This is a genomic window from Actinosynnema sp. NPDC004786, assembly GCF_053601135.1.
In genome coordinates, this window is the sequence record NZ_JBSGBG010000007.1 from 55,321 (window position 1) to 110,671 (window position 55,351).

53 protein-coding genes, 1 pseudogene and 1 riboswitch (2 of these 55 running past the window's edge) are annotated in these 55,351 nt (G+C 73.6%); of the genes and pseudogenes, 20 read left to right on the forward strand and 34 right to left on the reverse strand.

From position 1 onward, the window contains the following. Positions 1–650, forward strand: partial view of a UDP-glucose dehydrogenase family protein gene (locus ACWEFJ_RS08205; protein ID WP_449713291.1) — the 3' portion only. 631 nt of this gene lie to the left of the window's left edge; the window shows 650 of its 1,281 coding nt (coding positions 632–1,281); the start codon falls outside the window, past its left edge; it ends in the stop codon at positions 648–650. A 45-nt stretch (positions 651–695) separates the two neighbouring features. Here ACWEFJ_RS08205 and ACWEFJ_RS08210 read toward each other — a convergent pair whose 3' ends face one another. Both ACWEFJ_RS08210 and ACWEFJ_RS08215 read right to left on the reverse strand, forming a co-directional pair. Then, a complete protein-coding gene (locus tag ACWEFJ_RS08210; RefSeq protein ID WP_378096058.1) occupies positions 696–1,400 on the reverse strand; it encodes an ABC transporter permease in 705 nt (234 codons plus the stop codon). Then, on the reverse strand, positions 1,397–2,311 hold the full coding sequence (locus ACWEFJ_RS08215) for an ABC transporter ATP-binding protein (protein WP_378096055.1): 915 nt from the start codon (positions 2,309–2,311) through the stop codon (positions 1,397–1,399). The genes ACWEFJ_RS08210 and ACWEFJ_RS08215 overlap by 4 nt, the downstream gene beginning before the upstream one ends. Before the next feature lie 108 nt (positions 2,312–2,419). On the opposite strand from ACWEFJ_RS08215, the gene ACWEFJ_RS08220 reads away from it, so the two are divergent. Together ACWEFJ_RS08220 and ACWEFJ_RS08225 are read left to right on the forward strand one after the other, a co-directional pair. Then, positions 2,420–3,553, forward strand: a complete 1,134-nt coding sequence (locus ACWEFJ_RS08220; protein WP_449713292.1) for a histidine kinase — start codon at positions 2,420–2,422, stop codon at positions 3,551–3,553. A 100-nt stretch (positions 3,554–3,653) separates the two neighbouring features. After that, a complete protein-coding gene (locus ACWEFJ_RS08225) occupies positions 3,654–4,256 on the forward strand; it encodes a response regulator transcription factor (RefSeq protein WP_449713293.1) in 603 nt (200 codons plus the stop codon). On the opposite strand, the gene ACWEFJ_RS08230 is transcribed toward ACWEFJ_RS08225, so the two are convergent. Then, on the reverse strand, positions 4,214–5,605 hold the full coding sequence (locus ACWEFJ_RS08230; RefSeq protein ID WP_449713376.1) for an aldehyde dehydrogenase family protein: 1,392 nt from the start codon (positions 5,603–5,605) through the stop codon (positions 4,214–4,216). The genes ACWEFJ_RS08225 and ACWEFJ_RS08230 overlap by 43 nt on opposite strands. Before the next feature lie 70 nt (positions 5,606–5,675). Between ACWEFJ_RS08230 and ACWEFJ_RS08235 the strand changes: the two genes are divergently transcribed. Next, on the forward strand, positions 5,676–6,074 hold the full coding sequence (locus ACWEFJ_RS08235; RefSeq protein ID WP_378094057.1) for a ChaB family protein: 399 nt from the start codon (positions 5,676–5,678) through the stop codon (positions 6,072–6,074). A 64-nt stretch (positions 6,075–6,138) separates the two neighbouring features. On the opposite strand, the gene ACWEFJ_RS08240 is transcribed toward ACWEFJ_RS08235, so the two are convergent. Then, positions 6,139–6,960 (reverse strand): SDR family oxidoreductase, encoded by an 822-nt coding sequence (locus ACWEFJ_RS08240; protein ID WP_449713294.1) that lies wholly within the window; start codon positions 6,958–6,960, stop codon positions 6,139–6,141. 85 nt (positions 6,961–7,045) lie between these two features. Here ACWEFJ_RS08240 and ACWEFJ_RS08245 point away from each other — a divergent pair, with 85 nt between their 5' ends. The 3 genes from ACWEFJ_RS08245 to ACWEFJ_RS08255 all read left to right on the forward strand — a co-directional run bounded on the left by ACWEFJ_RS08245 (position 7,046) and on the right by ACWEFJ_RS08255 (position 9,361). Next, positions 7,046–8,218: a zinc-dependent alcohol dehydrogenase gene (locus ACWEFJ_RS08245; protein WP_378094061.1), complete on the forward strand. Its 1,173-nt coding sequence runs from the start codon at positions 7,046–7,048 to the stop codon at positions 8,216–8,218. 17 nt (positions 8,219–8,235) lie between these two features. Beyond that, on the forward strand, positions 8,236–8,604 hold the full coding sequence (locus ACWEFJ_RS08250; protein ID WP_378094064.1) for a hypothetical protein: 369 nt from the start codon (positions 8,236–8,238) through the stop codon (positions 8,602–8,604). Between the two features lie 82 nt (positions 8,605–8,686). Further along, on the forward strand, positions 8,687–9,361 hold the full coding sequence (locus ACWEFJ_RS08255) for a DUF6766 family protein (RefSeq protein ID WP_449713295.1): 675 nt from the start codon (positions 8,687–8,689) through the stop codon (positions 9,359–9,361). A gap of 209 nt (positions 9,362–9,570) precedes the next feature. On the opposite strand, the gene ACWEFJ_RS08260 is transcribed toward ACWEFJ_RS08255, so the two are convergent. From ACWEFJ_RS08260 to ACWEFJ_RS08300, 9 genes are read right to left on the reverse strand one after another with little or no spacing between them, the layout of a single operon-like run. Further along, entirely contained in the window at positions 9,571–10,071 is a 501-nt protein-coding gene (locus ACWEFJ_RS08260) for a DUF6328 family protein (RefSeq protein WP_449713296.1), read from the reverse strand. Between the two features lie 36 nt (positions 10,072–10,107). After that, positions 10,108–11,280 carry a cytochrome P450 gene (locus ACWEFJ_RS08265; RefSeq protein WP_449713297.1) on the reverse strand — a complete coding sequence of 391 codons (1,173 nt, stop codon included), beginning with the start codon at positions 11,278–11,280 and terminating at the stop codon, positions 10,108–10,110. Next, positions 11,271–11,951 carry an SDR family oxidoreductase gene (locus tag ACWEFJ_RS08270; protein WP_378094076.1) on the reverse strand — a complete coding sequence of 227 codons (681 nt, stop codon included), beginning with the start codon at positions 11,949–11,951 and terminating at the stop codon, positions 11,271–11,273. The genes ACWEFJ_RS08265 and ACWEFJ_RS08270 overlap by 10 nt, the downstream gene beginning before the upstream one ends. Beyond that, on the reverse strand, positions 11,951–13,240 hold the full coding sequence (rfaE2, locus tag ACWEFJ_RS08275; protein ID WP_449713298.1) for a D-glycero-beta-D-manno-heptose 1-phosphate adenylyltransferase: 1,290 nt from the start codon (positions 13,238–13,240) through the stop codon (positions 11,951–11,953). The genes ACWEFJ_RS08270 and rfaE2 overlap by 1 nt, the downstream gene beginning before the upstream one ends. Continuing rightward, positions 13,237–13,812, reverse strand: coding sequence for a D-sedoheptulose-7-phosphate isomerase (locus tag ACWEFJ_RS08280; RefSeq protein ID WP_449713299.1), 576 nt, complete (start codon positions 13,810–13,812; stop codon positions 13,237–13,239). Before ACWEFJ_RS08280 ends, rfaE2 begins: the two co-directional genes overlap by 4 nt. After that, on the reverse strand, positions 13,809–15,014 hold the full coding sequence (locus tag ACWEFJ_RS08285) for a glycosyltransferase (RefSeq protein ID WP_449713300.1): 1,206 nt from the start codon (positions 15,012–15,014) through the stop codon (positions 13,809–13,811). Before ACWEFJ_RS08285 ends, ACWEFJ_RS08280 begins: the two co-directional genes overlap by 4 nt. Next, complete coding sequence (locus ACWEFJ_RS08290; RefSeq protein ID WP_449713301.1) at positions 15,011–15,889, reverse strand: glycosyltransferase; 879 nt, start codon at positions 15,887–15,889, stop codon at positions 15,011–15,013. Before ACWEFJ_RS08290 ends, ACWEFJ_RS08285 begins: the two co-directional genes overlap by 4 nt. Then, a complete protein-coding gene (locus ACWEFJ_RS08295) occupies positions 15,886–16,884 on the reverse strand; it encodes a glycosyltransferase family 9 protein (protein ID WP_449713302.1) in 999 nt (332 codons plus the stop codon). Before ACWEFJ_RS08295 ends, ACWEFJ_RS08290 begins: the two co-directional genes overlap by 4 nt. Continuing rightward, positions 16,881–17,396 carry a D-glycero-alpha-D-manno-heptose-1,7-bisphosphate 7-phosphatase gene (locus ACWEFJ_RS08300; RefSeq protein WP_449713303.1) on the reverse strand — a complete coding sequence of 172 codons (516 nt, stop codon included), beginning with the start codon at positions 17,394–17,396 and terminating at the stop codon, positions 16,881–16,883. The genes ACWEFJ_RS08295 and ACWEFJ_RS08300 overlap by 4 nt, the downstream gene beginning before the upstream one ends. 143 nt (positions 17,397–17,539) lie before the next feature. Between ACWEFJ_RS08300 and ACWEFJ_RS08305 the strand changes: the two genes are divergently transcribed. Next, the gene (locus tag ACWEFJ_RS08305; RefSeq protein ID WP_378094090.1) at positions 17,540–18,058 is read left to right on the forward strand and encodes an SRPBCC family protein; all 519 of its coding nucleotides are present in this window, start codon (positions 17,540–17,542) and stop codon (positions 18,056–18,058) included. Between the two features lie 392 nt (positions 18,059–18,450). Here the strand turns inward: ACWEFJ_RS08305 and ACWEFJ_RS08310 are convergent, their stop codons facing one another. Genes ACWEFJ_RS08310 through ACWEFJ_RS08325 form a run of 4 tightly spaced genes read right to left on the reverse strand, consistent with a single transcriptional unit; the run spans position 18,451 to position 20,525 of the window. Next, positions 18,451–18,978, reverse strand: a complete 528-nt coding sequence (locus tag ACWEFJ_RS08310) for a hypothetical protein (protein WP_378094092.1) — start codon at positions 18,976–18,978, stop codon at positions 18,451–18,453. 4 nt (positions 18,979–18,982) lie between these two features. Continuing rightward, a complete protein-coding gene (locus ACWEFJ_RS08315) occupies positions 18,983–19,711 on the reverse strand; it encodes a metallophosphoesterase family protein (protein WP_449713304.1) in 729 nt (242 codons plus the stop codon). Beyond that, positions 19,708–19,956: a BON domain-containing protein gene (locus tag ACWEFJ_RS08320; protein WP_053715990.1), complete on the reverse strand. Its 249-nt coding sequence runs from the start codon at positions 19,954–19,956 to the stop codon at positions 19,708–19,710. The genes ACWEFJ_RS08315 and ACWEFJ_RS08320 overlap by 4 nt, the downstream gene beginning before the upstream one ends. Further along, positions 19,956–20,525, reverse strand: coding sequence for a nucleotidyltransferase family protein (locus ACWEFJ_RS08325; RefSeq protein ID WP_378094096.1), 570 nt, complete (start codon positions 20,523–20,525; stop codon positions 19,956–19,958). Before ACWEFJ_RS08325 ends, ACWEFJ_RS08320 begins: the two co-directional genes overlap by 1 nt. Positions 20,526–20,600: 75 nt before the next feature. Here ACWEFJ_RS08325 and ACWEFJ_RS08330 point away from each other — a divergent pair, with 75 nt between their 5' ends. Beyond that, positions 20,601–20,837, forward strand: a complete 237-nt coding sequence (locus tag ACWEFJ_RS08330; RefSeq protein WP_378094098.1) for a DUF6480 family protein — start codon at positions 20,601–20,603, stop codon at positions 20,835–20,837. 97 nt (positions 20,838–20,934) lie between these two features. Here the strand turns inward: ACWEFJ_RS08330 and ACWEFJ_RS08335 are convergent, their stop codons facing one another. Next, positions 20,935–21,939, reverse strand: a complete 1,005-nt coding sequence (locus ACWEFJ_RS08335; RefSeq protein WP_449713305.1) for an NAD-dependent epimerase/dehydratase family protein — start codon at positions 21,937–21,939, stop codon at positions 20,935–20,937. Positions 21,940–21,986: 47 nt separating this feature from the next. On the opposite strand from ACWEFJ_RS08335, the gene ACWEFJ_RS08340 reads away from it, so the two are divergent. Both ACWEFJ_RS08340 and ACWEFJ_RS08345 read left to right on the forward strand, forming a co-directional pair. After that, positions 21,987–22,727, forward strand: a complete 741-nt coding sequence (locus ACWEFJ_RS08340; protein WP_449713306.1) for a ZIP family metal transporter — start codon at positions 21,987–21,989, stop codon at positions 22,725–22,727. A 101-nt stretch (positions 22,728–22,828) separates the two neighbouring features. After that, the gene (locus ACWEFJ_RS08345) at positions 22,829–23,020 is read left to right on the forward strand and encodes a hypothetical protein (RefSeq protein ID WP_449713307.1); all 192 of its coding nucleotides are present in this window, start codon (positions 22,829–22,831) and stop codon (positions 23,018–23,020) included. A 128-nt stretch (positions 23,021–23,148) separates the two neighbouring features. On the opposite strand, the gene ACWEFJ_RS08350 is transcribed toward ACWEFJ_RS08345, so the two are convergent. Then, positions 23,149–24,528 (reverse strand): xylulokinase, encoded by a 1,380-nt coding sequence (locus ACWEFJ_RS08350; protein ID WP_449713308.1) that lies wholly within the window; start codon positions 24,526–24,528, stop codon positions 23,149–23,151. Further along, entirely contained in the window at positions 24,528–25,664 is a 1,137-nt protein-coding gene (gene xylA / locus ACWEFJ_RS08355; protein ID WP_378094108.1) for a xylose isomerase, read from the reverse strand. Before xylA ends, ACWEFJ_RS08350 begins: the two co-directional genes overlap by 1 nt. Positions 25,665–25,725: 61 nt before the next feature. On the opposite strand from xylA, the gene ACWEFJ_RS08360 reads away from it, so the two are divergent. Then, the gene (locus ACWEFJ_RS08360; protein WP_449713309.1) at positions 25,726–26,898 is read left to right on the forward strand and encodes an ROK family protein; all 1,173 of its coding nucleotides are present in this window, start codon (positions 25,726–25,728) and stop codon (positions 26,896–26,898) included. Between the two features lie 72 nt (positions 26,899–26,970). On the opposite strand, the gene ACWEFJ_RS08365 is transcribed toward ACWEFJ_RS08360, so the two are convergent. Then, positions 26,971–27,501, reverse strand: coding sequence for an AAA family ATPase (locus ACWEFJ_RS08365; RefSeq protein WP_449713310.1), 531 nt, complete (start codon positions 27,499–27,501; stop codon positions 26,971–26,973). Positions 27,502–27,988: 487 nt separating this feature from the next. Between ACWEFJ_RS08365 and ACWEFJ_RS08370 the strand changes: the two genes are divergently transcribed. Beyond that, entirely contained in the window at positions 27,989–30,640 is a 2,652-nt protein-coding gene (locus ACWEFJ_RS08370; RefSeq protein WP_449713311.1) for an nSTAND1 domain-containing NTPase, read from the forward strand. Between the two features lie 36 nt (positions 30,641–30,676). Beyond that, entirely contained in the window at positions 30,677–31,072 is a 396-nt protein-coding gene (locus ACWEFJ_RS08375; protein WP_378093435.1) for a LapA family protein, read from the forward strand. A 7-nt stretch (positions 31,073–31,079) separates the two neighbouring features. On the opposite strand, the gene ACWEFJ_RS08380 is transcribed toward ACWEFJ_RS08375, so the two are convergent. The 7 genes from ACWEFJ_RS08380 to cobN all read right to left on the reverse strand — a co-directional run bounded on the left by ACWEFJ_RS08380 (position 31,080) and on the right by cobN (position 44,343). Then, the gene (locus ACWEFJ_RS08380; protein ID WP_449713312.1) at positions 31,080–34,046 is read right to left on the reverse strand and encodes a cellulose binding domain-containing protein; all 2,967 of its coding nucleotides are present in this window, start codon (positions 34,044–34,046) and stop codon (positions 31,080–31,082) included. Between the two features lie 555 nt (positions 34,047–34,601). Further along, a complete protein-coding gene (locus ACWEFJ_RS08385; RefSeq protein ID WP_378093440.1) occupies positions 34,602–35,633 on the reverse strand; it encodes a LacI family DNA-binding transcriptional regulator in 1,032 nt (343 codons plus the stop codon). Then, the gene (locus tag ACWEFJ_RS08390) at positions 35,630–37,036 is read right to left on the reverse strand and encodes a GH1 family beta-glucosidase (RefSeq protein ID WP_378093471.1); all 1,407 of its coding nucleotides are present in this window, start codon (positions 37,034–37,036) and stop codon (positions 35,630–35,632) included. Before ACWEFJ_RS08390 ends, ACWEFJ_RS08385 begins: the two co-directional genes overlap by 4 nt. Before the next feature lie 11 nt (positions 37,037–37,047). Beyond that, entirely contained in the window at positions 37,048–37,947 is a 900-nt protein-coding gene (locus ACWEFJ_RS08395) for a carbohydrate ABC transporter permease (RefSeq protein ID WP_378093442.1), read from the reverse strand. Continuing rightward, complete coding sequence (locus ACWEFJ_RS08400; protein ID WP_378093444.1) at positions 37,947–38,951, reverse strand: carbohydrate ABC transporter permease; 1,005 nt, start codon at positions 38,949–38,951, stop codon at positions 37,947–37,949. The genes ACWEFJ_RS08395 and ACWEFJ_RS08400 overlap by 1 nt, the downstream gene beginning before the upstream one ends. Further along, positions 38,951–40,237, reverse strand: a complete 1,287-nt coding sequence (locus ACWEFJ_RS08405; protein ID WP_378093446.1) for an ABC transporter substrate-binding protein — start codon at positions 40,235–40,237, stop codon at positions 38,951–38,953. Before ACWEFJ_RS08405 ends, ACWEFJ_RS08400 begins: the two co-directional genes overlap by 1 nt. Positions 40,238–40,770: 533 nt before the next feature. Continuing rightward, the gene (cobN, locus tag ACWEFJ_RS08410) at positions 40,771–44,343 is read right to left on the reverse strand and encodes a cobaltochelatase subunit CobN (RefSeq protein WP_449713313.1); all 3,573 of its coding nucleotides are present in this window, start codon (positions 44,341–44,343) and stop codon (positions 40,771–40,773) included. A 34-nt stretch (positions 44,344–44,377) separates the two neighbouring features. Continuing rightward, positions 44,378–44,507, reverse strand: a riboswitch (cobalamin riboswitch). A gap of 11 nt (positions 44,508–44,518) precedes the next feature. Here cobN and ACWEFJ_RS08415 point away from each other — a divergent pair. The 3 genes and pseudogenes from ACWEFJ_RS08415 to ACWEFJ_RS08425 all read left to right on the forward strand — a co-directional run. Further along, complete coding sequence (locus tag ACWEFJ_RS08415; protein ID WP_378093450.1) at positions 44,519–45,529, forward strand: hypothetical protein; 1,011 nt, start codon at positions 44,519–44,521, stop codon at positions 45,527–45,529. After that, a complete protein-coding gene (locus ACWEFJ_RS08420; RefSeq protein WP_378093452.1) occupies positions 45,526–46,152 on the forward strand; it encodes a precorrin-8X methylmutase in 627 nt (208 codons plus the stop codon). The genes ACWEFJ_RS08415 and ACWEFJ_RS08420 overlap by 4 nt, the downstream gene beginning before the upstream one ends. Further along, positions 46,149–46,991: pseudogene (locus ACWEFJ_RS08425) on the forward strand (precorrin-2 C(20)-methyltransferase); the annotation flags it as partial. The gene ACWEFJ_RS08420 and the pseudogene ACWEFJ_RS08425, both read left to right, overlap by 4 nt. A 40-nt stretch (positions 46,992–47,031) precedes the next feature. On the opposite strand, the gene ACWEFJ_RS08430 reads toward ACWEFJ_RS08425, so the two are convergent. Next, positions 47,032–47,532, reverse strand: coding sequence for an RICIN domain-containing protein (locus ACWEFJ_RS08430; RefSeq protein ID WP_378091169.1), 501 nt, complete (start codon positions 47,530–47,532; stop codon positions 47,032–47,034). Between the two features lie 151 nt (positions 47,533–47,683). Between ACWEFJ_RS08430 and ACWEFJ_RS08435 the strand changes: the two genes are divergently transcribed. Next, entirely contained in the window at positions 47,684–47,980 is a 297-nt protein-coding gene (locus ACWEFJ_RS08435; protein ID WP_378091167.1) for a helix-turn-helix domain-containing protein, read from the forward strand. Positions 47,981–48,567: 587 nt separating this feature from the next. Here ACWEFJ_RS08435 and prcA read toward each other — a convergent pair. From prcA to ACWEFJ_RS08460, 5 genes are all read right to left on the reverse strand, one after another. Continuing rightward, on the reverse strand, positions 48,568–49,377 hold the full coding sequence (prcA, locus tag ACWEFJ_RS08440; RefSeq protein ID WP_378085817.1) for a proteasome subunit alpha: 810 nt from the start codon (positions 49,375–49,377) through the stop codon (positions 48,568–48,570). Between the two features lie 55 nt (positions 49,378–49,432). Next, positions 49,433–50,281, reverse strand: coding sequence for a proteasome subunit beta (prcB, locus tag ACWEFJ_RS08445; protein WP_378085815.1), 849 nt, complete (start codon positions 50,279–50,281; stop codon positions 49,433–49,435). A gap of 34 nt (positions 50,282–50,315) precedes the next feature. Further along, a complete protein-coding gene (locus ACWEFJ_RS08450; protein WP_033441451.1) occupies positions 50,316–50,510 on the reverse strand; it encodes a ubiquitin-like protein Pup in 195 nt (64 codons plus the stop codon). A gap of 84 nt (positions 50,511–50,594) precedes the next feature. Then, on the reverse strand, positions 50,595–52,088 hold the full coding sequence (gene dop / locus ACWEFJ_RS08455) for a depupylase/deamidase Dop (RefSeq protein WP_378085813.1): 1,494 nt from the start codon (positions 52,086–52,088) through the stop codon (positions 50,595–50,597). Between the two features lie 52 nt (positions 52,089–52,140). After that, on the reverse strand, positions 52,141–54,615 hold the full coding sequence (locus tag ACWEFJ_RS08460) for an FtsX-like permease family protein (protein WP_449713314.1): 2,475 nt from the start codon (positions 54,613–54,615) through the stop codon (positions 52,141–52,143). A 104-nt stretch (positions 54,616–54,719) separates the two neighbouring features. On the opposite strand from ACWEFJ_RS08460, the gene ACWEFJ_RS08465 reads away from it, so the two are divergent. Further along, positions 54,720–55,214, forward strand: a complete 495-nt coding sequence (locus ACWEFJ_RS08465) for an NUDIX hydrolase (protein WP_449713315.1) — start codon at positions 54,720–54,722, stop codon at positions 55,212–55,214. Then, a protein-coding gene (locus ACWEFJ_RS08470; RefSeq protein ID WP_378085808.1) for a DUF6191 domain-containing protein crosses the window boundary here: on the forward strand, positions 55,205–55,351 show its start. It continues 150 nt past the right edge of the window; the window shows 147 of its 297 coding nt (coding positions 1–147); it begins with the start codon at positions 55,205–55,207; its stop codon lies off the right edge, out of view. The genes ACWEFJ_RS08465 and ACWEFJ_RS08470 overlap by 10 nt, the downstream gene beginning before the upstream one ends.

Genomic DNA, 55,351 nt, shown 5'->3' on the forward strand with positions numbered 1-55,351 from the left:
TGTCCTACGTCAACAGCCTCGCCGAGCTGTGCGAGCGGGTCGGCGCGGACATCGGCGACGTGACCGAGGGCATGAAGCTGGACGACCGGATCGGGTCGGCGTTCCTGGAACCCGGACCGGGCTGGGGCGGCTCGTGCTTCCCCAAGGACACCAGGGCGCTGTTGTCCACGGCGGAGGACGCGCACGTCGACTTCCCGTTGCTGCGCGCGACCATCGGCACGAACGACCACCAGGCGCGGCGGGTCGTCGGCCTGGTCCGCGAGGCGGTGGGCGGCGAGCTGGCGGGCGTCCGGCTCGGGCTGCTCGGGTTGACGTTCAAGGCGGGCACCGACGACCTGCGCGACTCCCCCGCCCTCGCGGTCGCCCGGCTGCTGGCCGAGGAGGGTGCGTGGCTGATCGGCTACGACCCGTGCGTCAGCCGGGACTGCGGCCCGGTCCGGGTGCTGGGCTCGGCCGAGGCGGTGGCGGACGGCGCGCGCGGCCTGGTGGTGCTGACCGAGTGGCCGGAGTTCGCCGAGCTGGACTGGCCGAACCTGGCGGCCGCGATGGCGGAGCCCGTCATCGTGGACACGCGCAACCTGCTGCCGGTCGAGAAGGTGGCCGAGGCGGGGTTCCGCCTGGTCTCCCTGGGACGTCCCGCGGCGAGGTAGGGGCCGGGCCCCGGCGGGCGTCCCACCCGCCGGGGCCCGGGCGTCCTACGTGCGCGGGTCCCAGCGGAAGAAGCGGGCGGCCAGGCCGGTCGCCGCCACCACCCACAGCGCCACGGACAGGGCGGCCGGGCCGACCTGCCCGGTCGGGCCTCCCCACGCCGCGCCGACCAGCGTGCCCAGGCCGCTGCCCGGCACCAGGAACAGCCGCACGTCCACCGGCCCGGCGGACCCCAGCAGGCCGCCGATGACGAGGGCGAAGAAGAACGGCGCGGTGGTGATCTGGGCCAGCTCCGCGGTGTTGGTCACCCCGCTGGTGCACACGCCCGCCGCGCAGCTCAGCGCCACTCCCCCGACCACCGCCAAGGCCAGCAGCTCCGGCCGCGCCGGCAGCGGCGCGCCGGCCGCCACGCTGATGCCCAGCAGCACCACCGCCTGCGCGAGCCCCAGCAGCACGACCGGCAGCAGCACGCCGGTCAGCACCACGGCGTCCGACGCCGCGCCCGTCCGCAGCCGCTTGAGGTAGAGGTCCTGCCGGCGGGCCGTCAACGCGGTCGTCACGGTCACGTACACGGTGAACCCGAGCGAGAACAGCAGTTGCAGCGTCACGACCGTGGTCCAGCCGGACGGCTCGCCGTCCGCGGTCAGCGCGAAGTAGGCGCCCATCGCCAGCGGCATCAGCACGGCCAGCGCGGCGGCGGTCCGGTTGCGCAGCAGGAGCTTCAGCTCGGCCACGCCCAGTGCGGCGATCACGCGGCCACCGCCTCGCGCCCGGCGCGGGCGCCGTGGAACACGTCCTCCAGCGAGGCGTGGTGCGCGCGGATGCGTCCCAGGCGCAAGCCCTCCTGCCGCGCCCACGCCAGGAGCACCGCGAGGTCGTCCTGCAGCTCGCGGGTCCGCACCTCCACCCGGCCGGACGGCCGGTGCACCACGTCGCCGGACAGCATCGGCAGCGCGCTCACGTCGAGCGGCTCGGGCAGGTCGAACGCGATCCGCGCGGGCTGGGCGGCGAGCACGTCCACCAGCGCCCCGGACACCGCGACCTCGCCCTCGTGCAGGATCGCCAGCCGGTGCGCGAGCGACTCGGCCTCCTCCAGGTAGTGCGTGGTCAGCACGACGGTCGTGCCCTCGGCGAGCAGGCCGCGCACCACGTCCCACGTGCGCCGCCGCGACTCGGGGTCCAGCCCGGTCGTCGGCTCGTCCAGGAACAGCAGCTCGGGCCGCCCCAGCACGGCCAGCGCGAGGTCGAGCCGCCGCCGCTCGCCGCCGGACAGCTGCTTGATCCGCACGTCGCGCCGGTGCGCCAGGTCCAGCCGCGCCAGCACGTCCTCGGTGGCCCGCCGGCCGCTCGTCGCGCCCCACAGCGCGACCATCTCGCGCGCGGTGAGGTCGGCCGGGAACCCGCTGTCCTGCAACATGACGCCGGTGCGGCCGCGCAGCGCCGCGCGGTCGCGGAACGGGTCCAGCCCCAGCACCCGCACGGTGCCGGCGAACGGGGCGCGCAGCCCCTCCAGCGTCTCCATGGTGGTGGTCTTGCCCGCGCCGTTCGTGCCGAGCAGCGCGAACAGCTCCCCCCGCCGGACCTCGAAGTCGATCCCCCGGACCGCTTCGAAGTCACCGTAGCGGCACCTCAGGCCCGCCACGTCGATCACCGCTTCACCCATGGCCGCCATGCTCGTCGCCCGCCCGCGCGCCCCCCAGTGCCGTCGCGCACCGGTCCGTGTGACAGATGTCAGCAGACAGGCGTGCGACCCGGCTCGTAGATTCGCCTGGTGACCCCCTTGACCAGGCTCCGCCGCTACACGTGGTGGTCCGTGCTGGCGGGCGGCGCGGTCGTCCTCGTCGGCACCGCGCTCGACCTGCTCGCCAACCACTACGGCCTGGTCAAGTCGCTGCTGGTGGGGGCGGCGGTGGTCGTGGTGGTCGTCCAGCACACCCGGTACCTGCGCCTGGCGATGGACGGGCTGGGCCGTGGCGGCGGCCGGCCGTGGGAGCACGCGGCGACGTTCGCGGTGGCGTTGGCGGCGTGGGCGGTGATGTGCGCCGGCGGCGGGTTCCTGGCGGCCTGGTCGCTGCTGCCCGCGCTGGTGATCGCGCACGTGGCCGCGTCCCTGCCCGCCGGCCGCCGCTGGCCGGCCGCGGCGGTGATGTCGGTGCTCGCGGTGGCGGCGGGCGGCGTGTTCGGGGGCGAGGACGCCCGACCGGCGATGGTCCTGGCCGTGATGATGATCATCGCGCTGCTGTTCGCCGACCTGGCGCAGCTCTGGATCTGGCAGCTCGTCGTACGGCAGGAGCAGGGCAGGCGGACGGCCGAGGCGCTGGCCGTGGCCGAGGAGCGGCTGCGGTTCGCCGCCGACCTGCACGACGTCCAGGGCCACCACCTCCAGGCGATCGCGTTGAAGGGCGAGCTGGCGCAGCGGCTGATCGGCCGGGACGACGAGCAGGCCCGGCGGCACGCGGGCGAGGTGGCCGAGCTGGCACGGACCGCGTTGCGGGAGACCCGCGAGGTGGTGCAGGGCTACCGGCGGGCCAGCCTGGGCACGGAGATCGCGAACGCGGTGGGGGTGCTGCGGGCGGCGGGGATCGAGACGACGGTGGAGGGCGACGCGGCCCGCGTGCCGCCGCCGTTGCAGCCGTTGTTCGGCGCGCTGGTGCGGGAGGGGACGACGAACGTGCTGCGGCACAGCCGGGCGCGCCGCTGCGCGCTGGTGATCGACGTGGCCGGGGACCGGGTCTGCGTGCGGGTGCGCAACGACGGGGTGCCGGGCGCGGGCGAGGGCGGCGAGCCGGGTTCGGGCCTGGCCGGGCTGCGCGAGCGGTTCGCCGCGGTCGGGGGCCGGGTGGAGGCCGGTTCGGCGGGCCCGGAGGCGTTCGAGCTGGTGGGACGCGCCGGGGTGGGTCGATGACCCGGGTGGCGCCGGCCGGGGCGGGCCGCCGACCCGACCGGAGCGCGCCGGCGGTCCGGGAAGCGCACGGGGCCGCCGGCCGGCGCACGGGGGTGGGCCGGTGATCCGGGTGGTGCTGGCCGACGACGAAGATTTGATCCGGGGCGCGTTGGCGGCGTTGCTGGAGCTGGAGGACGACATCGAGGTGGTCGCGCAGGCCAGCGACGGCGAGGCGGCGGTCGCGGCGGTGCGGGCGCACCGGCCCGACATCGCCGTGTTCGACCTGGAGATGCCCCGGCGCGACGGCGTGCTGGCGGCCGAGGCGGTGCGCGGGCTCGACGGGGTCGCGGTGGTGATCGTGACCCGGCACGCCCGGCCCGGTGTGCTGCGGCGGGCGTTGAGCGCGGGCGTGCGCGGGTTCGTGCCCAAGACCACCCCGGCCGCGCGGCTCGCCTCCATCCTGCGCGACGTGCACGCCGGCCGGCGCTACGTGGACTCCGAGATCGCTGCGGCCGCGTTGACCGAGGGCGCGTGCCCGCTGACCGCCCGGGAGCTGGACGTGCTGCGGCACGCCCTCCAGGGCGGCACGGTGGCCACGATCGCCCGCGAGACCCACCTCGCCGCCGGCACGGTGCGCAACTACCTGTCGTCGGCGATGACCAAGCTCGGCGTGACCACCCGCTACGAGGCCGCGCGGCTGGCCTGGGACGAGGGCTGGATCTGACCCTGGCCGAGGTGCACGACCTTCACCGCGGTCATCTCGTCCAGCAGCTCCGGCCCGTACCCGAACCCGGTGCCGGACCGCCGGCGCGGCTCGGCGGCCCCGCCGGGCGCGCCGCCGAACACCGCGTTGACCTTCACCGTGCCGACCGGCAGCTCCCGCCACGCCCGCTGCGCGTGCGCCATCGACCCGGTGAGCACGGTCGCGGCCAGGCCGTGCTCGTCCACGCACGCCTCGGCCAGGCCCTCCTCGAACGACGGCACCACGCGCACCGCCGCGACCGGGCCGAACGTCTCCTCCCGCATCACGCGCATGTCGGGCGTGCAGCGGGCGAGCACGGTCGCCGGGTAGTACGCGCCCTCGCGGTCCGGGATCCTGCCGCCGACCAGCAGCTCCGCGCCGTCGGCCACGGCCTCGGCGACGTGCGCGTGCACGTGCTCCCGCATCCGGGCGTCCACCAGCGGCTGCGGGTCGGCGTTCCAGCGCCCGGCCTCGTCGCACAGCGCCGCCAGGAACTCCCCGGCCACGGCCTGGTGCACGAAGATCCGCTCCACCGAGGTGCAGAGCTGCCCGGCGTTGGTGAACGCGCCGATCGCCGCCTGTTCGGCCGCCCAGGCCGGGTCCACGTCCGCGTCGACCAGCAGCGGGTCGTTGCCGCCGTTCTCCAGCAGCGCCTTCGCGCCGGTCGCGGCGCACGCGGCGGCGATCGAGCGGCCGGTCGCCGTGCCGCCGACGTGGGCGACGACGTCCACGTGCGGCGACGCGGCCAGCGCCGCGCCCACCGCGCCGTCGCCGGTGAGGCTCTGGAGCACGCCCGGAGGGAAGTGCTCGACCAGGAGCTGCGCCAGCAGCACACCCGTGTGCGGGCAGCGCTCGCTCGGCTTGTGCACCACGGTGTTGCCGGTCACCAGGGCCGCGCCGAGCAGCCCGCAGGAGACGGCGACCGGGTCGTTCCACGGGGTGAGGGCGACGACCACGCCGCGCGGCTCGGGGACCATGAAGTCGGCGGCGTCGTGCGCGCCGTGCAGCGACCGGCCGCGGTGCACCGGACCCAGCTCGGCGTACTGCTCCAACGTGGACGCGCCCGCCAGCACACCGTCCCGGGCGGACCCGACGGGGCGGCCGGTCTCCGAGTGCAGCAGCTCGGCCAGCTCGTCCGCGTGCTCCCGGACCGCCGCCGCGGCGGCCCTGAGCGCCGCTCCCCGTTCGGCGGCAGGGGTTGCCGCCCAACCGGGTTGCGCCTCACGCGCGGTGAGCACCGCGCCGGCCACGTCCTCGTCCGTGGCGCCGGGCAACCAGCCGATCAGCCGACCGTCGACCGGGCTGTGGACGTCGAGTGCTGCGACACGCATGTCCGTCATGGACACCGGGTACCCCGGCGGTCGAGGTGAAACCCGAGGCGGAGCCCCGAGGAGGACAGCCATGCCCGGACGTGAGGAGCTGCCCAGCACGATCGCGCGGTCGTCGAAGAAGGCGCAGCGGACGTGGATCAAGGCGCACGACTCGGCCGTGCAGACGTACGGCGAGGGCCAGCGCTCGCACCGGACCGCGTTCGCCGCGTTGAAGCACTCGTTCGAGAAGGTCGGCGACCACTGGGAGCCGAAGCGGGAGAAGGGCCCGTCCGACGCGCAGGCCGCGCGCAGCACGCCCAAGCAGGGCAGGACGGCGGGCGGCGTGGACGCCAACGCCAGCAAGCAGCACCTCTACGACCTGGCGAAGAGGCTGGACGTGCCCGGCCGCTCGACCATGACCAAGCAGCAGCTCGTCGAGGCGATCGGCAAGGCCAACAACCGCAAGACCGCGAAGGCCCGGTCCAAGTAGGCGCGGCCCGGGGACTTCCGACGAGCCCCGTGTCCCCGGACGGGGGCACGGGGCGCTCCCGTGGTCAGGGTTGGAGCCACTTCCGGTCGGTGAGGAGTTGGCTCGCCTGCGGGCCCATCAACGTCATGCCGCCGTCCACCACGAACGACGCCCCGGTCACGTACCCGGCCGCCGGCGTGGCCAGGAACGCCACCACCGCGGCGACCTCGTCCGCGCTGCCCGGCCGCCCCAGCGGCACGCCCGGCCGCGGCTGGGTGCGCGGGTCCACGTCCTCCTGGCCCGTCATCGGGGTGGAGATCTCGCCGGGCGCGACCGAGTTGACCGTGATGGCGTGCTCGGCCAGCTCCAGGGCCAGCACCTTCGTCAACGCGCCCAGCCCGGCCTTGGCCGCGCAGTAGGGCGCCGCGCCGACCCGGGGCTGGTGCTCGTGCACGGAGGTGATGTTGATGATCCGGCCGCCCTGCCCGGCCTCGATCATGTGCTTGGCGGCGCGTTGCGCGCACAGGAACGCGCCGTCGAGGTCGACCGACAGCACCGAGCGCCAGGTGTCGAAGTCCATGTCCATGGCCTTCTGCGCGGTGCCGGTGCCCGCGCAGTTCACCAGCACGTCGATGCCGCCCAGCTCCTCGGCCAGCTCGTCGACCACGGCCGCGGCGGTGGGCAGGTCGGTCAGGTCGAGCCGCCGCACGGCCGCCCGCACGCCCTGCGCGCGGACCTCCCGAGCGGTGCGCTCGCCGCCTTCGGCGTCGGTGTGGAACGTGATGCCGACGTCCACCCCGCCACCGGCCAACGCCACCGCGACGGCCCGGCCGATGCCGGAGTCGGAGCCGGTCACGACGGCGCGCATCGGCGCGCCGACCCGGTCCTGGGGTAGTGGTGCAGTCATGGGCGGCGGGTACCCGGCCCGGTGTTTGCCACACGCCGTGCCGGGAACGCTCCGGACAGTCGACGTCGGCAGTGGGAGGAGCACCATGAAGGCCGTCACCTGGCACGGCAAGCGGGACGTGCGCGTGGAGACCGTGCCGGACCCCGTCCTCAAGGAGCCGACCGACGTCATCGTGCGCGTCACGTCCACCGGCTTGTGCGGCTCCGACCTGCACCTGTACGAGGTGTTGGGCCCGTTCATCGACCAGGGCGACGTCCTCGGGCACGAGCCCATGGGCGTGGTCGAGGAGGTCGGCGCGGAGGTCACCGGGGTCAAGCCCGGCGACCGGGTCGTCATCCCGTTCAACGTCTCGTGCGGCACGTGCTTCATGTGCGAGCGCGGCCTGCAGTCGCAGTGCGAGACGAGCCAGGTGCGCGAGCAGGGCACGGGCGCGGCGCTGTTCGGCTACACCAAGCTGTACGGGCAGGTGCCCGGCGGGCAGGCCGAGTACCTGCGGGTGCCGTTCGGCAACACGCTGCCCATCAAGGTGCCCGAGGGTCCGGCGGACGACCGGTTCGTGTACCTGTCCGACGTGCTGCCGACCGCGTGGCAGGCGGTGGAGTACGCGGCCACCCGGGACAGCCTGGTCGTGCTCGGCCTCGGCCCGATCGGCGACATGGCGACCCGCATCGCCCAGCACCGCGGCGTGGAGACCGTCATCGGGGTCGACCTGGTGCCCGAGCGGATGGCACGGGCCCGCGGCCACGGCGTGACCGTGCTGAACGTGCGCGACAGCCACCTGGTGGACCACATCCGCGACCTCACCGGCGGGCGCGGCCCGGAGGCGGTGATCGACGCCGTCGGCATGGAGGCGCACGGCGCGCCGGTCGCCAAGCTCGCGCACCAGGCGGTCGGCCTGCTGCCGGACGCCATCGCCGCGCCGTTCATGCGGACCGCGGGCGTGGACCGGCTGCACGCGCTGCGCCTGGCGATCGACATCGTGCGGAGGGGCGGCACCATCTCGGTGTCCGGTGTGTACGGCGGGATGGCCGACCCGATGCCGCTGCTGACGCTGTTCGACAAGCAGGTGCAGCTGCGCATGGGCCAGGCGAACGTGTGGCGCTGGGTGCCGGAGATCCTGCCGCTGTTGACCGACGGCGACCCGCTCGGCGTGGACTCGTTCGCCACCCACCACCTGCCGCTCGACCAGGCGCCGCACGCCTACGAGATCTTCCAGCGCAAGCAGGACAACGCCGTCAAAGTGCTGTTCCGGCCTTGACGGGCTAGGTTGCAGCCATGATCCGCTTTCGGTGGTCGGCCGCCGCGGCGTCGGCGGCGGTGCTGGTGGCGAGCGGGTGCGGTCCGGGTTCCGGCGACCTGGTCGGGCGGGCGGTGGAGGACTTCACCGCCGCGGTGTCCTCGGGCGACGCGGACCGCGCGTGCGCGCTGTTGACGGACCGGGCGCGCGAGGGCGTGGACTGCTCGTCGCTGGACGTGCCCGGCGGCGCCGTGGAGTCCGTCGAGGTCTGGGGTGACGCGGCGCAGGTCCGCACCTCGCGGGACGTGCTGTTCCTGCGCGAGCTGTCGTCGGGGTGGCGGGTGTCCGGCGCGGGGTGCGAGTCGCGCGGGGACCGGCCGTACGAGTGCGAGGTGGGCGGGCCGTGACGCAACGGGCGATGTTCTACGTGTACCTGGTCGGTGTGCTGGTGCTGCTGGTCTACTTCGCCGTCATCGGGTTGGTGGGCATGTGAAGCGGTTCCTGCGCGACAACGGGCTGGGGTTGGCGTTCGGCCTGCTGTTCCTGGCCTCGCTGGTCGGTCAGGCGTTCGCCGGCAACGCCGCCCTCAACGCCGACCGGCTCACCGACGGCGGTGACCCGATCGGGTTCTGGCAGTACGTGACGTCGTCGGACTTCGCCGTGGACGTGGCCGAGAACTGGCAGTCCGAGTACCTGCAGTTCTTCCTGTTCATCTTCGCGACCGTGTGGCTGATGCAGAAGGGGTCGACCGAGTCGAAGACCGCGGACCGGCTCGGGCCGGAGTCCGACGAGAGCCAGTCGCTCGGCGCGCACGCGACGGGGCAGTCGCCGCCGTGGGCGAAGGCGGGCGGCTGGCGGACCGCCCTGTACTCGAACTCGCTCGGCCTGGTGATGCTGGTGTTGTTCCTCGGCTCGTGGGGCGCGCAGTCCATCGCCGGGCGCAGCGCGTACAACAACGACCAGTTGAACACCTTCCAGGACCCGGTCGGCTGGTGGGACTACGTGCTGTCGGCCGACTTCTGGAACCGGTCGCTGCAGAACTGGCAGTCGGAGTTCCTGGCGATCGGCTCGATGGTGGTGTTCAGCGTGTACCTGCGCCAGCGGGGCTCGTCGCAGTCCAAGCCGGTCGGCGCGCCGCACCACTCGACCGACGAGTCGGGCTGATCCCCGGCGGCCGACCCGCCGGGGTGGGTGGTCACGCCGGGTGGTCGGCCCGGGGGTCGTTCGAGGCGGTGGGCCGCGGGTCGGGGATCACGCACGGCGGGCGGCCACCAGGGTCACGTGCGTCGTGCGCGTGGTGTGCGAGGCGGTCTGCTGCGGGGACTCGTGCGAGGCGGTCGGCTGCGGGGGTCGCGCGGGCGGTCGGCCCGGGGTCATTCGAGGCGGTCGGCTTCGTCCACGTCGTCGGACTCGATGCTGTCCCGGCCGCGCTCGCGCCACGGCAGGGCGAACCACAGCGTGCCGAACAGCAGCAGCGCGAACACGCCGAACCCGATGGCCACCCAGCCGCCGATGATCACCTCGCCGAGCATCAGCACGGTGCCGATCATGGCCAGGGCCAGGAACGCCAACCCGGCGATCGCGAACCGGTTCGCCACCTCGATCACGTCCTCGCGCCGGCCGCGCCGGAACAGCAGCCGGTGCCACGCCGCGGGCGCGGTGAGCAGCGCGACCGCGCACGCGGCGAACAGGATCGTGATCAGGTGGGTGGCGCGGATGTACGCGTCGGCGGACGCGTACCGGTCGGTGAACGTGATCGACAGCAGGAAGCCGAACAGGATCTGGACGCCCGCCTGCGCCACCCGGAGTTCCTGCAGCAACTCGTTGAGGTTGCGGGCCAACCTCCGCTGGTGTGACTCCTCAGCCCGGCTCACCGCCACCACGTACCCAACCACGGGTCCGTTCAACCATTATTTTCGGGTGACGAACGTGAGGCCGAAGTGGTTGAGGGTGGCGGGCAGCGGCGCGTGCAGGGTGGGCACCTCCAGGTGGTCGCGCAGGGCGTCCAGCATCGTGCTCCCGGCGACCAGCACCAGGTCGCGGCCGGGGCAGACGCCGGGCCCGCCGCTGAACGGCACCAGCCCCGGGTCCGGCGGCGTCGGCCAGTTCTCCGGCGCGTAGGAGTCCGCGTACGGCAGCCGGTCCGGGTCGCGGTGGAAGTACGGGGCGAACACGACGAACGTGGTGCCCGCCGGCAGCCACGTCCCGTGCCAGCGGGTCGGACCGGTGCTCTCGCGCAGGATCACCGGCGTGGTGGGCCACAGCCGCGCCGACTCCCAGATCCCGGCCGGCCCCTCGCCGCCGATCGCCAGCGCCCGCATGGTCACGATGCCCGCCGCGTCGAACGCGAACAGCCAGTGCGGGACCTGGCCGAGCAGCTCGTCGACCGGCGCGAGGGCCGCCAGGCTGCCCGCCTCGGCCCGTTCCAGGTGCCCGCGCAGCCGGTCCTCGAACCGGCGGCGCAGCGCCTCCCGGCGCGGGTGCAGGTAGGCCCAGTTCGCGTTGCCGCGCAACGTCTTGAGCACGTCGGTCAGCTCGCCGTCCTCGCGGGCGGCCGACCCGAGCACGATCCGCCGCGCCGCCCGCCACCACGCCTGCGCGAACGCGTCCCAGGTCAGCTCGCCGGCGCTGCGCGCGTGCCGCAGCAGGAGGTCCGCCTCGTCGGCCACGATCGACGGCACGTCGATCTTCTCCGGCCGCAGCACGTCCTCGGTGACCGCGCGCCGGTGCGCGCGCCGCTCCCCCGTCGAGATCAGCACGCCGTGCGGCTGGAAGTGCGCCAGCGCGGCCTTCTTCTCCCGGGTGGCGAGGGCGAACGGGGTCGGCGACTCGGCGAGCAGGCGGGACACGTCCAGCGGGTCGAGGAGCAGCGCGACGCTGCGGCCGGTCACCCGCAGCCGCAGCGGTTCCGGCCCGTAGCGGGCGCGGAACCGCCGCAGGGTCGCCACGGCCGCGGCGTCCGCCCGGACCGCGGCGGCCAGGGCCGTCGCCGGCGGGCGGCGCACGATCACGCCCTTGGCCAGCGTCGGCAGCAGCACCTTGGCGAACGCCCGACCGGTGTCGAGCCGGGATGCTACGGCCACGATCCCTCTTCCGCGTGGGCGACGACGAGCTCGCGCACCTCGCACCCCTCGGGTTGGCGCAGCGCGAACACGATGGCGTCGGCGACCCGCTCCGGCGGGTTCAGCTTGCTGTCGTCCGGCGGCCGGTACTGCTCGGCCCGGTCGTCGAAGAAGTGGGTGCGCATGCCGCCGGGGATCACCAGCGTCACGCCGACCCGCCCGGCGGTCTCGGCCGCCAGCGCCCGGGTGAAGCCGACCACGCCGAACTTCGAGGCGCAGTACGCGGTGGCGTCGCTGACCGCGCGCAGCCCCAGGGTGGACGCGATGGTCACCACCCGGCCGCCGTCGAGCAGCGGCAGCGCCGCCCGCACGACCGCCGCCGTGCCGAGCAGGTTCACCATCACCACCCGGTCCCAGTCCGGGCCGGACACCTCGTCCAGCCGGCCGCACGCGTCCGTGCCCGCCGCCGTGACGACCGCGCGCAGGCCGCCGTTGCGCTCGGCGATGGCCCGCACCGCGCGTTCCGCCGCCCTGGTGTCGGACAGGTCCACCGACTCGAAGTCGGCCACCTCCGGCGACGACGGCGCGGCCTTGTCCAGCACCAGCGGCCGGCCGCCCAGCTCGTGCACCGCGTGCACCACGGCCGCGCCCAGACCGGACGCGCCTCCCGTCACCAACACCTGACCGAGCATCAGCCCCTCCTCGACAGCATCTCGGTGGTCGACCGGCCCCGGTGGTAGGGCACCACGACGGTGCGCCCACCCCAGCCCGCGACCAGGTCCGCTTCCGGCAGCGACTCCACGGTGTAGTCGCCGCCCTTGACCCACACGTCCGGGCGCAGCGCCGCCAGCGCCCGCTCCGGCGTGTCGTCCTCGAACACGATCACGTCGTCCACGCAGCCCAGCGCGCGCAGCACCTCGACCCGGTCCTGCTCCCGGGTGACCGGCCGGTCCGGGCCCTTGAGCCGGCGCACCGACGCGTCGGAGTTCAGGCACACCACCAGGCAGTCGCCCAGCGCCCGCGCGGCGCGCAGGGTGCGGACGTGGCCCGCGTGCAGGAGGTCGAAGCAGCCGCCGGTCGCGACCACCACGCCGCCCCGCGCCCGCACCGCGTCCACTGTGGACAGCACGTCGACCGGGCGGAACCCGGACGCGCCGCCGTGGCGCAGGAACTCGGCGGCGGACGTGACGCCGTCGGCGACCGCGTCGTCCATCGCCGCGCCGGCCATGAGCCGGGCCGCGACGGTCGCCGCGAACCGGTCCCCCGCGCCGCACGGGTCCACGACGGGCACCCTGGGCGCGGGCACGGCGACCGGCGTGCCGCCGCCGTGCAGCAGCGCGCCGTCGGCGCCGAGCGTCACCACCACGGCCCGCGCCCGCCACCGGGCGCGCAGCGCTTCCAGCGCGTCCATCGGGTCGTCGTGGCCGCTGAACCGCTTCGCCTCGGACGCGTTCGGCGTGACCAGCCGCGCGCCGGGCACCGGGTCCGGGCCGCGCGGGTGGGGGTCCCAGACCACCGGGCGGCGGGCGAGGACGCCGCGCAGCCGCTCGTCGCGCAGGAGCCCGCGCCCGTAGTCGGAGACCAGCACGCAGTCGGCCTCCAGCACGGCGTCGAGCATGTCGTCCGTGGCGTGCGGCGGCGCGCCGGGGCCGCCGCCGCGGTCGAGCCGGGCGATCGACTGGTCGCCGCAGCGCAACCGCGTCTTGACCGGGGTCGGCACCGGCGAGGGCCCGAGCACGGAGGGCACCGCGGCCAGCTCGTCCCGCAGCCGCTGCCCGTCCTCGTCGTCGGCCACGGCGCTGACCAGCGTCACGTCCACGCCGTCGGCGGCGGCCAGCGCGGCGGCCAGGCCCGCGCCGCCGGGTCGGGCGCGTTCCTCCCGGACGTCCAGCACGGGCGCGGGCGCGTCCGGGCACAGCCGCTCGGCCGTGCCGAGCACGTCCACGTCGAGCAACGAGTCGCCCACGACGACGAGCTTCACGACACCCTCCGTTCCGCGGCGGGCAGCGCCGCTTCGAAGGCCGCGCACAGCGCGTGCACGGCGACCAGCTGGGCCTCCTGCACGTTCGCGGGCGCACCGGGCAGCGCGAGCACCTCGTCCACCACGTCGGCCAGCGGGTTCGGGGCCGGGCCGGTCATCGCCCACACGTGCGCGCCCGCCTCCCGGCCGGCCTTCGCCGCCTCGATGAGGTTCGGGCTGCGGCCGCTGGTGGTCAGCAGCACCACGACGTCCCGCGGCCGGGCATGCGCGGTGACCTGGCGGGCGAACACCTGGTCGTAGCCGTAGTCGTTGCCGATCGCGGTCACGCTGGACGACTCCGCGCACAGCGCGATGGCCGAGAACGGCCGCCGGTCGTCGCGGAACCGGCCGACCAGCTCGGCGGTCAGGTGCTGCGCCTCGGCGGCTGACCCGCCGTTGCCCGCCGCGAGCAGCCGGCCCCCGGCGTCGAGCCGGCGGGCCAGGACGCCGCCCCAGCGGGTCAGCCGCGGCGCCTGGGCGCGCAGCCCGGCCAGCGTCTCGGCCAGGCCGTTCAAATGGGTCTCGACGGTCATCGGGAGCCTCCCACGGCCACGGCCGGAGCGGCCGCGACGCGCTCGTAGACGCGTTCGGTGTCCTCGGCGATCCGGTCCCACGTGTAGCGCACGCCCACCCGGTCCAGGCCCGCGAGCCCGTACGCCTCCCGGCGCGCCCGGTCGGACAGCAGCGAGTGCAGCGCCCGCGCCAGCGCGACCGGCTCGCGCGGCGGCACCAGCACGCCGGTCACGCCGTCCACCACGGTGTCGGTCAGGCCGCCCACGGCGGCGGCCACCACGGGCACGCTGCAGGCCATCGCCTCCAGCGGCACGATGCCGAACGGCTCGTACCAGGGCACGCAGGCCACCACGTCGGCCGAGCGCAGCAGCGCGGGCATCTCGTCCCGCGACACCTGCCCGGCCAGGCACAGCCGGTCGCGCACGCCCAGGCGTTCCGCGTGCGCGGCGAGCCGGCGCGCCTCCGGGTCGGACCCGACGTCCACCGGGCCGCCCGCGATGACCAGCTCGGTGGCGGGCAGCGACCGCAGGGCCGTGATCAGGTCCTGGAAGCCCTTGCGCGGCACGAGCCGGCCGACCGACACCACGCGGTGCGGGTAGCGGCGGCGCGCCACCGGGCCCTCGGGCTGGAACCGCGTCGGGTCCACGCCGCACGGCACGACCGAGATCCGCGACCGCGGCACGCCCATGCGCAGCAGCTCGACCACCTCGTCGTCGCAGGTGGCGGCGATCCGGTCGGCCTCGCGGCCGATCATCCGCTCGATCGCGATCCGCTCGGCCGGGCTGGTGTCGTCCGCGCCCTGGTGGCGGCGCTTCACCGTGCCGAGGGCGTGGTAGGTCTGCACGACGGGCACGCCCGCCTTGCGCCCCGCGAGCACCGACGCGAGGCCGGACATCCAGAAGTGCGCGTGCACGACGTCCGGCGGCTCGCCGTCCCACTCCTGCTCCAGGAACCGGGCGAACTCGCCCATGTGCGGCAGCAGGTCGTCCTTGGGCACCGCGCGGGCCGGGCCGGCGGGCACGTGCACCACCTCGTAGCCCTGCTCGGTGCGCACCCGCTCGGGCAGGTCCGGGTCGTCGCGGCGGGTGTGGACCACCACGTCGTGCCCGCGGTCGGACAGTGCTGCCGACAAGGCGGCGACGTGCACGTTCTGTCCGCCCGCGTCCACACCACCCAGGGCGGCCAGCGGGCTGGCATGCTCGGACACCATCGCGATCCTCATCCGCTCACTCCTGTCAACAACCGGTCCCAAGCCCGCAGGAAGGCGTCGAGGCCGTACCGGGCCAGGGCGAACTCCCTGGCCTGCTTGCCCTTCTGCCTGGCCAGCGCCGGGTCGGCGACCAGCTCGGCCACCGCCCGCACCAACTCGTCCACCTCGGTGGAGACCACGCCCGCCTCCGGCGGCACCGCGCGCACCACCTCGGTGCACGCCAGCGCCACCACGGGCATGCCCAGGTGCATCGCCTCGATCAGGGACAGGCCGAGCGACGTCCACCGCACGGGGTGCAGGTAGAGCCGGCGCCGGGCGAGTTCCCGGTGCAGCGACGCGAGGTCGTGGTCGCCGCGGCCCATCGCGCCCAGCTTCTCGGTCTTCATGCCGTAGACGTCCAGCGGCGCGGCCTCGGCGAAGCGCGGCAGCAGGTCGGTGCCCACCGCCCGGCCCCGGCGCACCGGGTCGTTCACCACGACCGCGGCCCGGGCCAGATCGCCGGTGTAGAGCGGGCCCGGGTCGACCACACCGTGCTCGATCACGACGGTGCGCGTGTCGCCGCAGTCCCACATGAGGTCGTTGAAGTGGGTGACGTGGACGATCGTGCCCGGCCAGTCCTTGAGCGGGTGGGCCTGGTTCGGGTACTTCGGCGTGTTGTGCTCCAGGTACACGACCGGGATGCCGGAGGGCACCAGGCCGACCTCGACGGGCCGTTGCAGCACGGCGATGTCGGCGTCCACTTCGGACGGCGCCACCTCGCGCGCCGAGGGCCAGTCGCGCCCGGACAACCCTATGCCGTGGGGAGGACCGGGGATCAGGTACTCGTGGCCACCGCGGACGAACGCGTTCGTCCACGAGCCGTGCACGTGCCACAGCAAGATCTTCACGTCCGCACCCCCACGAGGTCGGCAACGGCGGTGACGACCTGGTCGGCCGTCACCCGGTCGAGGCACGGGTGTCCGGGCACCGGGCACTCCCGGGCGCGCGTGCCGCGGCACGGCGCGTCCTGGTCGCCCAACACCACGTGTGGCCCGTACGGCGCCCACCGGACGGCGGGCACGACGGGGGAGAACAAGGAGACGACGGGCGTGCCGACCGCGGCGGCCAGGTGGGCGGGGCCGGTGTTGCCGACCACCACCGCGTCCGCGCGGGCCAACACCCCGGCCAGTTCGGCGAACGTCGTGCGGCCGCCGAGGTCGACGCCGTGCGCGCCCGCCACGTGCCGGGTCAGCGCGGTCTCGGCCGGCCCGCCGGTGACGACGACGCGGTGCCCGGCCTCGGTGAGCGCGACGACGGCCTCGGCGCAGCGGTGCGGCGACCACGCGCGGGCGGGCGCCGAGGCGCCGGGGTGCACCACCACGTACGGCCCCGGTTCGGCCACGGCGGGTTCCGGCGGGGTCGTGACCGCGAGCCGGCCGTCGTCGCCCGGCGGCAGCTCGAACCCGGCGGCCCGCGCGACTTCCAGCGCGCGTTCGGCTTCCGGGACGTCCGGGTCGTCGCGCAGCCGGACGTCCAGCAGGGAGCCGGGGTAGTCGACGGAGCGGGCGACGACCCGGGGCACGCCGGCCAGCTTCAGCAGCAGCGCCAGCGGCAGCGGGCTCTGGTGGAAGGACGTGAGGATCAGCGCGACGTCGGCGCGGATCCCCTTGAGCAGCGCGACAATTCCCTCTATGTCCGGATTGCGCACCTCCGGCGCCGGGTTCGCGATCCACGGGCAGTCCCACCGCACGATCCGCTGCACGCCCGGCAGCAGCGCCGCCGCCTGCGCGCCGGAGTGCCCGCACAGCAGCACCACCTCGCCCGCGTGCGCGGCCGCGCGCACCGCCGGGCCGGCGAGCAGCACGTCGCCGTCGCTGTCGAGCCTCGCCACGAGAGTCCTCATAGGACCATCGCCAACGCGGACGCGAGGTCGGGCGCGGTGTGCGGTGCGCGGTCGACCTCTTCGGGCAGGGTCACGGGGGTGGGCACGAGGATGGGGGTGACACCGGCCGCCAGCGCGGCCCGGACGTCCGCTTCGATGTCGCCGATGAAGAAGGTGCGCTCGGGGCGCGCGCCGAGTTCCTCGCACGCGCGCAGGATCATGGTGGGCGCGGGTTTGCGGCACGGGCAGCCGTCTTCCGGGGCGTGCGGGCACACCTGCCAGGTGCCGAACCGGCCGAGCAGGACTTCGACCCTGGCGTTCACCGCGTCCATCTGGGCCGGGGTGAGCAGACCGCGACCGACGCCGGACTGGTTGCTGACCACGCCCGTGCGCACGCCGTTGGCGCGCAGCACGCGCACGACTTCGCGCGCGCCGGGCATCGGCCGGACCTTGTCCGGATCGCCGTTGTAGGGCACGTCCTCGATGAGCGTGCCGTCGCGGTCGAAGAGAACCGCGTCGGGGTACTGGTCCACAGAGGAGAGTTAGCCGGTGCGAAACGAAGCAAACACTTCTCGGAGAAGCGCTACTCTCCGTCACTCCGAGGGTCGATGTGTGGAAACCGGGTGAACGGGTAACCAGGTGTCGAACTCGATTCCCGACGAGAGGGTTGTGTGCAGTGACGACGATCGAGAAGTCCGTGGACGTCGAGGTCCCGGTCACGACCGCCTACAACCAGTGGACGCAGTTCGAGTCGTTCCCGCAGTTCATGGAGGGCGTCGAGCGCATCACGCAGGTGACGCCCACCAGGACCCACTGGGTCACCAGGATCGGCGGCGTCACGCGCGAGTTCGACGCCGAGATCACCGAGCAGCACCCCGACGAGCGGGTCGCCTGGCACACGGTCGACGGTCCGCCGCAGGGTGGTGTGGTGACGTTCCACCGGCTCGACGACCGGCGGACCCGCGTGCACGTGCAGATGGAGTACGACCCGCAGACGCTCACCGAGAAGGCCGGTGCGGCGGTCGGCGTGGTCGGCCACCGCGTGTCCGGTGACCTGGAGCGCTTCAAGCAGTTCATCGAGGGGCGCGGGATGGAGACCGGCGCGTGGCGCGGCGACGTGAGCCGCCCGCCGCAGGCCGGCGAGACGCGCCACGACCTGCCCGACGCCGGCCGCCCGGGTGACCCGCTGCGATGAGCCGGAGGGCGGTGCCCGAGCCGCGGCGACGGAGCCGGTCACCGGTCCCGATCCCCCGGCCCCGGCCGCCCGTCGACGGCAGTTGACACGTGAAGGCCCCGCGAGCCCCCCGCTCGCGGGGCCTTCGCACGTCGGCTGCCCGCTCTTCGCACCCGGGCTTCCCGCTCGGAGGGCTGTCGGACGTCCGAGCCTCACACGTCTCCCCTCGCGCGCCTTCGCGCGTCGGCTCACGGGCCCGACGTTCGGTGCGCGACCTGCGCGCCGCTCTCCCGTGCCCCCTTCACCCCGGCACCCGACCAAGCCTTCAGGACACCTGCCCGGCGTGCCCCGCCGACACGCGAAAGGCCCGCGGACGCCTCCGTCCGCGGGCCTTTCGTCGGAGCCTGGCTCCCCTAGCCGTCCTTCAGCCGGTCGAACAGGCCGCGCACCGAACGCCGCAGCGCCGACGTGGCGTCGCCGAGCAGCGAGCCGGCCGCCCGGTTCCCGTTGGCCGGCTGTCCCGCCTCGCCGTCGGGCTCCCCGCCCACGTCCCCCTCCAGCAGCTCGCGCAACACCTCCACCACCACCTCGGGGTGCCCCAGCGGCACGGGGGCGGCGAAGGTCTGGGCGGAGCTGATCAGGTGCTCGTGCCGCCGGATCAGGTCGCCGACCGCTGCGCCGGCCGCCGCGCCCGCCACCACGTGCACCGGCACGGCGCGGTCGGCGAACTCGGACAGCACCTCGTCCACCTCGTCCCACGGCTCGTCCGCCGCGGGCAGGCGGCACCACATGACCTGCAGGTGCTCCGTCAGCGGGCGCCACGTGCCGGGCAGCTCGCCGTGCCTGCCGACGCCGGCGGGGTCGAGCACGACCACGGCCGGGGCGTCGGGCGGACCCGCCCACACCACGGACGGACCCGCGGTCCTGGGTTCCTGTTCCATGCGGCTACACCTCCACCACTTCGGGTGCCACGCAGTAGACCGTGTACGCCGATCGGATGACCGGTTGCGCGACGTTGCGGACCCGCACGCCGCCGGGCGTCATGCCGTGCTCGGTGCCGAAGTGCGCGTGCCCGTGCACGGCCAGCTGCGCGCCGTTCGCGTCGATCGCCTCGCCCAGCAGGTACGACCCGAGGAACGGGTAGATCTCCGGCGGCTCGCCGCGCAGCGTGTCCGGCACCGGCGAGTAGTGCGTCAACGCCACCTTCACGTCGGTGTCGAGGTCGGCCAGGGCGGCGGCGAGCGAGTCGGCGATGCCGGTCGTGTGCCGGATGAACGCCTTCATCTCCGGCTCGCCGAACGCGCTGCCGCACTTGCCCGCGAACCCGCCGCCGAAGCCCTTCACGCCCGCGACGCCCAGCGTCTGGCCGTCCACGGGGATGGTGGCGGTCCCGCCCTCCAGCACGGTGAGGCCCGCGTCGCGCAGCACGGCGGTCACCTCGTCCGGCTTGTCGTCGTGGTAGTCGTGGTTGCCGAGCACCGCCACCACGGGCACGGGCAGCCCGCCGAACTCGTCGGCCACCACCCGCGCCTCGGCCACGGTGCCGTGCCGGGTCAGGTCGCCCGCCAGCAGCAGCACGTCGGCGCAGTCGCCCAGCTCCTCCAGGGCGGGCCGCAGCCGTCCGCGCGCGTCCTCGCCCAGGTGCACGTCGCCCACCGCCGCGATGCGGATCATCGGATCTCCTCTCGGCCGACCGGGGCGTCGGACGGCACCACCTTCACGTCGTCCAGCACGGTCAGCTCCGGGGCCACGTCGTGGATCACCGCCTCCAGCTCGGCGCGGCGCTCGGGGCTGGCCACGTCGCCGGACAGCAGCACGTGGTCACCGCGCACGGTGACCCGCACGCCGAGTTCGGTCGTGCGCGGGTCCTCGGCCAACGCCTGGCGGAGCCGGGCGGCGAGGTATTGCTCTGCGGTCATCAGGCGCTCCTCGTCAGCGGGGAGGACAGCAGGTCGAGGCGTTCGACCAGCACCAGGAACGCCTCGGCGTACGGCGAGTGCTTGGTGGCCTCGCGGACCTTCTCCCAGTCGATCTGCTCGCGCAGCGCGCGGGCGAACGGCAGCAGCTCGCTGAAGTCGCAGCGGTGGCCGTCCAGGACGAGCAGCTTGCCGATCATCACCTCGGTCGCGGGCATCACCGGCAGCACCACGGAGCCGACCTGCAGCTCCTCGGCGCGCGACAGCGTCTCGTCGGTCACCGGGACTTCGTTGGGGCGGAACAGCAGGTCCACCAGCGAGTCGCCGTCGTAGACCTTCAGCAGCCAGTCCTCGGGCGGGGTGGCGGCACGCATGCCGGCCGCGACGAGCGCGCTCACCGCGTCACGGGCGTCCTGCTCCCGCACCAGGATGTCGACGTCGTGTTCGGTCGCGGGGCCGCCTCTGGCGTACACGGCGCACCCGCCCGCGAGGGCGAACGGGATGTCGTGCGCGCGCAGGGCCTTGGCCACCTTGGTCAACGTGCGCAGCAGCTCGTCTTGGACACCGCTCATGCGAGTTGATTACCCGTACGGGCAACTGTTCACACGGGGGCGGGTACCGCCGTCCACACGGGGTAGTCCCCTGTCATGACTGCCACACCGCCCGACCCGGACCCGGCCCGCACGCCGGGGCTGGAGCCCGGTGGCGGGGTCGCGCCCGGCGAGACACCGCCAGACTCCGGCCAGACCTCCGGCCTGTCCCACCCGCAGCCGATGCCGTCGCGGCGCGGCCCGATCATCACGTTGGTGGCCGTGCTCGTCGTGACGCTGCTGACGCTCGCGTTCGTGGTGGCGCAGGTGATGGGGTGGACCAACCTGTTCTGACGGCGGCCCGCTCGCACGGCGCTCACGGTCCTCCGAGAGCGGTCGGGGCCCTTCGCGGCGAGGGCGGTCGAGTTTTGGCGCCCTGCCGCCGGGGCGGTCAGGGGCGCAGCGGCGGGCTCGGCGGCAGCCCCTCCTTGCGGCCCAGGCCGTCGAGCAGTTGCCGCAGCGTGTCGCGGGAGTTGTGGCGCGGCGTCCAGCCGAGCCGGGTGAACGCCTTGGTCGCGTCCAGCAGCGGCGCGGTGAGGGCGAGGTCGACCCAGCCGTGCGAGGTGGGTTGGAGCCGCAGGCGCCAGCTCACCCGGGCGGCCGTGCGCAGGGCCGTCGCCGGGATCGGCACGTGCCGGGCGCCCATGACCTCGGCCAGGAGCTGGGGCGTGACGACCGGGTCGGACACCAGGTTGTACGCGCCCTCGGCGGTGGTGGCGAGGATCGTCCCGAGGGCGTCGGCCACGTCGTCGGCGTGCACGAACTGGAGCACCATCGTGCGCGGCAGCGGCAGGACCGGCAGCCGCGCCCGGAACAGGGCGTGCGGCACCAGCCGACCCAGGAAGTAGCGCTTGATCTCGGCCGCGGCGTCCGGTTGCAGCACCAGGCCGGGGCGCACGCGGGTCACCCGGAGGCCCGGGTGGTCGCGTTCGACCTGGTCCAGCAGGTGCTCCACGGCCGCCTTGTGCCGGCTGTAATAAGACGTGGAGACGCCGTCGGTCGGCCAGCTCTCGTCCACGGTGTGGTCCTTGGCCGCGGGCGAGTACGCGCCGACGGACGACATGTGCACCAGGTGCGGCACGCCGGCCTTGAGGGCGGCGGTGAACACCCGGTCGCTGCCCGCCACGTTGGTCCGGTAGAGCACGCGCTCGTCGTGGCCCGGCTGGACGCGCCACGCCAGGTGCACGACGGCGTCGGCGTCGCGGAACGCCTCGACCAGCGGCTCCTCCGCGCCGTCCCGGCTGAGGTCGATCGGCGTCCACTCGATGTCGTAGGGCGGTTCGGCCGCGGGCGGTCGGCGGGAGATGCCGCGCACGGCGGTGCCCGGTTCGCCGGCGAGCCGACGCAGCAGCGCGGTGCCCAGATTGCCGGTCGCGCCGGTGACGACGATCCTCATGGCGGTCGGGTACCCGCGCGGGCCGGGTGCGACACGGGGGAGGTCGGGTGCTGGAGGCGGCGGGGTGGGGGTTGCTGGCCGGGTCGGCGTTGCTCGTCGGCGCGCTCGTGGGTTTCCTGACGAAGGTGCCGCGCGACGTGGTGGCCGGCGTGATGGGGTTCGGCAGCGGCGTGCTGATGTCGGCGGTGTCGTTCGACCTGATCGACGAGGCGCACGAGCTGGGCGGCCTGCTGCCGACGGCCCTGGGGGCCGCGCTCGGCGCGGTGGTCTACACGGCGGCGAACGTGGTGTTGGCCAAGCGCGGCGCACGCCACCGGAAGCGGTCGGGCGGGTTGCAGCCGTCGGAGTCGGAGCAGAGCGGGTCGGGCACGGCGATCGCGATCGGCGCGCTGCTGGACGGCATCCCCGAGTCGGTGGTGATCGGGGCGAGCCTGCTCGGTGGCGGCGGGGTCAGCGCGGTGACGGTGGCGGCGGTGTTCATCAGCAACGTGCCGGAGGGCTTGTCGTCGGCGGCGGGCATGCGGCGGGCCGGCCGGTCGAAGCGGTACGTGTTCGGGTTGTGGACCGGAATAGCGCTGGTCAGCGGCCTGGCGGCGATGGCGGGCTACGGGCTGCTGGCGGGCGCGCCGCCGCAGTGGCTGGCCGCGATCACCGCGTTCGCGGGCGGCGCGATCCTGTCGATGGTCGCCGACACGATGATCCCCGAGGCGTTCGACGACGCCCACCTGCTGGTCGGCCTCGCGACCGTGGCGGGCTTCCTGAGCGCGTTCGCGCTGTCGCACGCCTGACCCTCGGAGCACCGCCGGCTGCCGGTCCTCGCGCCCCGGCTGCCCGTCCCGGTGCCGGTGTCACTGGCCCTGGGCGAGCCGGCCGAGGGCTACCCGTTCCCGTGGTCGGTCCGCGGTGGCTGAACGGGCGGACGGCGGCCCCGGACCTCATCGACGACATGGTGGCGTTCGCGCTCTCGATCGCCGACTTCCTCCGCGCGTTGCGGCGGGTAGACGCGGGCGCGGCGGCACGCGCCGCCGGGTCGGTCGGGCCGCGCCGGGTGGTCGAGGAGGTCCTGGCCGACGCGCCGTAGACCGCTCGCTTTCGGTTGACGCCCCCGGCGCGCCGTAGAGGGGGCCGCTCGGCCCGGGGATGACGAACCCCGACGTGCATGGGCGGAGGGGGCGCTCCCGCGGCCGGGAACGCCCCCTCCGGGTCATCTCAGCGGTTGACCGTCAGCTCCCGCGCGGCGGCGTAGCGCTCCCGCACCCACGGGGTCGGGTCGGCCTCGACCGAGGTCGACGCCAGCTCCGACCACAGCGGCGGGGTGTCCGCGCCGCCGACCGCCCACGCCGCCTGCCGGGCCGCGCCGTCGGCCACGTACTCGCTCGGCGACGGCACGACGACCGGGCAGCCGAACACCGCGGGCGCGAGCCGCTGCACGGCGGGCATCCGCGCCCCGCCGCCGATCAGCAGCACCCGGTTGACCGGCATGCCCAGCGCCCGCAACGCGTCGATCGCGTCCGCCAGGCTGCACAGCAGGCCCTCGACCGCGGCACGCGCCAGGTGCGCCGGGGTCATGGTGTCCAGCCGCATGCCGTGCAGCGCGCCGGTGGAGTCGGGCTTGTTCGGCGTCCGCTCCCCCTCCAGGTACGGCACGAGCACGAGCCCGTCCGCCCCGGCGGGCGCGCTCAGGGCCAGGTCGGACAGGTCCGCCAGGTCGACCCCGAGCACGGACGACGTCGCCGTGAGCACGCGTGACGCGTTCAGCGTGGCCACGAGCGGCAGGTGGCCGCCCTCGGCGTCGGCGAACCCGTTGACGATGCCGGTGCCGTCGGTGACCGGGCTCGGCCACCGCGCGAACGCCGTGCCGGACGTGCCGATCGACACCACGACGTCGCCCGGCTGGGCCTGCACGCCGAGCGCCGCCGCCGCGTTGTCGCCCGCGCCCGCGCCGAACCGGCCGTGGACCAGCTCGGCCGGGCCGACCACGCGCGGCACCGCGACGACCTTGCCCAGCGCCAGCTCCAGCAGGTCCGGCCGGTAGTCCTCGGTGGACGGCGACCAGTAGCCCGTGCCGCTGGCGTCGCTGCGGTCGGTGGTCAGCGCGTCGAGCGACGTCGCGCCGGCCAGCTTCCACGTGAGCCAGTCGTGCGGCAGGCACACCGCGGCCGTGCGCGCGGCGGACTCCGGCTCGGTGGCCGCGAGCCACCGCAGCTTGGTCACGGTGAGCGAGGCGACCAGCACGCTGCCGATCGCGTCCGCCCACTTGTCCGGACCGCCCAGCTCGGCGGTCAGCTCGGCCGCCGCCCCCGCGGAACGGGTGTCGTTCCACAGCAGCGCCGGCCGGACCACCTCGCCGGACTCGTCCAGCGTCACCATGCCGTGCTGCTGCGCGGCCACCGACACGGCGGCCACGTCGTCCAGGCCGCCCGCGTCCGCGATGGCCGTCTGGAGGGCGTCCCACCACGCGGAGGGGTGCACCTCGGTGCCCGCCGGGTGCGCCGCACGTCCTTGTCGCACAAGGGCTCCGGTGTCCGCGTCGCGCACCACCACCTTGCAGGACTGGGTGGACGAGTCGACGCCCGCGACGAGCGCCATCAGCGCGCGCCCAGCAGGTGCTCGGTGGCCAGCTGCGACAGGCGCACGAACCCGAAGCCGCGCTCGGCGGCGGTGGTCGGGTCGACGTCGTCGGCCTTGATGAAGTCCGCGATCGACTCGCCCGGGTTCAGGGTGGGCTCGGCCAGCTCGTACACGCCGCTGTACTTGAGCGCCTCCTGCACCTCGGGGTCGGCGCGGAAAGCCGCCGCCCGCTCGCGCAGGAGCTTGTAGGTGCGCATGTTGGCCGCGGCGCTCTCCCACACGCCGTCGAAGTCCTCGGTGCGCAGCGGCTTGTAGTCGAAGTGCCGCGGGCCTTCGTAGCCGCCGTTCTCCAGCAGGTCCACCAGGAAGAACGCGGACAGCAGGTCGCCCTGGCCGAACACGAAGTCCTGGTCGTAGCGCGGGCCCTTCTGGCCGTTGAGGTCGATGTGGAAGAGCTTGCCCTGCCACAGCGCCTGGCCGATGCCGTGCACGAAGTTGAGGCCCGCCATCTGCTCGTGGCCGACCTCGGGGTTCACGCCGACCAGCTCGTGGTGCTCCAGCGTCGAGATGAACGCCAGGGCGTGGCCGATCGTCGGCAGCAGGATGTCGCCGCGCGGCTCGTTCGGCTTGGGCTCCAGGGCGAAGCGGAAGCCGTAGCCCTGGTCCACCGAGTACTGGGCGACCGTGTCGATGGCTTCGCGGTAGCGGTCGAGGGCGGCGGCCACGGGCTTGCCCGCGTCCACCTCGGAGCCTTCCCGGCCGCCCCACAGCACGATGGTCTGCGCGCCCAGCTCGGCCGCCAGCTCCATGTTCCGCAGCACCTTGCGCAGGGCGAACCGGCGCACCGAGCGGTCGTTGCTGGTGAAGCCGCCGTCCTTGAACACCGGGTGGGTGAACAGGTTGGTGGTCACCATGGGCACGACCAGGCCGGTCTCGTCCAGCGCCGCGCGGAACGCCGCGACCCGCCGGTCCACCTCGGCCGCGTCGGAGCCGAAGGGGAACAGGTCGTCGTCGTGGAACGTGATGCCCCACGCACCGAGTTCCGAGAGCTTGCGCACCGCGTGCGGGGCGTCCAGCGGGGGGCGGGTCGCGTCGCCGAACGGGTCGCGTCCCGGCCAGCCGACCGTCCACAGGCCGAAGCTGAACTTGTCCACGAGGGCACCTCCAATAAGTTTGATGCCTGAACTTATCGCACTCAGCCGCTAGTATCCAGTGGTGTCCAGACCACAGCCCGCGGGCCAGCACACCGTGCGACGGCACAACTCCGCCCTGGTGCTCGACGCCATCGCCGCCGCCCCCGGCTCGTCGCGGGCCGCCGTGGCCGCCCGCACCGGGTTGACGAAGGCCACCGTGTCGAGCCTGGTGGACCGGATGATCGGCGCGGGGCTCGTCGCCGAGGGCGAGGCGCAGGCCCGGTCCGGCCCCGGCCGGCGCGGCACGGCGCTGCACCTGTCGCCGACCGGGCCGCACGGGCTCGGCGTGGAGATCGGGGTGGACTACCTCGCCACGTGCCTGGTCGACCTGACCGGGCGGGTGCGGGCGCGGTCGGTGCGGGCGGGCGACAACCGCGCCTCCTCCCCCGCCCGCGTCCTGGCGAGGGTGGCCACGGCGGTGCGGACGGCGGCGAAGCAGGACGTGCCGATCGGCGGCGTGGGCGTGGCCGTGCCGGGTCTGGTGGAGGTGGCCGGCGGGTCGCTGCGGCTCGCGCCGAACCTGGGGTGGCGCGAGGTGGACGTGCGCGGGGAGCTGACCCGGCGGCTGGGGCTCGACGTGCCGGTGCTGGTGGGCAACGAGGCGAACCTGGCCGCGTTGGCCGAGCTGTGGCACGGGGACGTGGCGACGGACTTCCTGCACGTCTCCGGCGAGGTCGGCATCGGCGCGGGCATCGTGGTGAACGGGGCGTTGTTCGAGGGCGTGTCCGGGTTCGGGGGCGAGATCGGGCACCTGTCGGTCGACCCGCGGGGGCCGGCGTGCGCGTGCGGGTCGCGGGGGTGCCTGGAGCGGTTGGCCGGGCAGGACGAGATCGTGCGCGCGGCGGGCGTGACGGGGGTGGACGAGCTGCTGGCCAGGCTCGCGGCGGGCGACCGGACGGCGACGACGGCGGTCCGTTCGGCGGCGCGGTGGTTGGGGGTGGCGCTGTCCGGCGCGGTGAACCTGCTGGACCTGCCGACCGTCGTGCTGGGCGGCACGTACGCCCGGCTGGAGCCGTGGTTGCAGGAGCCGCTGCACGCGGAGCTGGACCGGCGGGTGGTGAGCGCGGAGTGGTCGCGCGTGCGCGTGGTGGCGTCGTCGTTGGGCGCGGAGGCCGCCGTGCGGGGCGCGGCGACCACCGCCGTCCGCGCGATCCTGGCCGACCCCGACCCCTACGTGACCACGGCCCTGTCCTGAACGTTCAACTCACCTGTTCCGAACGTAGGACACACGCGTTCCCAACGTAGGACACACGCGCGTGTCCTACGTTCAGGTCGCGTGTGTCCTACGTTCGGAACGCGTGAGTTCACCGTTCAGGACGGCCAGGAGCGAGCGGTAGGTGCGGGTCGGGTCGCCCTCCGCGGAGGGGATGACCACGGGCGACCGGGTGGCGATGATCCGTTGCAGGGCGTCGTGCATGGCGGACAGCTCGGCCGGGGTCGCCCGGACGGTGCCGCGCTCGGTGAAGCGGCGGATCGCGTTGGCCTTCGTGTCCGTCAGCACGACCTCGTGGTAGGCCGCGCCCACCTCGGCGGCCAGGGCGGACAGCCGGTCCAGGAACTCCGGGCGGCCGAGGAACTGCGGCACCACCACGTCGTGACCGGCGGTCAGGTGCACGCGCGCGGCGGCGACGGCGATGTCCCGGGCCAGCCGGCCCGCTTCGCCGAGGTCGCCCGCGATCAGGTCGCGCACCCGGTCGACGTCCAGCGCCAACGCGGGCGGGTGGTCCTCGGCGTACCGGCGGGCGATGGTCGACTTCCCGCAGCCGGGCGGGCCGTTCAGCGCGATCAGGCGGGGCACCCCGGCCAGCCTAGCGGCGCGGGGGACGGCGCCCCCTGGTCGCCGCCCCCGCACCACCCATCGTGCCGACGACCGGTACACGCCCGGTACATACCGGCATGTACCGACACCACTACGCATTGTCACCAACACGCCCGAGGTCACGGGCCGGGCCCGAAGTGCGTGACGCGTGTTGGTCACCGACCGCAACAAGGGCCACCGACGACGGACCGGCCGCCACGCCCACCGGAAGACCGGGTGACGACCCGCGACAACAGGCCGTTGACCTGCACCGGAGCCCGAACCACCGGCGAGCGGGGCGCACGCCGGGAGGCGTCCGGAGCCGAATCGCCCGCGGAACGCGGGCCGGACGGCTTCACCCGAATGCAGTCGTCGGAAGCGGAGGCGCTTCGGCCGCCGGTCTGACAGCCTGGACGACACGTTTGCCGACGCGGACAATCGTCGCAGGACAGCCAGGGGGTGACCGGTGCCGCGTGGAGAGCGCCCGTTGGACGTCGGTGACAGCCCGCTGCTCAAGTTCGCCGCCGACCTCAGGTCGCTGCGGGACAAGGCGGGCGGGTACAGCTACCGACAGCTCGGCGCGCGCGCCCACTACTCGGCGACGACGCTGTCGGACGCCGCGGGCGGGCGCAAGCTGCCCACGCTGGCGGTGACGCTGGCCTACGTGCGCGCGTGCGAGGGCGACGTGGCCGAGTGGGAGGACCGGTGGCGGCAGGTCGCCGCCGAGGTGCTGCCCACCCCCGAGCCCGGTCCCGACGAGGGCCACCCGCCGTACGCGGGTCTGGCCGCCTACGGCACCGAGGACGCCGAGTGGTTCTTCGGCCGCGACCACCTGCTGGACGAGCTGGAGCAGCGCCTCTCGCACCGCCGGCTCGTGGCGGTGTTCGGCGCGTCCGGCGCGGGCAAGTCGTCGCTGCTGCGCGCCGGCCTGGTGCCGCGGCTGTCCGGCCGGGTCGTGGTCACCTCCCCCAGCCTGACCGCCGAGCCGGACCTCGACGCGGACCTGGTGATCGTGGACCAGTTCGAAGAGGTCTTCACGCTGTGGCCGGACGCGGACCGGCGCACCGCCTACGTCGACGCGCTCCTGGCCGCCCCGGGCAAGGTCGTGCTCGGCGTGCGGGCCGACTTCTACGGGCACTGCGCGCAGCACCCGGCGCTGGTGGAGGCGCTGACCGACGGCCAGGTGCTGCTCGGGCCGATGGGCCCAGAGGAGCTGCGCCAGGTGATCATGCAGCCGGCCGTGAAGGCGTCGTGCACGGTGGAGACGGCGCTGGTGTCCCGGCTCGTCGCCGACGCCACCGGCCAGGCGGGCGTGCTGCCGCTGATGTCGCACGCGTTGCTGGAGACCTGGCGACGCCGGCGCGGCACCACGTTGACCCTGGCCGGCTACGAGGCCGCGGGCGGCATCCAGCACGCCATCGCGCAGACCGCCGAGCGCACCTACACGTCGCTGGAACGGCACCAGCGCGCAGTGGCCCGGCAGGTGTTCCTGCGGCTCACCGCGCTCGGCGACGGCACCGAGGACACCAAGCGGCGGCTGCCCCGGTCCGAGCTGGACCACGACGTGGACGTGGACGTCGTGCTCGACCGGCTCGCGCACGCCCGGCTGCTCACCCTGGACCGCGACACGGTGGAGATCGCGCACGAGGCGCTGATCCGGTCCTGGCCCCGCCTGCGCGGCTGGCTGGCCGAGGACCGCGAGGGGCTGCGCACCATGCGCCGGCTCACGGAGGCCGCGGCGACCTGGGAATCGCTCGGCCGCGACCCGGACGCGCTGTACCGGGGCGCCCGGCTGGACGCCGCGGTCGAGTGGACGCAGCGCGGCGGGGTGCGCCCGAGCGCTCAGGAACGCGACTTCCTGGCCGAGAGCCTCCAGGCCCGCGACCGGGAGCGGCAGCTCGCGCACCGGCGGACCCGGCGGCTGCGCCAGCTCGTCGCGCTGCTGGCGGTGCTGCTGGCGCTCGCCGGCACGGCCGTGGTGCTCGCGATCGACGCCCAGAAGGAGGCCGCGGCGGGCTGGAAGTCCTCCACCGCCTGGTACGTGGCCAACCAGTCGCAGGCGCAGCGCAGCAGCGACCCGCAGCTCGCCGACCAGCTCGCCATCGCCGCGTACCACCTCGACCCCAACGACGAGACCCGCGACGGCGTGCTCAGCGCGAACGCCACGCACCAGCGCGACATGGCGGTGCGCGCGGCGTTCGCCTCCGCGCAGGCGCGCAGCCCGGACGGCGTGCCGCAGGCGAACACGCGCGTGCTCGGGCCCGCCGACGAGACGGTGACGTCGATCGCGGTGAACCGCGACAACCAGGCGTTCGCCACCACGCTGGTGGACGGGTCGGCGAAGGTCTGGGACGTCACCGACGTGACCTTCGAGGTCGCGCACACCTTCGACTTCCGGGTGGACCGCATCGCGCTCGACCCGGCCGCCGCGCGCACCCTGGTCACGGCGGGCGCGGACGCCGAGGTGGCGGTGTGGGACTGGGCGGACCCGGCCCGGCCGGTCCTGGCGTCCCGCCTGCCCGGCCACTCCCGCCCCGTGCTGGGCGTCGGCTACAGCCCGGACGGCGAGGTCGTCGTGACCTATGACGTGCTGGGCGTCGTCCGGCTCTGGGACGTGTCGGTCCCGGCGCGCCCGGCGCGGGTCGCGCAGCTGGACCTCGGGTGGGACATCACGTCGGCCGCCCTGTCGCACGACCGGCGCACGCTGGCGCTGGGCACGGCGAAGGGCCAGGTCAGCCTCTTCGACCTGACCGAGGAGGGCAAGCGGGTCGAGCTGTGGTCCGACAAGGCGCACCGGGGCGCGGTGCAGGCGCTGGGGTTCCGCGCCGACGACCGGGCCCTCGCCACCGTCGGCACCCAGGACAAGGTGGCGCTGTGGGACGTCGCCGACCCGCGGCGGCCGGCCGAGCGCGGCCGGATCAACGGCCTCACCAAGGGCGTCTACGCGGTCGGGTTCGGCGACAGCCCGACCGTCGTCGTCACGTCGAAGTCCAACGGCACGACGCGCTCGTGGGAGTTCGACTTCGACACGGCGGTGCGCGAGATGTGCGCGGGCGTCACCACCCACCTCAGCCACGAGGAGTGGCAGCAGTACGTCGGCGCGGGCGGCGCGCTGGAGTACCGCCGCCCGTGCGGTTGATTGGCGGGCCGGCGGAGGCGGACCGATAATCACGACGTGACCACGCCGCGTGACGACGACCGCACCGAAGCGCTGCCCACGAGCCCGATCCCGGACGGCCCGCCGGCGGTGGGTCGGCGCGACGTCGAGCCGTCGGTCGGCGGTCCGGGCGTGCCCGACCACCCGGCGGGTCCGCAGCCGAAGCTGAAGCGCACCCGGATCAGCGGCACGTGGGTCGCCGTGCTGGCCTCGATCGTGGTGCTGATCGTCCTGCTGGTGTTCATCCTGCAGAACCTCACCGGCGCCACGATCCACTTCCTGGGCGCGTCGGGCACGCTGCCGCTGGGCGTGGCGCTGCTGTTCGCGGCGATCGCGGGGGCGATCCTGGTGGCCCTGGTCGGCGCAGCCCGGATAATGCAGCTGCGCCGCCAGGCCAAACGAGGGCTGCGATAGTTCGTCCTCAGACCGAGGAACAGGACCTGCCGTTCAGCGTGAAGCCGGCGGGTGAGACGTTGCTGCCCTGCCAGCTCGCCTGGAATCCGAAGTCCACCGAGCCTCCCGCTGCGATGGTCCCGTTCCAGCCCTCGTTGCTCACCGTCACGGCGGCGCCGCTCTGCGACGCCTTGCCGTTCCAGCTGTTGGTGATCCGCTGGCCGTTCGCGAACGACCAGCCCAGGTTCCAGCCCGTGATGGCGCCGGCGCCCTGGTTGGTGATCTTCACCGAGCCGGTGAAGCCACCTCCCCACTGGCTCGTGACCCGGTACTGGACCGAGCAGCCGGGTGGCGGCTGGTCGGTGACCGTCGTCGTGCCAGTGGTGCTCGTGGTGGTGGTGGTTGTCGTCGTGGTCGTGGTCGACGTCCGGCTGCTCGGCGACGTGTCCGTGGGGTGCGTGACGGAACTGGTGTTGCCGGGCTCGCCGCTCGGCTCCGCGACGAGGATGCCGCGGCCGTTGGTGCCCAGGTAGACGCGTCCGTAGACGCGCGGGTCGCCGGTGATCGCCTCGCCCATGTTGCCGTACTGGTGCTGGTCGTCGTTGATCCGCACCCAGTACCGGCCGGTGTCGTCGTCGGACCGGTAGACGCCGGTCTTGCCGTCGATGGTCAGCACCGCGTAGAGCGCCGGGTAGGTCTTCTCCGCCGCGGGCTTGCCGAAGCCGATGTTGACGCCCGAGGTCACGCCGGGGACCGCGGTGACCGTGCGGCCCGAGTCGGTGGAGCGGAACAGGCCGCCCTCGCCGACCAGCCAGACGTGGCCCTCGTGGCCCGGCACCGCGTGCAGCTTGCCGACGTCGGCGGTCGCGCCGGCGGTGAACGTGGCGCCGCCGTCCGTGCTGACGTACACGGTGTCGTTGGCCAGACCGTAGAACTTGTTCGGGTTGACCCGGTCGGACTCGACCACGGCGCCCGCCGGGATGCCCGCGGACGGGGCCCACGAGTTGCCGAAGCCCACCGAGTAGTGCACGGCCGCGCCGGCCGGGCTCCACACGAACCGGCTGCCGTCCGCCGCGGCCGCGACCGTGCCGCCGCCCGTGACGCCGCCGGGCTCGCTGCCCGCGAACCAGTTCGCGCCGCCGTCGGTGGAGAACGCGACGTGCGCCGAGCCGTCGACGTTGCCGGAGCGGACCATCACCGAGGCGTTGTTCTCGGCGAAGTCCAGGCTCGTGGTCGAGGTGAAGTTCGGCTGGAGGAACATCATCGACGGCACCTTGGCCAGGTCCACGTGCCGGAACCCGCCGATGTCGCCGAGACCGCTGATCAGCGGGGCCGCGCCGGTGGGCGGGCTGATCAGGTCGAGCACCGCGGTCTCCTCCAGGCCCGCGGCGGTCGGCTTGATCGTGATCTTGCCGCCGGTGTCCCACTTGCGCAGGTCCGTGGTGCCGTAGATGGTCGCGCCGGTGCCGTACATCATCCGGTCGGAGTCGAACGGGTCGATCTCCAGCGACTCGACCATCCAGCCGAGCTTCGGTGTGACCTCCGGCGGCTGCGGGTTCGCGCCCCAGCTCAGCCACGGCGAGGAGCTGATGTCCATGGTGTAGCGGAAGCTGCGGTCGGGGTAGCTCGTGAAGTCCCACGCGCGGGTCCACGTCGCGCCGCCGTCGGTGCTGCGGAAGAGGATGATGTCCGGCCACCAGGAGATCTGGGTGGCGACCATCAGCGTGTTCGGGTTCCGGCGGTCGATGGTCAGGCCGCTGTAGCCGAAGTAGTCGTCCGAGCTGGTCGACGGGATCGGGCTGATCCGGGTCCACGCGCCGGTGGCGGTGTCGTACTTCCAGACGTCGCCCTTGCCGCCGTCGTAGGGGCCGCCGGTGTCGCTGGTGGCCAGGTAGAGGAAGCCGCCCGCGGTGTCGAGCACGCCCTTGTGCGCGATGTAGCCCGTGGGCTGGCCGGCCAGCCGGGTCCACGTCGTGCCCGCGTCCGTGCTGCGGTAGACGGTGTTCTCCTTGTCGGCGACGCCGACGTAGATGGTCTTGGTGGGGTTGCCCGCCGTGGAGGAGCGCGGGTCGTAGGTCACCCAGACGACGCCCTGGATGTCGTTGGAGTAGCCGTTGGTGTCGTTGGGGTCGGCGACGTAGTTGCCGGGGTTGGGGAAGCTCGTGACCTGCGACCAGGTGACGCCGCTGTCCGTGCTGCGCCACAGGCCCTTGCCGCTGGGCGCGCCGAAGTACAGGACGCGGCCGTCGTTGGGGTCGACCGCGAGCCGCTCGCCCATGCCGCGACCGGGCATGTTGCCGCCGACCTTGAACGGCAGCTCGGTGCGCTGCCAGGTCTTGCCGCGGTTGGCGGAGCGCAGGATCGCGCCGTTGTTGGGGTCCCAGCTGTTGGTGTACATGCCGACGGCGGCGTACACCTTCTCGGCGTTCGCGGGGTCCGGCGCGATGCCGGCGACGCCGTTGTACCCCCACTTGTCCCAGCCGACCCAGTCCAGGAGGGGCACCCAGCGCCCGGTCGCCTGGTCCCACCGGTACGCGCCGCCGATGTCGGTGCGGGCGTAGATGAGGTTCTTCTCGGCGGGGCTGAACACGATGCCGGGCACGAACCCGCCGCCCGCGATCTCCACGTTGCGCCAGGTGTGCGGCTGCTCGGGGACGGCCGCCGCGGCAGCGGGCTGCGCCGCGGGACTGGCCGCGGCGGTCACGAGCACGACCCCGAGCGCCGCCACGGCGGCCGAGGCCAGCGCGAGCAGGCGCCGGCCGGCGTGGCCGCGGCGGGGACGGGCGTCGGAGCGCCGGGTCGCGCCGGGCCGGACGACCGCCGCATGCCGAACGGCGCGGGCGGTCGCGCCGCGCTCCTCGGCGGGGCGGACGGCACCGGGCTGGTCCGACCGGGCGGCCGCGAGCGGAGCGGCCGGGGCCGTCGCGCGCCGAACCGCAGCGGGCTGGTCCGACCCGGCCGCCGCAGGCGGGTTGGCCGACACCGTCGCACGCACAGCCGCGCCCGGCTCCTCCGACCGGATAGCCGCGAGCGGGGCAGCCGCACCGGACCCGTCCGACCGGGCAGCCGCGAGCGGGGCAGCCGCACCGGACCCGTCCGACCGGGCAGCCGCGGGCCGGGCAGCCGGAGCCGGGGTGTCGCCGTCCCGGCCGCGTCGGGGCGCACCGGATCGGACGGCGCGGGAATGGCCCGGCCGGGCGGGGTCCGCCTCGTGCGGAGTGGGTCGGGCCATCGTGCTGCGCTCCTTTGCGCGGGGTGGGAGGAGGCGGTGGGCGAGAGGGATCCGCCTCCTCCCTGGCTCTGCGAGTCAGGGATTCGCCGGACGCGCTCGACGCCCGACCCACCGTTCTGGGAGCGCTCCCAGATCAGCAGGATTGGACCGTAGCCGGCGGCGTCGGTCGGCGGCAAGGGCGTCCCGTTGCGCCATCCGAGTGAAGTGCGGTGCGTGATCATCGACGGCCGTCGAACCGGCTGTCGAATCGATTCGAAAACGCCACGACCCGGGCCGCACCGGCCCGGGTCGTGGGGTGGAGAAGAACAGCGCTCGGCGTCAGGCGCTCGAACGGGTGACCATCGCAGTCGGCAGGAGCAGGAACGGCGGCAGGTTCTCCTCGCCGGCCAGCTCCGCCATGAGCCGCCACGTCATCGTGCGCCCCAACTGCTCCACGTCCTGCCGGATCGTGGTCAGCGGCGGCACCGCGGTGGAGGCGATCATCAAGTCGTCGAACCCGACCACGGCCACGTCCTCGGGCACCCGCTTGCCGTGCGCGTGCAGGGTCTGCAACGCGCCCAGCGCCATGATGTCCGCGCCGACGAACACCGCGTCCAGGTCCGGCGCCCGCCGGAGCAGGTCGGCCATGGCGACCGCGCCGCTCTCGGGGGTGAAGTCGCCGTACGCGACGAGGTCGGTGTCGAGCCGGGCCTGGCTCAGCCCACGCTTCCAACCGGACAAACGGTCCATACCGACCGCCATGTCGCGCGGACCGGCGATGGTGGCGATCCGCTTGCGGCCCCGCGAGACCAGGAAGCGGGCCGCCTCCATGGCGCCGTTGAAGTTGTCCGAGTCCACATAGGGCACGCCGCCCGCGCCGAGGGGCCGGCCGCCGACCACCGTCGGCAGGCCCGCGTCGGCGAGCGTGCGGGGCAGGGGATCCTGCCCGTGCAGGCTGATCACCAGCACGCCGTCGACGTGGCCGCCGCAGAGGTAGTTGACCAGGTCCTGCTCGTCGCCCTCCTTGCTCATCATGAGGACGAGCTGGACCCTCTTGCCCGCCAGCTCGGCGTGCACACCGCGGAGCACACCGGCGAAGAACGGGTCGGCCAGCACACGGCTGCCCTGCTCGGAGACGACGAGCGCGATGCAGTTGGCGCGGCTGCCCGCGAGCGTGCGGGCCGCCTGGTTGGGGCTGTACCCCAACTTGCCGATGGCCTGGTGCACGGCCTCGCGCGCCCTCGAACTGACGTACGGCTCGCCGTTGATCACCCGGGAGACGGTCGACTTCGACACCCCGGCTGCACGGGCGACCTCCTCGAGCCGGGTGTTGGGTCGTCGCGCCTTGGGCGGGTCAACGGCATCGGTCACGGAGCGACCGTCGCCGCGAGAGTGTTGCCACGGGCAACCTGCGAGTACCACATGGCGCTCATCTTAGGCGTCCGCACCTGGGTCTCGTAGTCGACATGCACGATCCCGAACCGCTTGGCGTAACCCTCGGCCCACTCGAAGTTGTCCATGAGCGACCACGCGAAGTAACCGCGCAGGTCGACACCCGCCTCGATGGCCGCGTGCGCCGCCCGCAGGTGCGACTCGATGTAACCGAGCCGCTCGGTGTCCCGGATCGACCCGTCGTCGCTGAACGAGTCGACGTAGGCCGCGCCGTTCTCGGTCACGTACAGCGGGATGCTGGGGTAGTCCTGGTGCACCCGCATGAGCACCTTGTAGAGGCCGTCCGGCTGCACCTCCCAGTCCATGTCGGTGCGCGGCAGGCCGCGGCTCGGGAACGAGACGTGCTCCGCGCCGACCCAGGGTGACCCGGTCGGGCGACGGCCGTTGGTCTGGACCGGCGTCTCGGGCTCCGGCTCTGGGGTGCCGCTGACGAAGTGCTCGGCGTAGTAGTTGACGCCCAGCTGGTCCAACGGGGCCGAGATGATCTCCAGGTCGTTCTCGCGGATGTGCTTCGAGAAGCCGTACGGCTCCAGGTCCTCCACGATGTCCGCCGGGTACTCGCCCTTGAACAGCGGGTCCAGGAAGATCCGGTTCTGCAGGCCGTCGAGCCGGCGCGCGGCGTCGAGGTCGGCCGGGTCCTCCGGGTTGGCCGGGATGATCGGGTACATGTTGAGCGTGATGCCGATCTTGGCGGTCGGCGCCTGGTCCCGGATCACCGAGGTGGCCAGGCCGTGGGCCAGCAGCAGGTGGTGCACGGCCGCGACGGCGGCCTCCGGCTCCTGGCGGCCGGGCGCGTGCACGCCGGCGGCGTAGCTGAGCAGCGACGAGCACCACGGCTCGTTGAGCGTGGTCCAGTTCTCCACCCGGTCGCCCAGCGCGCCGACCACGGACTCGGCGTACTCCGCGAAGCGGTACGCGGTGTCCCGGTTGGCCCAGCCGCCCTCGTCCTCCAGGGTCTGCGGGAGGTCCCAGTGGTAGAGCGTCAGCCACGGGGTGATGTTGTTCTCGAGCAGCTTGTCGACCAGCCGGGAGTAGAAGTCGAGACCGGGCTGGTTGACCGGACCGCCGTCCGGCCGGATGCGGGGCCACGCGGTGGAGAACCGGTAGGCGTGCAGCCCGAGGTCGACCATCAGCTGGACGTCTTCGTCGACGCGGTGGTAGTGATCGGCCGCCGGGTCGCCGGTGTCACCGCCCACCACCGCGCCGGGGATCTTGCAGAACGTGTCCCAGATGGACGCGGTGCGACCGTCCGCGGTGGTCGCGCCTTCGATCTGGAACGCCGCGGTCGCGGCGCCCCACACGAATCCCTCGGGAAAGGAAATCGACTCCACAGCTACCCCTTCACAGCACCCTGCATGATCCCGGCGACGATCTGCCGACCGAGTACGAGGAAGACGATCAGAATCGGGACCGTGGCCATGGTGGTCCCGGCGAGCACGAGCGAGTTGTCGACGTAGTAGCCGCTCTGGAGCTTCTCCAGGGCGACCTGCATCGTCGGGTTGTCCGCGTTGAGCACGATCAGCGGCCAGAGGAAGTCGTTCCACGACATCATGAACGTGAAGATGCCCAGCATGGCGGCGGCCGGGCGCACCGCGGGCAGGCACACGTGCCAGAACGTGCGGATCATGCTGCACCCGTCCATGCGGGCCGCCTCGATCAGCTCGTCGGGCACGGCGTCGGAGATGTACTGGCGCATCCAGAACACGCCGAACGCGGTCACCAGGTTGGGGATGATGACCGCGCCGAGGGTGCCGGACCAGCCGAACTCCGCCATCGCCATGTAGAGCGGGATGATGCCGAGCTGCGTGGGCACGGCGAGCGTGGCGACCACGAACACCATCAGCGGCCCGCGGCCCTTGAACCTCAGCTTCGCGAAAGCGAATCCGGCCAGGGTCGAGAGCACCACCACGGACACCGTGACCGTGCCGGAGACGATGACGCTGTTGCCCAGCGCCTTCCAGAACGGGATGGAGTCCAGCACCCGCGAGGCGTTGGCGAAGAAGTGCCCGCCGGGCAGCAGCGGCCCCTCGGACTTGAACGTGCTGTCGTCGTGGCTGGCGGCGAGGAACGACCAGTAGAACGGGAACGCCGAGCCGAGGATGAACGCGATCAGGATGCCGTAGACGACGAAGCCCGGTCGCCGCTCCGAGAGCGACACCGCCTTCGAGCGCCGGCGCTTCGACCGCTCGGGCGCGGCGGCGCGCGGCGCCGGGCGGTCGGTGACGGTGGCCATCACGCCTCCCCACTCGACGCGAGCCTGCGGGTGAGCAGGAAGTTGATCCCCGCGATCGCGATGATGACGATGAACAGGACCCAGGCCATCGCCGAGGCGTAGCCGAGGTCGAAGCTCTGGAAACCGGACTGGTACATGTAGAGCACGACCGTCTGGTACTGGTTGGTCGCGCCGCCGTTGCTGCTGCCCGAGGGGGCGAACAGCTTCGGCTCGGTGAAGATCTGCAGGCCGCCGATGGTCGAGGTGACCACGACGAAGATCAGGGTCGGGCGCAGCATGGGCAGCGTGATGCTGAAGAACTGGCGCACCTTGCTCGCGCCGTCCACCCAGGCCGCCTCGTAGATGTCGCGCGGGATGGCCTGCATGGCGGCCAGCACGATGAGCGCGTTGTAGCCGGTCCAGCGCCAGTTGACCATGGTCGCGATGGCGACGTGGCTCCACCAGCGGTCGGCCTGCCAGTCGATGCGGTCGATGCCGAACAGCTCCAGGACGTCGTTCACCGAGCCGTACTGGACGCCGAACAGGTCGCCGAAGATGATGGTCAGCGCGACGAGGCTGGCGACGTAGGGCAGCAGCACGCCCATCCGCCAGCCGGTGCGACCGCGCAGCGCCGTGTTCAGCAGCGCGGCGAGCAGGACCGCGATGATGACCTGCGGCACCGTCGACATCGCGAAGATGCTGATCGTGTTGACCATCGCGTTCCAGAACTGCGAGTCGGCCAACAGGGTGGTGTAGTTCTCCAGCCCGACGAACGGCTGCTCGTCGGCGCCCAGCTCCCAGTCGAACAGGGAGATGTACGCGGTGTAGAGCAGCGGGAACAGTCCCACCACCGCGAACAGGATGAAGAACGGGGCGATGTAGAGGTACGGGGAGTACTTGACGTCCAGGTTCGTCAGCCGATAGCGCCAGCCGAGCTTCGCCGGACCGATGTCATCGTTGTCGTCGCGCCGCGGCGGGCGGGGCTCGGAGCCCCGCCCGCGCGTGACCGTGAGTTCGGTCGTCATTACTTGGCAGCCTTCTTGGCTCCCTCGACGACCTGGTTCCACGCCTCTTCGGGCGAGGTGCCCTGCTCGACCGAGGTCAGCGCCGGGGAGACCACGTTGTCCTGGATCTCGCCGTCCTTCGGGCCCTTGTACTGGGCGGCCGCGACCTTGTTGGCCTGCTCGGCGAACAGCATGCCGACCTTCTCGCCACCGAAGTACTCGCTGGTCTGGTTCAGCAGCTCAGGGGAGATCAGGGCCTCGGTCTGGCTCGGGAAGGTGCCCTTGGCCTTGAACGCCTTGATCTGCTGCTCCGGCGCGGTCAGCCACGCGGCCAGCTTGGCGGCCTCGGCCTTGTTCTTGCCCTGCTTCGGGACGGTCAGGTACGAGCCGCCCCAGTTGCCGCCGCCACCCGGGAACGCGGCCGTGACGGCCCACTTGCCCTTGTGGTCGGGGCCGGCGTTGCCCTCGATGACGCCCAGCATCCAGGACGGGCAGGTCTTGGTGGCGAACGCCGACTCCTTGAAGCCGGTCTCCCACTCCGGGCTCCACGCGGCGAGCTTGGCCGACTGGCCGCGCGCGACGGCGCCGGTGACCTGGTCCCAGATCTTCTTGTCGTCGTTGGTCTCGATCACGAGCTTGTCGTCGCGGTCGAAGTAGCCGGTCTTGGCCTGGTTGTGCATCGGGTTGAAGATCTGCGCGGCCGAGTCGAACCACGGCTTGCCCGTCGCCTTGACGTACTTGTCACCGGCCTCGAAGTACGAGTCCCAGGTGGCGAACAGGGGCTTCACGCCCTCGGGGTCCGACGGCAGGCCGGCGGCCTCCAGCAGGTCCTTGCGGTAGCACATGGCCAGCGGGCCGATGTCGGTGCCGTAGCCGATGAGCTTGCCGTCCTTGGTGGTGACGGCGTCGACCTTCCACTGCAGCCAGCGGTCCTCGCGGACGTCCTTCGGACCGATCTCCTTGAGGTCCTCGAACTGGCCCGACTTCGCCATGACCTGGCTCAGGAAGCCCTCTTCGACGGCCTCGACGTCGGCCAGGCCGGAGCCGGCGGCCAGCTTCGTGAACAGGTTCTGGTGGTGCGGCGCGCCCTGGCCGGTCTTGCGCTGCGTGACCTTGACGTTCGGGTTGGCGGCCTCGTACTCCTTGAGGAGCTCCTCGTAGCCGAACTCGTTGAAGGTCGCGATGGTCAGCTCGACCTTGCCATCCGATGACGTGCCGGACCCTCCCGAGCCACAGGCCGTGGCGACTGCGGCAAGCACTGCGGTGCAGGCCAGGACTTTGGCCAAGCCTGCTCGACGGTAGCGCACGAGAACTCCTCAGTTGATCGGCGGTGAACGTTCTGGGAGCGCTCCCAGGTTTTGGGGGAGTGTGGTTCGCGCCACGGAGTCGTGTCAAGCGCCCGTGTCCGCGCTGTTACCGACGTTGCTGCGTTTGCGTAGCTGGACCGATTCTGCTAGCGGTGTGAACGGTAGTCCGTTCAGGCACTGTTCGTAGACCGGTCGGACACGTTCGGTTCATCTCCGAGACGATGACCCGGAAACGATTCACGAGGCGTGACCCCACTCACCCGGCACCAGTGTGCCCCGGAAGTGCAAGCGCGTCCGCAACCACCCCCGGCGAGTCGCACACGGGGTGTCGGTAAGACTGTCCGGTCGGGTGTCGTGACTCGACCGGCCGGGTGATGACACCGGCCGGTCGAGTGGCGCCGAGTCGCCCCGCGGGGACGCGCCGGCCCATTGCCCCGGCGACGGGGACGCCCGCCGCGAGAGATCGCGCGAATATAGGGGCACCCCGCGATCAGGGTATTGCCGCCATTGCGCGGTCCCGGTCGCGCCGCGGTTCAGCGACCGTCTTCCAAATCGCCCTCGGTTTCCAGATATGCCTTTCGCAGCGATTCCAGCGTCTCCGGTTCGGGGTGCTCCCACATGCCCCGGTCGGCCGCCTCCAGGAGCCGCTCGGAGATGCCGTGCAGCGCCCACGGGTTGGCCCGCGCCAGGAACTCCCGGTTCACCGGGTCCAGCACGTAGTTGGCCGCGAGCTGCTCGTACATCCAGTCCGCGACCACCCCGGTGGTGGCGTCGTAGCCGAACAGGTAGTCCACCGTCGCGGCGAGTTCGAACGCGCCCTTGTAGCCGTGCTCGCGCATCGCGGCCAACCACCGCGGGTTCACCACGCGGGCGCGGAAGACGCGGTTCGTCTCCTCGTGCAGCGTCCGGGTGCGCACCGCGTCCGGACGCGTGCTGTCGCCGACATATGCGGCGGGCGCTTTGCCGGTGAGCGCGCGGACGGTCGCGATCATTCCGCCGTGGTACTGGAAGTAGTCGTCGGAATCGGCGATGTCGTGTTCGCGGGTGTCGATGTTCTTCGCCGCCACCGCGATGCGCCGGTACGCGCTTTCCATGGCCGGGCGCGCTTCCACGCCGTCGAGATCGCGGCCGTACGCGTAGCCGCCCCACACCGCGTAGACCTCGGCCAGATCGGCGTCGTCGCGCCAGTTCCGGCTGTCGATCAGCGGGAGCAGGCCCGCGCCGTACGCGCCGGGTTTGCTGCCGAAGATGCGCATTGTGGCGCGACGCGGGTCGTTGTGCTGCGCGAGATCGGCTTGCGCGTGCGCGCGGACGTAGTTGTCGGACGCCGACTCGTCCAGGTTCGCGACCAGTCGCACCGCGTCGTCGAGCAGTGCCACCACGTGCGGGAACGCGTCCCGGAAGAAGCCGCTCACGCGGACCGTGACGTCGATTCGCGGTCGGTCCAGCTCGACCAGCGGGATCACCTCCAGACCGGTCACCCGACGGGACCCCTCGTCCCATTTGGGCCGGACGCCGAGCAGGGCCAGCACCTCGGCGACGTCGTCACCGGCCGTGCGCATGGCGCTGGTGCCCCACACCGACAGGCCGACCGACGCGGGCCACTCCCCCGTCTCGGAGCGGTAGCGCGCCAGCAGCGAGTCGGCCATCGCCTGACCGGTCTCCCACGCCAGCCGGGACGGCACCGCCTTGGGGTCCACCGAGTAGAAGTTGCGGCCCGTCGGCAGCACGTTCACCAGGCCGCGCAGCGGCGAGCCGCTGGGACCGGCCGGGACGTACCCGCCGTCGAGCGCGTGCAGCACGTTGGCCAGCTCGTCGGTGGTGCGGTCGAGCCGGGGCACGACCTCGGTGGCGGCGAACTCCAGCACCCGCGCCACGTCCTCGTCGTCGGTGAGGGTCCGGGCCGCGCGGACGTCCCAGTCGGCGTCCTCCATCGCCTGGACCAGGGCGCGGGCCCGCTCCTCGACGCGGTCGGTCTCGACGCGGGTCGCGCCGCCCGCGGTCTCGGCCAGCCCCAACGCCTCGCGCAGCCCCGGCAGGGCGGCGACCTGCCCCGCCCACACCTGCTTGGCCTGCAGGATCGACAGCACCAGGTTCACCCGGGCCGCGCCGGTGGGCGCCTGGCCGAGGACGTGCAGGCCGTCGCGGATCTGGACGTCCTTGACCTCGCACAGCCAGCCGTCGACGTGCAGGATCAGCTCGTCGAACCCGTCGTCGTGCGGGCGGTCGGACAGGCCGAGGTCGTGGTCGAGCTTCGCGGCCTGGATGAGGGTCCAGATCTGGGCCCGGATCGCGGGCAGCTTGGCCGGGTCCATCGCGGCGATGGTGCCGTGCTCGTCCAGCAACTGCTCCAGCCGCGCGATGTCGCCGTAGCTGTCGGCCCTGGCCATCGGCGGCACGAGGTGGTCCACCAGGGTGGCGTGCGCCCGGCGCTTGGCCTGGGTGCCCTCGCCGGGGTCGTTGACCAGGAACGGGTAGATCAGCGGCAGGTCGCCCAGCGCCGCGTCGGGCCCGCAGGCCGCCGACAGGCCGACCGCCTTGCCGGGCAGCCACTCCAGGTTGCCGTGCTTGCCGACGTGCACCACGGCGTCCGCGCCGAACCCGTCCTCCAGCCAGCGGTACGCGGCCAGGTAGTGGTGGCTCGGCGGCAGGTCCGGGTCGTGGTAGATGGCGATCGGGTTCTCGCCGAAGCCGCGCGGCGGCTGCACCATGACCACGACGTTGCCGGAGCGCAGCGCGGCCAGCACGATCTCCCCGTCGGGGTCGCGCGACCGGTCCACGAACAGGTTGCCGGGCGCCTCGCCCCAGTGCCGCTCCACCTCCTCGCGCGCGTCGGCCGGCAGGGTGGCGAACCACTCGCGGTAGCGGGCGGCGGGCAGCCGCACGGGGTTGCCCCGGAGCTGCTCCTCGGTGAGCCAGTCGGCGTCCTGGCCGCCGGCCGCGATGAGCGCGTGGATGAGCGCGTCGCCGTCGAGGTCGGCCACGCCGGGCAGCCCGTCGCCGATGTCGTAGCCCCGGTCGCGCATCGCGGCGAGCAGCCGGACCACGCTCGCGGGCGTGTCCAGGCCGACGGCGTTGCCGATGCGGGAGTGCTTGGTGGGGTAGGCCGACAGCATCACCACGACGCGGCGTTCGGCCGGCGGGACGTGCCGGAGCCTGCCGTGGCGCACGGCGATGCCCGCGACCCGGGCGGCGCGCTCCGGGTCGGCGACGTAGACGGTGAGGCCGTCCTCGTCGACCTCCTTGAACGAAAAAGGCACCGTGATGATCCGGCCGTCGAACTCCGGGATCGCCACCTGCGTCGCGGTGTCCAAAGGGGACAGACCGTCGTCGTTGCCCTCCCACGCGGCACGGCTCGTGGTCAGGCACAGCCCCTGGAGGATCGGCACGTCGAGGGCGGCCAGCGCGCCCACGTCCCACGCGTCGTCGTCACCGCCGGCCGACGCCGCGGCGGGCTTGGCGCCGCCGGCCGCGAGCACGGTGACCACCAGGGCGTCGGCCTTGGCCAGCTCGGCCAGCAGCTCCGGTTCGGCGGTGCGCAGGGAGGCGCAGTAGACCGGCAGCGGCCGGCCGCCCTTGGCCACGATCGCGTCGCACAGCGCGTGCACGAACGCGGTGTTCCCGGCCACGTGGTGGGCGTGGTAGTACAGCACCGCGACGGTCGGCCCGTCGGCCTGGTCGTCCCGCTCCAGCAGGCCCCAGGTCGGCGTCGGCGCGGGCGGCGCGAAGCCGTGGCCGGTGAGCAGGACCGTGTCGGACAGGAAGCGGTGCAACTGGGCGAGGTTCGCCGCGCCGCCGTGCGCCAGGTACGCGTGCGCCTCGGCGCACACCCCGCCGGGCACCGTCGACAGCTCCATCAGCGGCGCGTCCGGGTTCTGCTCGCCGCCCAGCACGACGACCGGCAGGCCGGACGCGAGCAGCCGGTCCAGCCCCTCCTCCCACATCCGGCGGCCGCCGAGGATGCGCACGACCACCAGGTCGACGCCCTCCACCAGGGCCGGGAGGTCGTCCACGGCGGTGCGGGCGGGGTTGGCCAGGCGGTAGTCGGCGCCGCTGGCACGGGCGGACAGCAGGTCCGTGTCGGAGGTCGACAACAGCAGGATCACGTGCGGGCTCCATCCCTCGGGGGTCCTCGCCCCGGTCGTAGGGGACGGCGAGCGGAGTTCCTGACTCCCGGGGGCTCCCCCGGTCACAGTGGCGGGACCGCGCCGGATTCACACCGGCTTCCTCCTGCTGCTTCGCCGTTCGGAGGTCACCCTAACGGCAGTTAGCATCCAGTCCATGCCCACGGAGCGAACTCACCCGGACGCCTGCCCCGGCGCCGTCGACGTGCACCGCGCCGCCGACGGCGGGTTGGCGCGCGTGCGGGTGCCCGGCGGCACGTTGAGCGCCGAGCGGGTCGACGTGCTGCGTGCCGCCGCGCTGGACCTCGGCGACGGGTTCCTGGAGCTGACGTCACGGGCGAACGTGCAGATCAGGGGCTTGGCGCCGGGGGCGGAGCACGAGCTGGGCGCGCGGCTGCGCGCGGCCGGCCTGCTGCCGTCGGTGACGCACGAGCGGATGCGCAACATCGTCGCCGCGCCGATGGAGGACAACCAGGCGCTGGTGGACGCGCTCGACGCGGCGCTGCTCGCGGCGCCGGAGTTGGCCTCCCTGCCGGGGAGGTTCCTGGTCACGGTGGGTGGCGCGGTGAGCGGCCTGTCGGGTGACATCGGGCTCGTCGGTGACGCGTTGTTCCTGGCCGGGCGCGATTCCGGGCTGCGGGTGGCGGACCCGGTGAACGCCGTGGTGACGGCCGCGCGGGTGTTCGCCGGGATCCGCGGCGAGGCGTGGCGGCTGTCCGAAGTGGACGGCGGTGTGCGGAAGATCACGGCGGCGCTGGGCGAGCCCGGTTCCGTGAAAATCCCGTCCGGTGTGACGCCCGTCGCACCCGGTGGGCACGGCGACGTGGTCGTGGCGGGCGTGCCGTTCGGGCGGTGGGACGCGCGGCTGCTCGCCGGCGTGCCGGTGCGGATCACGCCGTGGCGGAGCCTGGTGCTGCCGGCCGGGACCGACACCGGCGGCCTGTTCACGTCGCCGGACTCGCCGTGGCACGGCGTGAGCGCGTGCACCGGGCGGCCGGGGTGCGCGAAGTCGCTGGCCGACGTGCGGGCCGACGCGACCCGTTGGGTGCGGGCGCGGACCGGGTCCGGCCGGGTGCACTGGTCGGGCTGCGCCCGGCGGTGCGGTCGCCCGGCGGGCGACGTGGTGGAGTTCGTCGCGACCGGCGACGGGTACGAGGAGATCAGGTGACCGGGTACGTCAAGGACGGCGCGGAGATCTACCGCCGTTCGTTCGCCACCATCCGCGCCGAGGCCGACCTGGCGCGGTTCCCGTCCGACGTCGCCCGGGTGGTGGTGCGGATGATCCACGCCTGCGGGATGGTCGACCTGGTCGGGGACGTCGACTTCTCGCCGCACGTGGTGCGCGACGCGCGGGCGGCGCTGCTGGCGGGCGCGCCGATCCTGTGCGACGCGCAGATGGTCGCGGCGGGCGTGACGCGTCGCCGGCTGCCCGCGGACAACGAGGTCGTCTGCACGTTGGGCGACCCGCGGGTGCCCGGGTTGGCCGAGGAGCTGGGGACCACGCGCAGCGCGGCGGCGTTGGAGCTGTGGCGGGACCGGTTGGAGGGCGCGGTGGTGGCCATCGGCAACGCGCCCACCGCGTTGTTCCACCTGCTCGACCTGATCGCGGCGGGCGCGCCCCGACCCGCCGCCGTGCTCGGCGTGCCGGTGGGGTTCATCGGCGCGGCCGAGTCGAAGGACGCGTTGGCGGCCAACGGCCTGGGGTTGGAGTACCTGGTCGTGCGCGGTCGGCGGGGTGGCAGCGCCATGACCGCGGCGGCGCTCAACGCGATCGCGAGCGAGGAAGAATGACGGGCAGGCTGTACGGGGTCGGGGTGGGTCCGGGCGACCCGGAGCTGGTGACCGTCAAGGCGGCGCGGCTGATCGGCGAGGCCGACGTGGTGGTGTTCCACAGCGCGCGGCACGGGCGCAGCGTGGCGCGCCGGATCGCCGAACCGTACCTGCGCGAGGGGCAGGTCGAGGAGCAGCTGGTCTACCCGGTCACGACCGAGGAGTCCGACGACTACCAGGGCGAGATCGACGCGTTCTACGAGGAGTGCGCGGCGCGGTTGGCGGCGCACCTCGACGCCGGGCGGACGGTCGTGGTGCTGGCGGCGGGCGACCCGTTCTTCTACGGCTCCTACATGCACCTGCACAAGCGGTTGGCGCACCGGTACCCGGCCGAGGTCGTGCCGGGGGTGACGTCGGTGAGCGCGGGGGCGGCGGTGCTCGGGCGGCCGCTGGTGGAGCGGGACGAGGTGCTGACCGTGCTGCCGGGCACGTTGCCGGAGGAGGAGCTGGCCGGTCACCTGGCCGGCGGCGACCCGGTGGCGGTGATGAAGCTGGGCCGCACGTTCCCGCGGGTGCGGGAGGCGTTGGCGCGGTCGGGCCGGCTGGGCGAGGCGTGGTACGTGGAGCGGGCGACGACCGGGGCGCAGCGGACCGCGCCGTTGGCCGAGGTGGAGGCGGACGGCGTGCCGTACTTCTCGCTGGCCCTGCTGCCGAGCCGGTCGGGGGCCGGGCACGCGGGCGGGTCGGGTGCGATCGCGGCGGACGGGTCGGTCGGCGCCGGCCCGGCTGCCGCTCTCCCGCTCGCGGGCGGCTCGCCGGCGCGCAGCGCGGTCGCGGCAAGCGCGGCGGCGGGCGGCCCGGTGGCCGGGGCGACCGGGCGTGATCACCGACGCGGTGGTGTCACGGCTTGTACCAGGCCTGGTTGTCCCAGCCGTTGCACGTCCACACCTGCACCTTGCTGCCGTTGTGCGTCGGCGACGACACGTCGAGGTCGAGGCACCGGCCGTCGTGCCAGCTCACGATCTGGCCGTTGGTGTAGATCGTCCACTTCTGGTTGTCCCACCCGTTGCAGTCCCACACCTGCACCTTGGTGCCGTCGTGCGTCGGCGACGACACGTCCGAGTCCAGGCACCGCCCGTCCTGGGTGCTGCGGATCGTGTAGTCGTCGTAGTAGGTCCACTTCTGGTTGTTCCAGCCGTTGCAGTCCCAGATCTGCACCTTCGTGCCGTTGTGCGTGGGCGACGACACGTCGGAGTCCAGACAACGCCCGTCGTGCAGGCTGTAGATGGGACCGTTCGCGGTCAGCGCGCCGACCGGCGCGGCCGAGGCGCCCGACGGCGCGACGACCAGCGCCGCGAGCAGCAGGCCCAGCGCCGCGAGCAGCTTGGTCAGGTGCTTCATCCCGTTCCCCCCTCAGGTTGCGGACCCAGGAACGGTCGCAGGCGTGACGGCGGGTTCGGCAGCACAAGGTGAGATATCACCGTGTGATTGCGTGGTTCCGTTGCGTAATACTCCCCTGGGGAGGGACGATTCCCAGTCGGGGGGACTTGTCATGGAACGTAGAGCCGGATGGGTCGCGCGCGTGCCGGACAGCCTGTGGTCGCGGCTGGAGGTCGTGACCGCGCTGGAGGCCCGGGACATCGCGAGCCTGTTGGTCCTGATCAGGCGTTACGCCGGGTGCAGCCAGAACGACCTCGCGGGCGTCACGGGCATCACGCAGGGCCGGATCAGCGAGTACATGCGCGGCCGGCGGCTGCCCACGCTGGACACCATCGAGCGCATCGCCGACGGCGTGGGCATGCCGCCCGAGTGCCGCCGCCTGCTCGGGTTGGCGCCGGCCCGCCGCTGACGGCGCGTCGGGAGGAGCCGGTCCCACGGGCCGGCGACCCCGACGCGCGCCGGGCACGCGGGATGGGGCACTCCCCCCGGGTGCCCCATCCGCACCTCGTCACCTGCGACGCGCGACCAGCGCGAGGACGCCGAGCAGACCGATCCGGCCGGCGACCAGGGCGACCGCGGCCCACGTGGGGAAGTCCGGGGGGACCACCCCGCAACGTGAGCACCGGACACACCACCGCGCCCGCCGCCGCCAGGACGACGACCACCGCGTCGAGCAGCCGGGAGGTGTGGGCGGCGGGCACCGCCACCTCCACCGAACCCCGACTTCTCCAGGCGTATCCGCGCCGCGCGGGTCGGGTCTCCCCATCCCGCGGTCTTGTCGGACCCGACGGGTTCCGGGTCCGGCCTCACTCCACTCATCGGGGCACCTCAACCGGGCGCTGCTGATCTACGAGTTCGTCGACGCGGAGCTGCGCGCGGGCAACCAGGTGGTGCTGCGCGACCCCGAGGGGCGCGACCAGCTCGTCAAGATCTTCCTCTGACGCGGCGGAGGCCCCCGGCGGTGTGCCGGGGGCCTCCGCCTGGCTCGCGCGAGGGCTACGCCTTGTCGTCGTTCGGCGGCAGGTTCACGTCCGTCACGGGCTTCCTGCGGCCGCCCTTGGCGGGCGGCGCCGGCTCCTCCGCCCCGGCCGCCGCCGGCTCGTCACCGGGCAGCAGGGCCGCCAGCGCGGCGCCGGTGATGCGGCGGAACGCGCGACGCGGGCGGTCGCGCTCCAGGACCGCGACCTCCAGCTTGCCGCGGTCGAGGAGGTCCGGCTTGCCGTTGCCGGTGGTGGTGCTGCCGGCGCTGAGCGCCTTCACCGCGATGCGCACGGCCTCGGCCAGCGGCTGGGCCTCGGTGTAGGCGTCCTTGAGCGCCGTGCCCGTCGCCTCGGCCTGGCCGCCCATCACGACGTACTGCGGCTCCTCGAAGATCGAACCGTCGTAGGTCAGCCGGTACAGCGTGTCCTGCTCGGGGTCCGTGCCGACCTCGGCCACGCAGATCTCCACCTCGAGCGGCTTGATCTGCTCGGCGAAGATCGAGCCCAGCGTCTGGGCGTACACGTTGGCCAGCGACCGGCCCGTCACGTCGCGCGGGTCGTTCTGGTACCCGCGGATGTCGGCGAACCGGATGCCCGCCTGGCGCAGGTTCTCGAACTCGCTGTAGCGGCCGACCGCGGCGAACGCGATGCGGTCGTAGATCTCGGACACCTTGTGCAGGGTGGCGGACGGGTTCTCCGCCACGAACAGCACGCCGTCGGCGTACCGGAGCACCACGACGCTCCGACCTCGGGCGATGCCCTTCCGGGCGTACTCCGCGCGGTCGCGGAGGATCTGCTCGGGTGAGGCGTACAACGGCATCGTCACTGCTGCGGCTCCCGGGCTCGGCGGATGCGGGTGGGGATGGGGGTCGGCACGGCGCTCAGCCCGCCGGCCGGGCCTTGCGGCCCTCGACGACCGACTCGGCGAACTCGGCGGCCCGCTCGTCGGGCACGTGCGCCGCGCCCTCGGCGGTGATCGTCACGACGACCGGGAAGATCCGGCGGACCACGTCCGGGCCGCCGGTGCCCGAGTCGTCGTCGGCCGCGTCGTAGAGCGCCTCGATCGCGGTCTTGACGGCCGTGTCGGCGTCCGCGTCCGGGTCGTAGAGCTTCTTCAGCGCCGACTTCGCGAACAGCGAGCCCGAGCCGACGGCCTGGTAGCCCTGCGAGTCCTCGTACCGGCCGCCGGTCACGTCGTAGGACACGATGCGGCCGGCGCGGTCCGGGTCGGGCGCGTCGGTGTCGAAGCCCGCGAACAGCGGCACGACCGCGAGGCCCGCGAGCGCGGCGTCCAGGTTGCCCTTGATCATCGCGGAGAGCCGGTTCGCCTTGCCGTCCAGCGACAGCGAGACGCCCTCGATCTTCTCGTAGTGCCGGAGCTCGACCGCGTAGAGCCGGACGATCTCGACCGCGATGCCCGCCGTGCCGGCGATGCCCACCGCCGAGTAGTCGTCGGTGATGAACACCTTCTTCATGTCGCGCTGGGCGATCACGTTGCCCATCGTGGCGCGCCGGTCGCCCGCGATCACCACGCCGCCCTTGAACGTGAGGGCGACGATGGTCGTGCCGTGCGGCGCCTGCACCGCGCCGCCCTCGGGCGGGGTGCGGCTCGACGGCAGCAGTTCGGGGGCCTGGGCGCGGAGGAAATCGGTGAACGACGACGACCCCGGCCTGAGGTAGGCCGGGGGCAACGACGCGGCCGGGTAGTGCCCGGTCGAGCTGTGGTCCATGTGTGAGTTCTTCTCCTGTCCCGCCTGCGGCTGCTTACTCGCCGCCCTTTTGCACGTACGCGCGCACGAAGTCCTCGGCGTTCTCCTCGAGCACGTCGTCGATCTCGTCGAGGATGGCGTCGACGTCCTCGCCGAGCTTCTCGCGGCGTTCCTGGCCGGCGGCGGCCGCGCCGTCGCCGTTCTCGTCGCCGTCACCGCCGCCTTGGCGCTGAACCTGTTCCTGGGCCATGTCGACCTCCCGGTCTTCGGGTCCTGCGAGTTAAACACTACCCACCAGGCATGACATCCTGCGCCTGCCACTCGGGTTTCTTGATCAGCCCCGGGTCAGCGCCTCGACGAGCTGCTCGGCCGTGTCCGCGGCCTCCAGCAGCGCTCCGACGTGCGCTTTCGTGCCGCGCAGGGGTTCGAGGGTGGGGATCCGGACGAGCGACTCGCGACCGAGGTCGAAGATCACCGAGTCCCACGACGCCGCGGCCACCGAGGTCGGGTAGCGCTCCAGGCACCGGCCGCGGAAGTAGGCGCGGGTGTCCTCCGGCGGCGCCAGGATGGCCGCCCGGACCTCCTCCTCGCTGACCAGGCGCTTCATCGAGCCGCGGGCGACCAGCCGGTTGTAGAGGCCCTTGTCCAGCCGCACGTCGGAGTACTGCAGGTCGACCAGCGACAGCCGGGGCGAGCCCCAGGCCAGGCCGTCCCGCGCGCGGTACCCCTCGAGCAGCCGCAGCTTCGCCACCCAGTCGAGCCGGTCGGCGCACTCCTGCGGGTCGCGGGCCAGCGCGTCGAGCACCTCGCCCCAGACGCGCAGCACGTCCCGGTCGCCGTAGCCCTCCTGCTCCACGAACGCGGCGGCGCGCTCGTAGTAGGCGAACTGGAGGTCCAACCCGGTGAACTTGCGCCCGCTGGTCAGCTCGACCTTCGTCTTCAGCGTCGGGTCGTGGCTGATCTGGTGCACCGCGCGGACGGGCTCCTGCAGCCGCAGGTCGTCGAACCGGCGACCGGCCTCGATCATGTCCAGCACCAGCGACGTGGAGCCGCACTTGATGTAGGTGGAGTACTCGGCGAGGTTCGCGTCGCCGATGATGACGTGCAGCCTGCGGTACTTGTCCGCGTCGGCGTGCGGCTCGTCGCGGGTGTTGATGATCCCGCGCTTGAGCGTGGTCTCCAGGCCGACCTCGACCTCGATGTAGTCGGCTCGCTGGGACAGCTGGTAGCCCGCCTCCTCGCCGGCCGCGCCGATGCCGACGCGGCCGGAGCCGACGACGACCTGGCGGGACACGAAGAACGGCGTCAGCCCGGCGATCACCGCGGTGAACGGCGTGCTGCGCTGCATCAGGTAGTTCTCGTGGGTGCCGTAGCTGGCGCCCTTGCCGTCGACGTTGTTCTTGTAGAGCTGCAACCGGGGCTGGCCCGGGACGGTGGCCGCGCGCATCGCGGCCTCCTCCATCACCCGCTCCCCCGCCTTGTCCCAGATCACCGCGTCGCGCGCGTTGGTGACCTCGGGCGCGGAGTACTCCGGGTGCGCGTGGTCGACGTAGAGGCGCGCGCCGTTGGTGAGGATGACGTTGGCCGCGCCGAGGTCCTCGACATCGCTGTCGCCGGGGTGGCCGCCGGGCGTGCCGAGGTCGAAGCCGCGCGCGTCGCGCAGCGGCGACTCGACCTCGTAGTCCCAGCGCGCCCGGCGCGCCCGCGGTATGTCGGCGGCCGCCGCGTAGGCCAGCACGACCTGTGTCGAGGTGAGCACCGGGTTCGCCGTCGCGTCACCCGGCACCGAGATGCCGTACTCGACTTCGGTTCCCATGATCCGCCGCATACACGCAGCCTACGACCAACCACCGGCACACCGCCCGGACGTAGGTCACGTTTCAGCCGGCGGCGAGCCCGGCGGCGGGCCTGATCCGGGACGCGCCGCGGGCCGGCCCGAACGCCGCCAGCACCGCCAGGACCACCACGCCGGCCCCGCCGACCAGCAACGGGGCGAGCGCCGCCGTCGGCCACACGAACACGCCGACCGCGGCCAGCGCCAGCTCCGCGTACACGAGGCCGAACACTCCCCCGCCCAGCACGCCCACCAGCGCCAACAACACCGCTTCGGCCACCACGCCGCCCTGCAGACCGCCCCTGGTCACGCCCAGCGCGCGGCGCAGCGCCAGTTCCTTGCGGCGCTCCTGCACGGAGATCGTCAAGGCGGTCCCGATGCCGGTCACCGCGACCGCGACGGACAGGCCCAGCAGCACCATCAGCAGCACGATCCCCAGGTCGAGGTACCGCTGGTCCTGCGCGCTCGACTCGGCCCTGGTGTTCACCAGAACGGTGGGCGCGTCGGCCAGGTCGGCCCGCACCCCCGCCTCGTAGGCCGCCGGGTCCGCGCCGGGCTTGAGCGACACCAGGACCTTCGACGCGGGCGCGAGGTCGGGTTCGGCCAGCACCACGTCGGCGTGGTCGAGCAACGAGCCCGTGAAGGTGCCGACGACCGTGGCCGTGCGCGGCCCGCCGGGCAGGCCCTCGACCGTGAACGGCTCGCCGAGCCGCGCGCCGAACCGCTCGGCGTACCGGTCGTCCAGCAGCGCGGTGCCCGGCGCGAAGTCCCGCGCGTCGACGTGCCGGGTGGCCAGCCAGTCGCGCATCCGGTCGGGGTCGGCGCCGACGACCTGCGTCGGGAACACGAAGCCCTCGGCGTCCTTCTGGTCCACGTCGACGCCGTGCAGGACGACGGTGCTCGCGGCTTCGGGCCGGTTGGCCGCCGCGCCCACGGCCCCGTCGAGCGCGCGGCCGCCCGCGTCCACCACCACGGCGTCGGGCCGCGGCTCGTCGGCGAACTCGTCCTCCATGCGCTGCGCCGACCCCACCGTGACGGCGAAGAACGTGACCATGGCGGCGGCCAGGATCAGCGGCATCGCCACCGACGCGGAGCGCTGCGGCACCCGCCGCACCTCGGCCGCGGCCAGCTTCCACTGCGCGCCCCCGAAGCGGCTCGCGACCGAGCCGAAGATCCGGCCGAGCGCGGGCACCACGACCGGTCCGAGCACGCCGAACAGGCCGAACACGGCCGTGATGCCGGAGAACAGGATCAGGAAGATGGCCGCGAGGGAGCCCTGCGCGAGCACGCCGAGCACGGCCATGGCCGTTGCGAGGCCCACCAGCACGAGCCCGAACACGCGGCGGCGGCGCACCACGGCGTCGTCCGGCGTCTGGCCTTCGGACGTCCGCAGCGCGGCGAGCGGCGAGACGCGGGCGGCAGCCAGCGCGGGCCGGACCGCGGCGAACGCGCTGAGCGAGGCGGCCGTGACCACGCCGATCACCAGTTGGCCGGCGGAGGGCAGCAGCGACGGGCTCAGCTCCACCGCGCCGAGCAGCGAGGACAGGCCGGTGCTGTCGAACAGCCGGGCCAGCAGCCACGCCACGGACCCGCCCAGCACCGCGCCGACCGCGCCCGCGAGCGCGCCGGTCACCAGGGCTTCGAGGAGGTTCGCCCAGACGAGTGGACCGCGGTGCGCGCCGAGGCAGCGCAGCAACGCCGTGTGCCGCCGGCGTTGCGCGTAGACGGCGCGGTAGGTGGCGGAGGCGACGAACACCGACGTGGCCAGGGCGAGGATGCTGAACGGCAGCAGGACGGCCGCCAGGTCGTTGTCGGGCGGCGTCGCGGCGACGGCGGCCCGGGTGTCCACCCGGAACCCCTCGCCCGCGGCCCGCGCCACGGCGTCCCGGTCGCCGCCGAGCACGTAGAGCGCCTCGACGCGCGGCGTGCCGCCGAGCTTGGCGGCCAGGGCCTCGCCGATCACGACCTGGGGCTCCTCGGCGAGCGAGCCGCGCACGGTGACGCCCCGGACGACCACGCTCAGCGGCTTGCCGGCGGCGTCCCCGAGCCGCACGGACATGCCCGGCCGGAGGCCGTGGTCGTGGGCGGTGACCCGGTCCACCGCGATCTCGCCGTCCGGGCCGGGCGAGCGGCCCTCCAGGATCGGCACGCGGTGCAGGTCGGGGCGGTCGGGCTCGACGTCGGCGGTGGCGCGGCGCTCGCCCGCCCGGCCGTCGTCGAGGAGCAGGTCGGCGCGGACCTCGCGGACCGGTTGCGCCAGCGTCACCCCCGGAACCTGCGCCACCCGATCGGCGGTCGCCTGGTCGAGCACGGCGTCGCTGTGGGGCGGCGGTTGGACGACGAGGTCGACCCCGGCGGGCACGGTGGGCGCGCCGGCGTTCGTGGCGCGGACCATCGCGTCGCTGAGCATCAGGGCGGCCAGCAGGCAGGCGACACCGACGACCAGGGCGACACCGGGCAGCACGGCGCGGCCGGGCCGGTCGCGGAACTCGGCGACCGCGAGCCGCAGGGATGTGGGCACAACTCCTCCTCGTGACGTTCGCGCCACGAAGGTAGGAAGGAGCGGTGTCGGCAGGCGTCGGCCCGGAGTAGCACCGGCCGGTACGACCTGGGGAGGATCTTCGCGTGGAGCACGTGGTTCTGGTGGACCCCGACGGCACGCCCATCGGCACGGCGACGCGCGCCCGGGTGCGCGCGGAGGGCCTGTGGCACGCGTGCGCGGCGATCGTGGTGCGCTCCCTCGACGGGGAGCGGGTGTACGTGCACCGGCGCACCGACACCAAGGACGTCTACCCCGGGTTGTACGACCCGACCTGCGGCGGCGTCGTCGCGGCGGGCGAGACGCCGGACGAGTGCGCGGTGCGCGAGCTGGCCGAGGAGCTGGGGGTCGTGGCGACGCCGGAGTTCCGGTTCAGGACGACGTTCGTGGACGGAACCATCCGCTACGTCGCGCACGTTTACGACGTGCGCAGCGATGGGCCGTTCACCCATCAGCCGGAGGAAGTGGCGTGGGGAGGCTGGATGGGGCTGGACGAGGTGCGCGCCTCGGCGGAGGACCCGGGGTGGCCGGTGGTGCCGGACGGTCGGGCGTTGATCCGGGAGTGGTTCCGATGGGCATGATGTTCGCGCTGTCGATCCCCGGCCTGGCCGTGCTGCTGGTGTGCCTGGCGGCCGGCGAGCGGCTGCTGAGGTGGGTCCGCAGGCGCCAGGGCCACCCGGTCGTGTCGGCGACGGCGTTGGACGAGTTCACCACCCTG

Bases quoted from the DNA above. Each gene is read 5' to 3' on its own strand.
- ACWEFJ_RS08215 (WP_378096055.1), bottom strand. From the start codon at position 2,311: ATGGGTGAAGCGGTGATCGACGTGGCGGGCCTGAGGTGCCGCTACGGT.
- ACWEFJ_RS08230 (WP_449713376.1), bottom strand. From the start codon at position 5,605: ATGCGTGTCGCAGCACTCGACGTCCACAGCCCGGTCGACGGTCGGCTG.
- ACWEFJ_RS08235 (WP_378094057.1), top strand. From the start codon at position 5,676: ATGCCCGGACGTGAGGAGCTGCCCAGCACGATCGCGCGGTCGTCGAAG.
- ACWEFJ_RS08240 (WP_449713294.1), bottom strand. From the start codon at position 6,960: ATGACTGCACCACTACCCCAGGACCGGGTCGGCGCGCCGATGCGCGCC.
- ACWEFJ_RS08245 (WP_378094061.1), top strand. From the start codon at position 7,046: ATGAAGGCCGTCACCTGGCACGGCAAGCGGGACGTGCGCGTGGAGACC.
- ACWEFJ_RS08250 (WP_378094064.1), top strand. From the start codon at position 8,236: ATGATCCGCTTTCGGTGGTCGGCCGCCGCGGCGTCGGCGGCGGTGCTG.
- ACWEFJ_RS08270 (WP_378094076.1), bottom strand. From the start codon at position 11,951: ATGCTCGGTCAGGTGTTGGTGACGGGAGGCGCGTCCGGTCTGGGCGCG.
- ACWEFJ_RS08280 (WP_449713299.1), bottom strand. From the start codon at position 13,812: ATGACCGTCGAGACCCATTTGAACGGCCTGGCCGAGACGCTGGCCGGG.
- ACWEFJ_RS08285 (WP_449713300.1), bottom strand. From the start codon at position 15,014: ATGAGGATCGCGATGGTGTCCGAGCATGCCAGCCCGCTGGCCGCCCTG.
- ACWEFJ_RS08295 (WP_449713302.1), bottom strand. From the start codon at position 16,884: ATGAGGACTCTCGTGGCGAGGCTCGACAGCGACGGCGACGTGCTGCTC.
- ACWEFJ_RS08310 (WP_378094092.1), bottom strand. From the start codon at position 18,978: ATGGAACAGGAACCCAGGACCGCGGGTCCGTCCGTGGTGTGGGCGGGT.
- ACWEFJ_RS08315 (WP_449713304.1), bottom strand. From the start codon at position 19,711: ATGATCCGCATCGCGGCGGTGGGCGACGTGCACCTGGGCGAGGACGCG.
- ACWEFJ_RS08320 (WP_053715990.1), bottom strand. From the start codon at position 19,956: ATGACCGCAGAGCAATACCTCGCCGCCCGGCTCCGCCAGGCGTTGGCC.
- ACWEFJ_RS08325 (WP_378094096.1), bottom strand. From the start codon at position 20,525: ATGAGCGGTGTCCAAGACGAGCTGCTGCGCACGTTGACCAAGGTGGCC.
- ACWEFJ_RS08330 (WP_378094098.1), top strand. From the start codon at position 20,601: ATGACTGCCACACCGCCCGACCCGGACCCGGCCCGCACGCCGGGGCTG.
- ACWEFJ_RS08335 (WP_449713305.1), bottom strand. From the start codon at position 21,939: ATGAGGATCGTCGTCACCGGCGCGACCGGCAATCTGGGCACCGCGCTG.
- ACWEFJ_RS08350 (WP_449713308.1), bottom strand. From the start codon at position 24,528: ATGGCGCTCGTCGCGGGCGTCGACTCGTCCACCCAGTCCTGCAAGGTG.
- ACWEFJ_RS08395 (WP_378093442.1), bottom strand. From the start codon at position 37,947: ATGGCCACCGTCACCGACCGCCCGGCGCCGCGCGCCGCCGCGCCCGAG.
- ACWEFJ_RS08400 (WP_378093444.1), bottom strand. From the start codon at position 38,951: ATGACGACCGAACTCACGGTCACGCGCGGGCGGGGCTCCGAGCCCCGC.
- ACWEFJ_RS08415 (WP_378093450.1), top strand. From the start codon at position 44,519: ATGCCCACGGAGCGAACTCACCCGGACGCCTGCCCCGGCGCCGTCGAC.
- ACWEFJ_RS08430 (WP_378091169.1), bottom strand. From the start codon at position 47,532: ATGAAGCACCTGACCAAGCTGCTCGCGGCGCTGGGCCTGCTGCTCGCG.
- ACWEFJ_RS08435 (WP_378091167.1), top strand. From the start codon at position 47,684: ATGGAACGTAGAGCCGGATGGGTCGCGCGCGTGCCGGACAGCCTGTGG.
- prcB (WP_378085815.1), bottom strand. From the start codon at position 50,281: ATGGACCACAGCTCGACCGGGCACTACCCGGCCGCGTCGTTGCCCCCG.
- ACWEFJ_RS08450 (WP_033441451.1), bottom strand. From the start codon at position 50,510: ATGGCCCAGGAACAGGTTCAGCGCCAAGGCGGCGGTGACGGCGACGAG.
- dop (WP_378085813.1), bottom strand. From the start codon at position 52,088: ATGCGGCGGATCATGGGAACCGAAGTCGAGTACGGCATCTCGGTGCCG.